Here is a 57,671-nt window from a genome sequence, read left to right as displayed (position 1 = left end):
AAACGACAAGTTTGCCTTTGAAGCCAAAAAGCTCGACGACACCATCGCCAAAGCCGACAAGTGGGAAGAAGCGCTAGTAGCCATGAGCGAAGACGACCTCGACATGCTGCAACTGCAAATGGGCGGCGATACAGCGCGGCTAAAGCCACAGCACTTTATTAGCTACTTGTTTAGTCAACAAAACGCGCCCGACTTTGCCAAACTGTTTGACGATACCCTTATCGACATTGCCATCACCAATAACGAGGTGTTCGCAGTAAAAACCGATGGTGGCGCAAAAGTGGTGCTGTTCGACCGTATCAGCCAGTATATTGCAGACGAGTCAAAGCGTGATGCCTTCTGCCGAGCCATTATCAATAAGCTGGTGGAATTCAGCTTCGAGCGAATCTTCACTCAAAAATTCGACTTTTACGCCACCATCTTTGAATACTTGATCAAAGACTACAACAGCAACGCCGGCGGCAAATACGCCGAATATTTCACCCCCCATGCGGTGGCGCGCATTATGGCGGAAATTTTAGTGCCACAAGCTGAGCGAGGCACAGTACGAAATGTTGCCTGTTACGACCCATCGGCGGGATCAGGTACTTTGCTTATGAACGTGGCCCATGCCATTGGTGAAAACCGCTGTAGCATTTACACCCAAGATATTTCGCAAAAATCATCCAACCTGCTGCGTTTAAACTTGATCTTAAATAACTTGGTGCATTCTATTCCCAATGTGATCCAAGGTAATACGGTATTACATCCCTATCATAAAGACGGAAAAGAACTTAAACGCTTTGACTATATTGTCTCTAACCCACCATTTAAGCTCGATTTTAGCGACTATAGGGATGAACTCGACAGTAAAGTAAACAAGGAACGCTTCTTTGCGGGTATACCCAAAGCTCCACCTAAAGATAAAGACAAAATGGCGATCTACTCGCTGTTTTTACAACACATCATTGCCTCACTTAAACTCAACGGCAAAGCGGCGGTCGTGGTACCTACTGGTTTTATAACCGCCCAAGCAGGTATCGACAAAAAAATCCGTGAGCATTTGGTGAAAAACAAAATGCTCGCGGGTGTGGTATCTATGCCTTCCAATATTTTTGCCACCACTGGCACTAACGTCTCGATCCTGTTTATTGACGCCAACAATAAAGGGAAGGTGGTGCTGATTGACGCTTCCAATCTGGGTGAGAAAATCAAAGACGGCAAAAACCAAAAAACCGTGCTGAGTTCTGATGAAGAACAACGCATTGTCGATGTGTTTAATTTTAAAGATGCTGAAGCTGACTTCTCGGTTGCGGTGGATTATGACGACATCGAAGCCAAAAACTACTCATTAAGTGCTGGTCAGTACTTTGATGTCAAAATCGAATACGTGGATATTACCCCAGAGCAATTTGCTGAAAAGATGCAGGGCTTTACCTGCAATTTAGATAGTTTGTTTGACCAGTCTCGTGAGTTGGAAACCGAGCTTAAAAAGCAGTTGGCGGGGTTGAAGTATGAGTAACCCAACGTGGCCAACAACTCCGCTTTCCAAGCTAACGTCTCGTATTGGAGACGGGATTCATGGTACTCCAGTATATTGTGAAAATGGTGGACATCCATTTGTAAACGGCAACAACCTGAAAAGTGGTGCAATAGAAATCTCAAAAGACACAAAGCGCGTTTCGCAAAAAGAGTATGAGAAATATTTTATTGAATTCGATGAAAAAACCCTTTTCTTGTCAATCAACGGTACCTTAGGGAATCTCGCGAAATACCAAGGCGAAGAGATGGTTCTTGGAAAAAGTGCTGCGTACATTAAATGTACAGATATTAATATTGATTTCTTGTATTACTATTTGCAGTTGAAAGAAGTCAAATCTCTGATGTGGAACGTCGCAACAGGTTCGACGATTAAGAATCTATCCTTGGCTTCTATTCGGAATATGGAAATTCCTACTCCACCGGAAGATGTGGCAAAGAAAATTGCTGATGTACTTTCAGCAATCGATAAAAAAATCGAACTCAACAACCGCATCAACGCCGAGCTGGAAGCCATGGCCAAAACCCTGTACGACTATTGGTTTGTACAGTTCGACTTTCCCGACGACTCGCCACAACGCAAAGGCAATCCCTACAAAACCGCTGGCGGTAAAATGGTCTACAACCCAACCCTAAAGCGCGAAATACCGGAGGGGTGGGAGGTTGCGCCTTTATCTTCAATTACTAGAGTAAGCAACGAGTCTATTAATCCCGCAGACTACCCCGAAAAACTATTTAAGCATTTCAGTATCCCCGTATTTGATGCAACAAATACTTTCGGTGTTGAGCGGGGAGATACTATTGGAAGTAACAAATTCACTGTTGAAGATACCGACTTGCTCGTATCAAAACTAAACCCTTGGTTTAACAGGGTTGTGTATGCAATGGCAGAGCCTGAACAGATTTGCTCAACTGAATTTGTTGTTTGGCGTTGTCCGAATGCCTCTATCAAAAACTTTATGTATATGATAGCAACATCCCCGCAATTTATTGCGCATTGCACTCAATCGGCGACAGGTACATCAAATAGCCATAAGCGTGTAAATCCAAACGTGATGATGCGATTTGATCAACCATTTAACTTGAAAGTCGCTGAAAAACTCGGACAACATTTAGAGCCAATATTAAAGCAACTGATTGTAAATCAGCGAGAAAATACAAAGCTAGCTTCGCTCCGCGACTGGCTACTCCCCATGCTAATGAACGGTCAGGTGACCGTAAAATGATAAACGCCGCGTTTCGAGTTTTACTCACTTTCAATGCCACATCACTACTGGTGATTATCTTTCTGGTACAAAAAGGCATCACGATGGGGCATCTTCTAGGTGGTGTCAATTATTTGGATTGGACGGTCACACTTCCGAACGCAGTGTCTTATTTGTTTTACTTGACTATCCCCGTTTTATCGACCGGCTTGAGCATTTGGCTGAGTAAATACTTAGGCAAAGATGAGTTTAAAGCGGGTGAAGTAGCCAGTATTGAACATGCGAACAACAGCTTTTTACCCAGTTACTTAGGTTACTTTTTTGTTGCTTTGAGTATTGGTAACTGGGAAACCCTGTGGTTTGTATATGGGGTGTTATTTGTGTTTACCTTCTTGTCGCAAGCGCTCTACTTTAACCCGTTGTTTTTATTATTCGGTTATGAGTTTTATAACATCACCACTCGCAATGGTACGGCAATTTTCCTGATTAGCCGAGAGCGCTATAAAAAGCCAGACGACATTAAAATACCCGTGGCGTATCGCATTAACAATTACACCTTCATAGAGCGAGGATAGTGATGGACCATATACTGGCACACATAAAAACAAGAGCAAAAAAACGCATTTTCAAATTGGTTTCGGATCAATCTCTTTTTGATGCCGTAACCGCCGATGTAACTGCCTGTGTGCCATACAACCCAGACCATAACCTCGATGAAGATGCATGGTTTAAAATTGAAGGATTTAGCAACCAAGCGTACTGTATTGACCTTTTGAAAAAAGACTACGATTCAAAAGACTATGATGATTTAACCAAAGAAAACTTCTCAAATATTGGCTATTTATTTGCTGTTCAGGGTGAGGATTTTTATTTTCAAAAAATTACTCCAAGCCTGTTTGTTAAGCGCAAAACATTGGTGTTTGGCGAAGCAGCAACCCTTGAACAAAGCCAAACCCGCTTGGTGATTAACGCCTTGCCGGATGCCGTGTACTTCAAGGCAGCCGATACCTTGATATTCAAAAACCTCGCTACGATATCGAGCATTTTTAAAGGCATCGATGAACTATACAAAGAAGCAACAAAGGAAGAGGTTGAACAGTTTTTGGATAAGTCGTTCATCGAACTGAGTAACGACTACAACGTCGAAACCGTTTCAAAACCTAACCGAAAACGTATTGGCCTTGCCATGGCGACGCTTGAGGCTATGTCTGACGATGATAAAACAAATATGCTCGATTACATCGATGGCTATTGTGGCGAGCAAAAATTAAGGTTTGATAAAGAAAATCAAAAGTTCGAAATATCCAATGACGAGGAGTTAAAACTGCTGCTTTACGGCATTGAACAACGTTTTTATACCACACCGTTTGGTCACGAAAAGCGGTTAGCTAATTCTGTAACGGCCATGGGGTGAAAAATGGTACCTGCACAGCCTAAAATTTATCATATTGTTCATGTCGATCGCTTAGCTTCCATTCTGGCTTCGAATGCGCTGCTTTGTGATGCTCAGATAATTGCCCAACAGGCCGCAGGTACTACGATAGGCATGAACACTATCAAACAGCGCCGTCTCAATGAGCTAACGTTGGATAGTTACCCTGATTTGTATGTTGGGCAATGTGTACCATTTTATTTCTGCCCGCGTTCGATCATGTTATACGTGATTCATAGGGCTGATAATGCTGAGTTAGTTTACCGAGGTGGTCAAGGGCCGATTATCCATCTTCAAGCAGATTTGCACGCTACGGTTCAATGGGCTCAGCAGCAAAGGCGTAGATGGGCGTTTACACTTTCAAATGCTGGCTCATACTATTTTGAAGATAGAAATGATCTCGCTCGGCTAAATGAGCTAGATTGGCAAGCGATTGAAGCAAGACAATGGCAAGGTTGCAAAGAAGGCAAGCAAGCTGAGTTTTTGATGGAACATAGTTTTCCTTGGCATTTAGTGGAGGAAATTGTTGTACAATCACCAATCATTCATCAGCAGGTAGTCAATACGTTGCAAAGAGTTGCACACAGACTACCTGTTCGAATTAACCCCAATTGGTATTACTGAGGAGGCCGTAAATATGATTGAAATTACTCATGGTGATATTTTACGTGCTGATACAGAAGCAATCGTAAATACAGTTAACTGTGTTGGCGTTATGGGCCGTGGTATCGCTTTGCAGTTTAAGAAAGCTTGGCCTGATAACTTTAAAGCTTACGCAGCAGCTTGTAACAGTAAAAATGTGCAACCTGGCAAAATGTTTATCTTTGAAACTGGGCAACTTGCAAATCCTCGCTTTATCGTTAACTTTCCAACAAAGCGTCATTGGCGAGGTGCAAGTCGAATTGAGGATATCGAGTCAGGTTTACTTGCTCTCGTTGAAGATATTCAAAGGCTTGGCATTAAGTCTATTGCCATCCCTCCATTAGGAGCTGGTTTAGGTGGATTAGATTGGCTGGTGGTACGTGAAAAAATCGAAACAGCAATGCTGCCATTAATTGATGTTAAAGTTTTGCTTTATGAACCATCAGGCGCTCCACAAAACGATAGAATAGCAAAGCAAAAAGAAGTGCCGAAGATGACGGCAGGCAGAGCGGTATTAATAGAGTTGATGCAGCGTTACCTGAAAGGTTTACTTGACCCAACGGTATCATTACTTGAAGTACATAAGCTTTTGTATTTTATGCAGGAAGCTGGAGAGCCGTTACGTTTAAACTATCAAAAGGCGCATTATGGGCCTTACGCTCAGAATCTACGTCATGTACTTAATGCTATTGAAGGGCACTTCATATCTGGCTATGCGGACGGTGGTGATAAGCCTGAAAAAGAGCTTCAACTCGTTCCTGGAGCTGTCAAAGAAGCACAAGAGTTCCTGGAGCAACATCCTGATACGCGTGAAAGATTTACAAAAGTATCTGAGCTAGTAGAAGGGTTTGAATCACCACTAGGCTTAGAACTTCTTGCAACCGTTCACTGGCTAAACAAGTATGAGCACGCAAGAAGCACTGAACAAGTCATTGAAAGTTTTCACTCTTGGAATACGAGAAAGCAGCAGTTTACGGCTAGACAAATCACTATCGCTGAAAAAGTGCTTGCTAGACAAGATTGGCTGAGTGCTTGAAAGTACTAAACAACATTAAGCCTCTTCATTGAGGCTTTTTTATGCACCAACGATATATTATGCAAAGTTTTTTGATAAGAGCTGCCTTACTGGGAAGGCCTGATTTAAACAAGGATGGCAAACATGAAATTAGGTGTACCTTTCGGACTGGATAAAACCACTGGCGAGTGGAAGGACGTTGCAGAGGTTGAGCGAGGTCTTGCCTGCGATTGCATTTGTCCTTCCTGTAAGTTGCCACTATCAGCTAAGCACGGTGATGAGCGGGATTGGCATTTTGCCCATCACACAAGGAATATCCTAAAGGAAGAAATTGTCGACTGCGAGTTTTCCTTTGAGGTGTCACTAAGAATGATGACGCATCAATTACTCCGAGAAGGCATATCTTTCAAGTTACCTGAATATGTAAAATCGGTAGTTGTGCCTAAGTCCTTACAAGAAAGAATTAAACCTGAAGTTAAGATATCAAAAGAGCAGTGTTTAAGGGCTATTGATGCCAAGCTTATTGTTGACGCAGATTTTTTCGGTCACAAGGTTGATGCTTTATTTGAATTCGAACAAGCATTTTTAGTCGTCTATTTGGTGTACCGAGGGCGTAAATTCCCACTTGAACGTCCGTTATTACGTGAGGCAAAAGCGGGTGCGATATTACTCGATATAGAAGGTTTAGCGCAGATTTTTTACCACCATCCGATGGCAGAGGCTGGAAAACTTGGCACAGCAAGAGCTCAGTTGTCAGGTTGGCTTCAAACGAGTACAGAAGCCAAACATTGGCTATATCATCCTCGGGAGGATGAGCGTCTTGATAAAAAAGATCAGCTTATAAATGATGCCTTGCATGGATTAGCAACTGGTAGTCATGTTTTGGTTATTCCACCACATCAACAACTTAAGTGCCAATGTATTGGTTGCGGCAAAATCTTTATAGGTATTCGTAATAGGGTTAACCCATGTCCGGACTGCCAAACACATCTTTATGTCGCAAATAGATAAGAAGATACAATTTTATACGTTGGTGACGGTATATTCCTCACTAAAGCCTTTCAAAAATGTATGTGCCGATGTGCCACAGGCAAGGCAAACCTGCTCAAGCTCTAAGATTTTGAGTTGACGTTCCCCGCTCTCGTACTTGGATACGAAACTTTGGGGCTTTCCTAATTTAAGAGCAAGTTCACTTTGATTGAACCCAGCCATTTTACGCATGGCTTTCAGTTCATTACGCAAAGCTTCTTCGCGATCCGACCATATTTTTTTCATGCTCGGATATTAGAGTAAGTTGCAAAATATCCCATTTTGGGATATTTTGTTTTTACATTAAATGAAGGAGTAGGAATGTATTAAAGTGATCAGGATAATTAAACAGTGTAATGCTCGGTACAGTATGGTTTGTGAGGATTGTGGTGCAACATTCTTGTCTGAGAGCCAGAATGCTCGATGCCCTCAGTGTGGTTCTTTGTCTACTCACTAAGGTTATTTGATAGTGGAATATATAAGTAAGGGGCTGCCATATGGCAGCCCCTTACTTATGTTGTAGCTTTAAATAAAGGAAAGAGCTAATTCATTGGGCTACAAGTCGCAAGTTTCTGGCATTATGCGCAAGGCTTACGTTTCCTTTAGCTGCATCCATGATGTACTCACTCCACCATGTCATCATCACTCGGCGGCGCTCAAGGTAAATACTGCGGTTATAGGCACTACGTACTTGGTTTTTATCCGTGTGAGCAAGGGCCGCCTCTATTACGTCAGGATTAAATCCTTGCTCATTGAGTGTAGTACTGGCAAGCGATCTAAAACCATGAGCGGTTGTTCTGTTCTTTAATCCCATCCGTACTAAAGCTGCATTGGCTGTTTGTACATTACAGTGAGTTTTTGGGTCTCTTTCTGCAGGAAAGATAAATTCTCTATGTCCTGAGATTGGTTTAATTGCTTGTAGTAGGGCTAATGTTTGTTCTGTTAGTGGGATCAAGTGATCTCGGCGCATTTTCATTCTTGTCGCAGGGATATGCCAAATACGCTCTTCAAAATTGATTTCATCCCAACGAGCAGCAGCCGCTTCGTTTGGGCGAGTCATGGTGTGTAGTTGCCATTCAATTAAAAAGCGGGTCACTTTTTTAATGCTTGCTTTGGCAATTTCTTGCATTAATTCGGGTAATTCACTTGGCTTCATAGCTGCTAAGTGTTCTTTGCGAGGCTTTTTGAAAATGGCCTTAATTCCTGACAATGGGTTTGCATGAATTAACCCTGTATTGACGGCATAGATCATAACTTCATTAAGCCTCTGCGCGAGTCGTTTTACCGTTTCTAAATTTCCCTTTGCTTCTATTGGTCTTAGGAATGTAATAACCATAGGGGCAGTAATTTGACTGATAGGAATGTCTTTTAGTGAAGGCAGTAGGTGACGTTTAAAGGAACGCCAGGTCGCTGCCGCGTGATCTTCTGTTATAGCGTCTTTTTTTTGATCAAACCATTCAGCGGAAATTCTGCCAAAAGTATGCTCGACTATGGCCGCTTTTGCTGCCATTTGCTCTTCTCTATGGGCTTTAGGGTCTGTGCCATGGGCAATAAGAGTTCGAGCTTCTTGTGCGAGCTTACGAGCTGATAATAGTGAGATATCAGGATAAGAGCCTAGGCTAAGGTTTTGGCGTTTTTTCGTTATTGGGTGTGAGTAGTTAAGTAGCCAGAGTTTCGAGCCATTTGGCTTAATTCTGATTTGTAGACCACTACCATCGGCAAGGTTGTATTCCTTATCTTTTGGTTTAGCAGTTTTGATCTCTGTATCAGATAGAGGTTTAGCAAGTCTTGCCATAACAACACCTTAGCACCAGTATTTTGTTGATACTCAGTGTTACTAAAATTAATACTTATATAAGGTATTGATTTGTAATAGATAACACCATTTTTAGTAACACCACGCTTTAAGGTTAAGTACTGGTGTTACTTCTGATGTTACTAAAAAGCACGGATGTTACCAACCATTATTGGACGTCTATGGACTGAAAATTAAGCTAAGTCATTGATTTTATTTTTCTTCAGGCAAGAAAAAAGACGTCCTGAGACGTCTTCGTTCTTATATTTGGTGGAGGCGGCGGGACTTGAACCCGCGTCCAGAACACCTACATCCAAGGCACTACATGCTTAGTCTCTCTTTTAATTAACCCGAATAAACTCCGAAAGACAGGATTTCATCGGGCGAGTCCGGTACTATTTCGCGGTTCACCCCCGGACGGAGTTCCCTCGCTATCAAATGTAGGATGACCATCTGTATACACTGCCCATTTGAGAGACCTGTGTCAGATGGCTAGCTAGCCTAAGCTGCTAGAGAGTAGTTAGAGTCGTTTGCAACTATAACGGTGCGGCTTTTTACGAGGCCAACCGCCCCTCGGCATGCTCCCAGGGTTTCGTGAATCCTGTCGAATCCAGAATCGCCCCCAAGAATTTGATTGTAACCCGTAGCACAATGATCACCTAGCATCATTTGCTTCAAGTTCAATCGTTTGTTCATTATCCGTGCGTTTTTTCTTTTTTCATCACGCGGGCTTTTTCAACTTCCCATTCACGCGCTTTAGTATCTTCGCGCTTATCGTGATCTTTCTTACCTTTACCTAGGCCAATTTCCACTTTCACCCATGCACCTTTACGCCAGTACATAGAGATTGGAATGATGGAGTAGCCTTGGCGCTCGACTAAGCCGGCCAGTTTATCAAGCTCTTTACGGCTGAGTAGCAGCTTTTTCAAACGTAGGGGATCGCAGACAACGTGTGTCGATGCCGTATTCAAGGGAATAATGGTGCAGCCATGCATAAAGGCTTCGCCATTTTTCAGGAATACGTAACAGTCGGACAAGTTGACCTTACCCATACGGATAGATTTCACTTCCCATCCCATAAGGGATAGGCCGGCTTCCATTTTCTCTTCGAAACGGTATTCGAAGGTTGCGCGCTTATTACGTGCGATAGTCGCAGGCGCGGCTTTGCTTGAATTTTTCTTTACCATAGTGGCGCCATTATACGCACGGTGAATCAATTTGGTATTGATATAAGGTTTTATTTAGTTAATTTCAAGCCTCTATCGTGTTATTGCTGGTTTTTTGAACGTGATTAGGGGTTGAGTATCAGCCTAAGTGTACAAGGGGTGCGTTTTTTACGTATCGTGATAAAATCCGTGCAAATTTTGATTGCTGGCCTAAGTTGTTTATTGCACGTGCGTTATTTTCGTGCGTTTGAGTTTGCTTAGGTCGCTGTGAATACGTTAGTGAAGAGTACTAAGTCCTATGCCGCAAATTTCTCGAAGTGTGTTAGTCCGTTTTAGTGCGATGCAAATGTATGACTTAGTGAATGATGTCGAGTCGTATAAGGAATTTTTACCCGGTTGTGTGGGTGGCAAAGTCTTAGAGTTTGATGGCAAGACTATGCTGGCATCTGTTGATGTGAGTAAAGCGGGGATCCGTAAGACATTTACGACTCGCAACCAAGTGGTTCCTGGTAAGAGTATTGATTTAACATTGGAAAATGGGCCCTTTAAGCATTTATTGGGGCAGTGGCGTTTTACTGAGCTGACTGAAGAGGCTTGCAAGGTAGAATTCGAGCTGAGTTTTGAGTTTTCAAGTTCGTTAGCCGATATGGCCTTTGGTAAAGTGTTTAATGATCTTATGGTATCAATGGTGACGGCATTTACGAGTCGCGCTAAGGTGATTTACAGTGACAAATGAGACAGATAAGTTTGTAGTTGATGTGGTTTATGCCTTGCCTACACAGCAAAAAGTGATTTCGGTGAATGTGAATCCCGGCACGTCAGCGATTGAGGTGGTGCGTTTAAGTAACATTGTAAGCTTTTTTCCTGAGATCGATTTAGACACGGTTAAGCTCGGTGTGTTTAGTAATGTGATTAAGCATGACCAAGTGATTTTACCGGGGCAAAGGGTTGAGATTTATCGTCCTTTGATTGCTGATCCTAAGGATGTGCGTCGTCGCCGAGCGGATAAAGCCAAAGATGAAGGCCGCGCGAATAAAGTCACGGGCGGACGGGCTTAATACGGTTGGTATAACGACTGACGTCAGTTTGACATCATTGCTCAATAAAAAAGCGCCCTTGGGCGCTTTTTATATTTCATCGACGGAGAAGAGCATAAGCAAAGTTTAGGATATTACTTAATTGGTTTTTGAACTTGCGCTTCTGTTTGGTTTTCTTTTACTAAAGGTTTGGCATCTGGACGCTGTGCAGGAATTTGTGGCACTAGCTCAGTTTTATTACCCGTAGGTAAACTGCTCTGCTCGAGCGGCGTATCAAATTCTTTGCTTAGCTCATAATCGCCATTTACTGCGGTGAGTTTATCACCCGTAAAGTGCAAAATGAGTTCTTTATGCGTAATGCTGGCATCGCGTCCACTCTTGTAGTGATAGACGTAGTACCAAGTATCGTCGGCGAAACTATCACGTAATACCGGACGGCCGAGAATGTATTCGGCTTGTTCTTTGGTCATGTCAATGCGCAACTTTTCAACTTGTTGCGGTTCCATATAGTTACCCTGTGGGATGTCGGGCTTATAAATCAACCAATCGAACACACTACAAGCACTGAGCGAAACAGAGAGCGCCACAGCGCTCAGCAGGGTAAGACTTTGCTTTTTATTGATCATTGTATGCGCTACTTCTGAAAATCTGGCGGCCATAATACCCAAGCATTCCCCCTCATGACAAGGGCAATCGGGCTTTGCTGCCGTCATAGATCGAATTGTGTGACTTTTCGACCCGCGATGTTGGCTTTAGTTCTCAATCTGTAAGGATATTTATTACTGTAAATCACTTGGCAGCTGTTGGGGGGGGGTCAGCCTCTGAACCGTACTGCTTTACTGCTGACAGGATTGGAAAAAGGAAATGGGAGTTCGATTTCTTCTTTAAAGCCAAGCAATTAGTCAGGAAGTCGATAAACCGTTTAAGTGGCGATAACCATAGTAATCTTGCTTAAATCAGATTAAAGTTACCGATATGTTTTTATTATGTTCTTGCGCTGTAGCTTTGGTTATGGGTTTGCAGTGTTTGAAATAAAATATTGGGATAGATGCTTTGGGTTCTTTAGTTTGCGTAGGCACGGGTTTACAGCTGGCCGGACAAATCAGTGTGATGAGTCGCAGTTATATTGAGCACGCCGATGTGGTGTTTTCACTCCTGCCCGATGGCTTTTCGCAGCGTTGGATCCAGAAAATTAATCCTAATGTCATCAATTTGCAGCCGTTTTATGCTCAAGATGGCGAAGTAAAAAATCGCCGTGAGACCTATGAGCAGATGGTGAGTGCGATTTTGGACGCCGTGAGGGCTGGTAAAAAAACAGTTTGCGCGCTTTATGGTCACCCCGGTGTGTTTGCTTGCGTGTCCCACTTAGCGATTAAACAGGCGAGGGCAGAGGGGTTTGTTGCAAAGATGGAGCCTGGGATATCGGCCGAGGCGTGTTTGTGGGCAGATTTAGGTATAGATCCTGGTAAGTCAGGACATCAAAGTTTTGAAGCTAGCCAGTTTATGTTTTTTAATCATGTGCCCGATCCGACAACTCATTTGTTGTTATGGCAAATTGCTATTGCTGGCGAACATACCTTAACTCAGTTTCATACTACGAGTGATAGGCTGCAGATTTTGGTTGAACAACTGCATCAATGGTATCCACTGGATCATCAAGTGGTGATCTACGAGGCTGCAAATTTACCCATTCAAGCCCCTAGAATTGAGTATTTGCCGTTGAGTAAGCTGCCAGAGGCAAACTTGTCTCCCATCAGTACGTTACTGATCCCGCCAGCAAAAAAACTCGAATACAACTATGCTATTTTAACCAAATTAGGTATTAGGCCTGAAGATTTAGGCTAATTGCGAGAGTCGTACTTCTGAGTTGAATTCGGAAGTCATCATTAAAATAAGGAAAAAGTATGTCTGCATTATCCGATTTTTTTACTCAGTTAGGCCAAAATGCACAGTTGATGCAAGCGTATCAACAGGACCCTGAGGCTGTAATGCGTGCCCATGGGTTAAGTGATGAAGAAATTGCAGCCGTCATGTCGGGAGACATGGGAAAGCTGAAAAGTTTGAGTGGGGAGGGGGATTATCAGTCCTACTTAGTTATTTCCCATGGTAACGGTGAGTAATTGAAACTCCTGCACGCTTTTTTGTGGTTATGTTTGGGCATATTTTGTATGCCCTTAATGGCTGCAACTATCAATTTTGATGAGGCGTTAGCAGAGCTGGAGCAACTACAACATACCGATCTACCCAGTGCTATTACTAAGCTTCATGAGCTTGAAGCTGATTTCGAGCATATGACGCGCTTTCAACAAGGGCGCTTATTAGTATTTAAAGGGACTTCATTTATTTATTCAGGTCAATATCAAGAAGCCCTAGTGACTTTAATTCAATCTGAAAATTTAGTTCAAAATAGCGATTATTTATTTTCTGCCTATAGCTACGAGGCAACGGCTTACATAGCCTTACGGAATTTTAAAAATGCATTCATGGTAATGAGTAAGAGCCTAGCCTTAATCAATAGGATAGAAAGCATTGATATTAAGCGAGCCTCATATTTGCGTTTAGCCAGTTTATATAGTGCTATGAGTGTTACGGATGAGGTTGGTACTTATGCAAGCAAAGCTTTGTCTCTCGCTTCCGAACATGACGTAAAAGATATTTGTACCGCAAAATTATATTTATCAGTTTATCAGTTAGAGCTTGAAGCATATGACAAAGCGTTTGATGCTTTTCAATCCACTCGTCGTTTTTGTGAGGCCAATGGATACCCATTGATTTCATTCATAGCATTGAAAGGGATGGGGGAGTCTAAGTTAAGATTACAGGAGTACTCAACTTCAGTCCCCTTGCTCTTGAGTGCTTTAAAGGGATACGAGTCTTTTAATTTCCAACTTGAGATTAATAGTACGCATGCTTTATTAGCTGAAACATATTTAGCGCTGAAAAGTTATGCTAAGACCACTGAACATGCGCAATATGTTGCGAACTTACCTGATGATACTAGTTATACCGCTCTTAAACATGCTGTATTTAAAGTACTTGCAGAGCAAAGTGCGGAAAATGCTCAATTTGAAAAAGCCTATGAATATTCGAAAAAAGAGCAGTATTACAATCAGCTGATGTTTGATGAAGCGAAAATGAAAACGTTAGCGTATCAGGCGGCAAAGTTTAATGCTGATGAACAGTCACGTGAAATTAATTTATTGAATAAGGAGCGTGAACTGTATGTCGCTCAGCAAACGGTAAAAGAGCGCGAATACACCAATATGCTGATGTTTGTCACTATTCTAGTAGGCGGACTGTTCTTCCTCGGGATTTTGTTAGCTGTAGGCCAGATGCAGAAACGCAAGTTTATGCGTATGGCGAGAATGGATGCATTAACAGGCATCTTGAATCGCGGTGCAGGGCAAGAATTAGGGGAAAACCTTTTTGTGCAAGCCACGGCCCGCGGTGGGGATTTCTGTGTCATTTTATTTGATTTGGATTTCTTCAAACGTATCAACGATTCTTTTGGCCATGGAACTGGCGATTGGGCGCTTAAAAAGGTGGTCGATTCCCTTAAATCCCATATCCGAAATGGTGATGTTTTTGCTCGTATCGGCGGTGAGGAGTTTGCGATTTTATTACCCTATGCCGATGAAGAGAAAGGCATGGAAGTGGCGGAGCAGTGCCGAGCCCGTATCGAGGCCATTGATACCCAACATTCAGGACATAAGTTCGTCATTACGGCGAGTTTTGGCGTGAGCGGTTTAATGGCTGATGATCTGAGTTTAGACCCATTATTTCACCGAGCCGACATGGCGCTTTATGCCGCTAAGGCCAATGGCCGCAATGCCGTAGTACGCTATTCTGACATCTTAAAATGTGACAAGCAGGCAACTGATTTACGGCGTCATATCGCATCGCCCTCGGTGTAATGTAAGCCGAGTGAACATTTATTCTCATCCTGAGTTGGCAAAGTCCTTAATGGTTTTTATCGTTGCTTCATTTTTTCTCGTTTTGGGTTTTGCCGCCACTAACAAAAAATGCGATAACAGTCTAAGGCGTCTCTGAACGCTCTTTTACTTTGCTTTGTTGCTCCAGTTGATTTCCCCCTCGCTTAAGTGTTTTTCGTACCAAAAATTTCTCATTTTTAATGAATTGCCTTGACCTTGTTAATAAATAAATGGGATATCATAGTTGTTAATTCGCCGAGCTGCGGCGGGGCAAATATATATGGAACACTGCGCATTCCTTTTTCCGTTGGAGCCTTCATGGAACAGTCGAGTTTACTCACGTCGGTGCTGCTATTTTTATTGGCGGCGGTTATTTTTGTTCCTTTAGGTAAACGTTTTGGCGCTGGCCCGATCCTTTCCTATCTAGCTGCTGGCATCATTTTAGGCCCTGGTGGCATGGCCTTAGTTTCTGATCCTGCTGCTGTGTTGCATTTTGCCGAGTTAGGTGTAGTGCTGATGTTGTTTGTGCTGGGACTCGAATTAAATCCAAGTAAATTATGGGAACTTCGCAGTGCTATCTTTGGTTTAGGCAGTGGTCAGTTGTTGTTGTCATGGGCTGCGATTGGTGGTTTAGCTTGGGGCTTTGGCTTGTCTGTTGACGCAGCTTTAGTGGTTGGCGCCGCGCTATCTTTATCATCGACAGCCTTTGCTGTGCAGTTAATGAGTGAACATAGGTTGCTCACAACCCCACTCGGGCGTGATGCCTTTGGTGTCTTGTTAATGCAAGATCTTGCCGTTATCCCTATGTTGCTGCTGACGGCATATTTGGCGCCTAATTCGGCGCAGATTGAGCATCATGCCGTGCCTTGGTACTGGACGTGTCTAGCCCTAGTAGGGTTTGTGTTAGTGGGCAAATACTTACTGCCAAAACTCCTTAAGTTAGTTGCAAGCAGCGGGGTGCGTGAAGTACTCACCGCCTTTGCGTTACTGCTCGTGATGGGCAGCGCCGAGTTAATGGAATGGCTTGGACTCTCTGCGGGTATGGGGGCATTTTTGGCGGGTATTATGCTCGCAAACTCAAGTTATCGACATCAACTTGAAACCGACATCGAACCCTTTAAAGGCTTATTGCTTGGGCTGTTTTTCATGGCGGTCGGTATGAGTATGGATTTGAAATTATTGATATCAGATCCGTTACTTATCTTAGGTATTTTAATGGCGATGTTGCTGATTAAAACCTTTGTGCTGATGGTGCTGGGCCGCATTCGGCACCACAAATGGCGACCGAGTATTGCATTGGGGTTGATCCTTGCAGAAGGCGGTGAATTTGCCTTTGTGCTGTTATCTCAGGCGCAGTTATCTGGCATTGTCGGCGATAAAATCGCGCAAGTGTTAGTGCTGGCGATTGGTTTGTCTATGGCGGTGACGCCGATATTGTTTACCCTGTTTCGCGCGACTAAGGCCAAGGTGGTGGACACTCGCCTGCCAGATACAATTAATGTCACTGAATCGGAAGTGGTGATTGCCGGTTTTGGCCGAGTAGGCCAGATAACCGGGCGTATTTTGGCCTCATCAGGTATCCCTTTTGTCGCATTGGATAAGGATGCGAGCCATGTGGATGTGATTCGCAAATATGGCGGTGAGGTCTATTTTGGTGATGCCAGACGCTTAGACATGTTAATGTCGGCGGGGATCGCGCGCTCGCGTTTGTTATTGCTGGCTGTTGACAGTGTTGAGGATTCCATCGAAATCGCCCAGCAAGTGAAAACCCATTTTCCCCATATCCACATAGTCGCGCGGGCAAGGGATCGTAACCATGCTTATCGTTTAATGAGCCTTGGGGTGACAGATGTCTTTCGTGAGACCTTTGGCTCGGCGCTCTCGGCCAGTGAGAAGATCCTCCAAGGTTTAGGTCTATCTCAGGTACAAGCCAACGAACGGGTAAAAATCTTTGCTGAGCATGATAAGAAACTGGTGATTGCCAGTGCAGCTCATCAAAATGATTTAGCGACGTTAATCAATCTATCGAATAAGGGGAAGGCAGAGTTGGAATCCCTTATGCGCGGTGATAGGGAGAATGTCAGTTAATACGCTGGGTATCATTTGCCATTCTCAATTGAGGATTTAGATGTCAAAAGAGAGCATAAATGCTCTCTTTTTTGTTGGAAACATATCGACTTTCGCGCTGCAGTTTAGCGCTTAAATCTATTTAGCGCTCAAAAACTATAGCTGTATTGCAGTTTGACGTTGCGTTCTTCACCCGGCATACCGCCTAAGAACATCGCTTTACTGTAATAGTCTTTATTGAATAGATTATTGATATTAAGCTGGATTTTCCAAGAATCAGTGCTGTAACTCACCGCCGAGTCAACGACGGTATAGCTAGGCACGTAACCGTCTGGAATACCAAATGAGCTAGAGTGCGTGCTGCGATCATCGACAAATTTAGCACCAAGGCTTAATTCGATTGGGCTTGATAAGCTAAACCAATCGGCGCCATAGGTCACCCAAGCACTGGCTGTGACATAAGGTACGCCTTTTTGTCGGCTATTGTAGGTTAAAGTATTTGGATTTTGTTTATCCCTTGCATCTTGGTACATGCCGTTGAGGTTAACGCGCCATTGATCATTAAGATGGGCATTGAGATCGAGTTCAACTCCCTGAGTATCTTCGCTACCATCGTAAAAATACACGGGTACTTCTGGTCCTGATACGCCTACTTTATATTCTTCATTCGTATAAGGCACATTGGTTCGTGAGCTTTTAAAGAGCACCAATGATGCGAGCATTTGATCATCAAAGGCTTTAAAGCGCATACCCAGATCATTGCTTACCGATTCTGAATCTTCACGGTCAGTATTTTTGCCGGTCACAGAGTCTAATATACTGTAAGCCGTGCGCCCCTTTGAGTGGTTCACAAAGAAAGATAAATCGTCCGTTGGCATATAAGTTAAACCTAGATTATAGGTGATGCCGTTATCCGTAGTGTCCTCTTCCTGCGTCGCAGCAGCTTGACTTGTACTATAGCGTTCATCGACACCTAAATGTTCATAACTTTGTTTTATCTCGTTAAATGCGACACCTACACGTGTGGTGAAGCCATGTCCTAAATATCCCACGTGTTGTACGCCTAAACCCCAAGCGCTGACCTTTTTGTCATAGTTCGCGGTCTTGAGTGGGTCATAGTCTTCAAACTTACCTGTGCCCCAATTAGGATTACGGATGTCGTAAATATAAGGCAGGGAACCTTGATAAGTAATTTCTCCATCCTTATTTTTATAGATTTGATCGGCATCGAAGATAGAATATTGCTGGAAACGAATATTACGGTCTTCATAGTTGGCATTGACCAATAATTCATTGTCTATATTGCCAATTTGGAAGTCATAACGTAGATCGGCAAAGTACTGCCAAGACGTTTCGTCGGCATCGACTTTACGGTATTCCTGACGTCTTGCAGCAAAAGGATAAAGTACGCCATTTTCAACTAATGGTGATCTAGGCTCTTCGTTAATCACGTCGGTAAGAACGTTTTTAATCTTGATGTTACGCTTCCAATAGACGTAGTTATAGGCACCAGTTTGGCGGGCGAAACCTGACGTGTAGTCGCGATACTGCAATTGTTGATTGAGGAACAAATTGTCAGTGAAATAGATATTATGGGTCAGTTTAAATCTTAACTCTTCACCCTCATTGTCCTTCGCCATGGGTGAAATCAGCCCTGCATCACCAAACGAATAGGGGGTTAAGCCGTCAGCGCCCGACAACGAGGCCGCTAACTGCTGACGCTGTGCATCGGTGAGTTGTAGACCATTACCGTTGGGATCATTAACCAGATCTTGCCACGTGACCTCGCCCGCGCTCTTACCGCCGACAGATTCTGCATTGTAAATCCGAATCGGGTGACCAATTGAATCAACGGCAATAGCATCTTTTATGTAAGCACCTGAAAGCATTAAATCTTGGCTATCACTTAATACCCATTTTAAGGCGCCATAGATTTCGTCTCTGTCTGTACCGATATCGCGATACCCATCACTGCGGCCAGATTTGGCGACTAAACGGTAGGCGACATCATCGCTCAGGCCGCCCGTGCTATCCAGAGCAAGGGAGTAGGTGTCCCATTGGCCCATTTCGGCGCTGAACTTATGCTTTGACTCAAACTGCGGTTTCTTTTCAATCAAATTGATCACGCCGCCAGCACTTCCCATGCCATAGAGTCCAGTCGCTGGGCCTTTTAATACCTCAACGGATTCAACGTTGGTTAAAGAGCGCGTAGGGTTGAAGGTATTTCCTAGGCCTGCACCGCCATACATACCGTCATAGGTGTAATTTGCGCCTAAACCACGGATGACTATGTTGTCACCAATGCCATAGTTATTTCCCGCTTGAGTTACGCCACTGATGTTACGGATCAAGTCCTGCAGATTATCTGTACCTTGGGTTTCGATCAGCTCTTGGTCAACAATCACTACAGCTGCTGGGGTTTCCATAAGAGACATGTCGGATTTAGTCGCCAGCCCTGAATTCTTCACTACTGAGTTCTGTCTGCCATAAACCGTGATGCGCTCAACGTTGGTTTCAGCATTTGCTGATGTCGAGTTGACTTCGGCGTGTGCGGTTTGTGATAAAACAGAAAGGCAGGCGAGTGCAGTTAGCGATAAACGAAATGGTTTCATTAATGGTTCCCCCAAATAAATAGGTCGCGAATAGTAATGATTTGCATTTAAGTTGGCAACAAATGTTTCAGTTGTTATTGTCGAAATGTGCAGTGCTGCCAATAAATGCTGCAAAAAGCATCTTTGTGAGCAAACCAGTAATGGGTTCTAGCAAGAGAGAAACGTCATAAAAGAGCGGGTTTACGCTCCATCCCGTTGTAATTTCAAATTTGTTTCATTTTTTTATAAAAAAGTGATTTATTTTTTGAGTTAACCATCACATCCCACCTTGTTGATCGGGAAACGCAACCTAGTGCTTAGCTGGTATTACACTTGGGTGTTATTGCGTTTACGTAAACGTCAAAATAAAACGGTCGTTTAAATTTGTGGTGGTGGTGGCAGTCATTATCATTATGATTTATATGAATTTAGCTTGCTTCCCTCTAGGTTAGTTCAAAACATTGGGTATTTTCTACTTAGGTCTAATAGGGTAAAAATACTGTATTTATATATTTACTATTAGTAATTTAATTACGTAAATAATTACTTTGCATGGGGGTTGGTAAAGTTGTCTGACAAGTTTCATTTAATTCAAACATTCCCAATGTAATTAAAATGTTTAATGCATTTTATATCATAGCGTTATGTTGTTTTTTGTTGCTTGGTCAGACCAATTTTAGCATGCTTTTTACTTAGGTTTGTGCCCATTTCTGTCAATCTTGGACTGTTGCAAATACAAACGTTTGTCGGTAAGTTTTAGTTCGAAACAAACATTTGATGGTTTTTTGGTGAGTTTATAAGCAGCTGTGATTGGGGATGCTACTGCTTTATATGTCAGCGTTAAGCCTGTGATAGTGGAGCCTCTTGGGAGGGCATCAAGATGACGGAACACACTTTGAGTGAACAGCAATTGAATTCGACACTGGGTAAAGCTACAGCAAACGCCACGCTTAATATTGTGGGTCGTGACATTCCAGGCCAAGAAGTCATCTTTACCGAAGGAGCTGTCGCCTTACTCGAATCCCTTTGTCGTGAATTTGCCGACGAAGTACCTGCCTTACTCGCTAAACGTAAAGATAAGCAAGCGCGTATCGATAAAGGATCATTACCCGACTTTCTGCCTGAAACCCGCGCTATTCGTGATGGTGCATGGCAAATTCGCGGTATTCCCGATGACTTGCTTGACCGCCGCGTAGAAATCACAGGTCCCGTTGAACGTAAGATGGTGATTAACGCACTCAACGCCAATGCCAAAGTGTTTATGGCCGATTTCGAAGACTCTTTAGCACCAAGCTGGGAAAAAGTCGTCGAAGGTCAAATCAATCTACGTGATGCCGTGCGTGGTGATATTGAGTACACAGCACCGGACACAGGTAAGCACTACAAATTAGGACCAAATCCGGCAGTGCTTATTTGCCGCGTTCGTGGTCTGCACCTTAAAGAAAAACACGTGCAGTTTAACGGCAAAGCGATTCCAGGCTCACTGTTTGATTTCGCACTGTATTTCTACCACAACTATCGCCAACTTTTGGCCAAGGGCAGTGGTCCATACTTTTATATTCCTAAGTTAGAAAGTCATATTGAAGCGCGCTGGTGGGCAAAAGTATTTGCTTTTGTTGAGGAAAGATTTTGTCTGCAAGCGGGCACGATTAAATGTACTTGCCTGATCGAGACGTTACCGGCCGTGTTCGAAATGGACGAAATCCTCTACGAGCTGCGTTCCAATATCGTCGCACTGAACTGTGGTCGCTGGGATTACATCTTCAGCTATATCAAAACATTAAAGCGTCATAGCGACCGAGTCTTACCGGATCGCCAAGCCGTCACTATGGATACGCCTTTCTTAAGCGCTTATTCAAGACTCTTGATTAAGACCTGCCACAAACGCGGTGCGTTAGCGATGGGCGGCATGGCGGCCTTTATTCCAGCCAAAGATCCGGTTCAGAACGAAGCGGTATTGCAGCGAGTTCGTCGAGATAAAGAGCTCGAGGCGCGTAACGGCCACGATGGCACTTGGGTGGCACACCCTGGTCTTGCCGATACCGCTATGGGTATTTTCAACGAATACATAGGTCAAGATCACTGTAATCAATTACATATCACCCGTGATGTAGACGCGCCAATCCTGGCTAGCGAACTGCTTAAAACTTGCGATGGTGAGCGCACTGAACAGGGGATGCGTCTGAACATTCGTATCGCACTGCAGTATTTAGAGGCGTGGATCAGCGGCAACGGTTGCGTACCTATTTACGGCTTAATGGAAGATGCAGCGACGGCTGAGATCTCTAGAGCCTCAATTTGGCAATGGATCCAACACGGTAAGTCGCTGTCAAACGGCAAACTCGTGACCAAGCAACTCTTTAAAGACATGTTGGTTGAAGAGCTGTCGAACGTGAAAAAAGAAGTGGGTAGCGACAGATTCACCCATGGCAAATTCACCCAAGCGGCGGTATTGCTCGAAGACATTACCACCTCCGACGAGCTGGTCGATTTCTTAACCTTACCCGGTTACGAAATGCTGACAGCCTAGGATGAACCCATTTGCTTGAACCGTTTTATATCAATCAGATTTAGCTGTGGCGGGGCTACCGCCAACCAAACAATTTAGCAGAGTGAAACTGGGGGGCAGTTTCATGATAGCTACAACATCAAAGAGAAAGGAGCGACACTATGACTAAGGCAACGACTCAGACTTCACGTCAAGAGCAGATTGATGCAATCAAGAGAGATTGGGCAGAAAACCCACGTTGGAAAAACGTGCGTCGTCCTTACACCGCGGAAGAAGTGGTTGCACTTCGCGGTTCAATCGTGCCTGAGAATACTATCGCTAAGCGTGGTGCGGCTAAGTTATGGGAACTGGTTAACGGCGGCGCTAAAAAAGGCTACGTGAATTCGCTCGGCGCGTTAACGGGTGGTCAAGCGGTACAACAGGCGAAAGCGGGTATCGAAGCGATTTACCTTTCAGGTTGGCAAGTGGCTGCCGATGCTAACTTAGCCGGCACTATGTACCCAGATCAATCTTTATACCCAGCCAACTCTGTGCCTGCTGTGGTGTCACGCATCAATAACTCTTTCCGCCGCGCAGACCAAATTCAGTGGGGCAATGGCGTTAATCCAGAAGATGAAAAATTTGTTGATTACTTCCTGCCAATCATTGCTGACGCAGAAGCGGGTTTTGGCGGCGTATTAAATGCCTTCGAACTGATGAAGTCGATGATCGACGCGGGCGCTGCCGGTGTTCACTTTGAAGATCAGTTAGCTTCTGTGAAGAAATGTGGTCACATGGGCGGCAAAGTATTAGTGCCAACCCAAGAAGCGGTACAAAAACTGGTTGCTGCACGTTTAGCGGCGGATGTGAGCGGTGTCGATACACTGGTTATCGCCCGTACCGATGCTAACGCGGCCGATTTGTTAACTTCAGATTGCGACCCATACGACCGTGATTTCGTGACCGGCGAGCGTACCAATGAGGGTTTCTACCGTGTGAAAGCCGGTCTTGACCAAGCTATTTCTCGCGGTCTGGCCTATGCCCCGTATGCGGATTTGATTTGGTGTGAAACCGCCAAGCCAGATTTAGAAGAAGCGCGTATTTTTGCTGAAGCGATCCATGCTCAGTACCCAGATCAACTGTTGGCGTATAACTGTTCGCCTTCGTTCAACTGGAAGAAAAATCTGGACGACGCCACTATCGCGCGCTTCCAACAAGCATTGTCAGACATGGGCTACAAGTACCAGTTCATCACTTTAGCCGGCATCCACAACATGTGGTACAACATGTTCGACCTCGCTTATGACTATGCTCGTGGCGAAGGTATGAAGCATTATGTTGAGAAAGTTCAAGAAGTTGAGTTTGCTGCAGCGAAGAAAGGTTACACCTTCGTCGCGCATCAACAGGAAGTGGGCACAGGTTATTTCGACCAAGTGACTACGGTTATTCAAGGTGGCCATTCATCAGTGACCGCACTGACAGGTTCTACCGAAGAAGAGCAGTTTTAAGCAGTAAGCAGCGCTTAGGATGGTCCATTGTGATTGTGGATCACTCCTCAGCACGCCTTATGCCGATGTGTGGTGAGGCGTGGTTAAAAACTCGAAATAGAGGGCAAGGGCGGACTGTGATGAGTTACCGACCTTGCAGCCTAAATCTCGAGTCGAGTATGAAAGAGTGTTACCCGTAAGCCTGTGTTTAGCTGCTCTGCAGCTGTTGTCCCCCGTGCAGTTCGCCTACATGTGCTGTGCGGGTTTTTAAGTCAAATTTTGTGACTTAACTTCCTACCCAGTAAGTTTTTGCTTGCCTTAGCTTGGCGACTCTATGAGTCGCTATTTTTTTGCTTATTGGTTCACTATTGCGCTGATTAATATGGTGCAACTCTGATGCGACTTGGTGCAGTAATCGGATTATTTTACAGCAGCTTATTGCTATCTCATTGTTATTTAATGGCTATCAATTGTGGCCTGAAAAATGCTCTGAATACAGTGGGAAGTTATAGCGCATTAAAGCTGATTGTTGGCATTCACATTGAGGTCACCGCCATGAAATATTACAGTCGCCGTTTAGTTAAGCCTGAACATTTAAATCCAGCAAATACATTGTTTGGCGGTCAGTTGCTCAGTTGGATAGACGAGGAGGCCGCTATTTTTGCTGCCTGCCAGATGAAGAGCACCAGCCATGTGACTAAGCTGATTTCTGAAATCAACTTTATGACGCCAGCGCATCAAGGAGATGTGATCGAGTTTGGTCTGGAGCTGGTGAGCCTCGGCCACAGTTCTATTACTGTCAGCTGCCAAGTGCGTAATAAGATGACGCAGGCGCCGGTGGTGAGCATAGATAAGATGGTGTTTGTGCATGTGAATGCCCAAGGATTGCCTGTGCCCCACGGTATTCGGGCGAATGCGGCTTAGTGGGCGCGGAGCTTGAAATGCGTGATGCTTAAAGTAGGTTATTTAAAATGTATAAGACGCTTAAAACAGACAGTGACGCCTAGGCGTCACTGTGATTAGTCTTTGGTTAAATCTTCTTTTACCGATTTGACGGCATCCCGCGAGGCATGACCTATGGCTTTGGTGGTGTCTCGAGTCGCGTGGCCTATCTCAGTGGTGACATCTTTAGTGGTTGTGCCGATAGCACGGCCTGCGTCCTTTAAATCCGCACAGGCGGATGTAGCGAGTAATAAAGGAATAATAATGAGCGTCGCTTTATTCATTGTGATGCTAATCCTCAATTTAAGTTCGTAACTCAATTTACTGAGCCCTGCCATTTCTACAGTGCCAAATAACATTCGGGACAATATAACAGATCTTGAGCTGAATCACGCTATGACACCATTATCTGCCGAGTCGTTGTCGTAATGTCGTTAGGCAAGTTTGAGCAAGACGTGTGGAACGGATAGGGCGAAATGACGTCGGAGTTTAAATTTTATGAATTCAGTAAATAAAAACGCCAGTGGCGTTTTGCGCACTGGCGTCTAAGGTCGCTAAATAATACTGCAAAGATTATTCGAGTTTGGCTAAGCGTTGTTGATAGTCTTCAATCAGGTGCTGCATGATTTCTTCCGGTGCGGCATCGTCACAGCAATCATCTAAAAAGATTTTAAAGGTGACTAGGGCATGGCCGTCATTTTTGAGTCTGTCACTCTGCATTGAGAAGTAAGCATCTTCATTTTCGGCTTTACGAACCACAAACTTATTTGTTTCGAAGGACTTATCCCCAGAAAGCTCGTGCCACTTAGTGATGCGATTTAACGCGATTTCACAGGACTGGTTCATTTCAATATGATTTAACCAAGTAACGGGATGTTCAGGATCTTTGTAATGTGGACATCTAACTGTGTAGTTATATACATGGGTGATTGCAGTCATAGCGTACCTACCTGTTCGAGGATATTGTTGCCATCATAGGCATCGTTTTTGAATTCGGTCAATCATTAATTAAGTCTATTTAGCCTTGATGTTTTTTGACGGAGAAGGATAGTTACTGCATGAAAATTAACCATTTACTTAATCTGTCATGTCTCTATTTAGCATGAGTTTTATGCCAATAACTTTGTGCTAGATCTCAGTTTTGGGTGAAGTTTCGCTTTTGCTGAATTACTGATTAATAAAGCAACAACTTGGTCGTCAGTAAGTCTTATTGAGTGTAAGTGATAAAAAGAGTGAACCGCGGAGTAAATAGGTTAATCAAGCTTTGATGGGCGTAATACGATTAAGTGGCAGTATAAGTTGTCGCAGAGGAAACGCAGAAGGCAGAATGGACAGAGGCCCATTCGTTAGAACGGGCCTCTCAGCTGGCTTCATCTTTTGCAGGGAAAAAGCGAACTGGGGCCATCTTATCGGATCTGTAACAGTCTGTAACCCACAGAGATCACGTTTTTTATATCATTTTGCTATGAATATTTGAGGTTCAGATCCTTTCTTCTTGAATATGCAGATTTGTGAGTGTTTTGTCAGTGCAAAGGTGCATAGACACTGAGTTTTATGTTGGTTTTTGTTACTCAATTTCTAAGATAGCAACTTGCCTCACCATCTTGTCGATACCGGTATAAAAAAGGCCCCAATAGTGCAGCGATATTCTGTGCACTATTGGAGCCCAAAACGCATTCATTGGAGGATGAAGTCGTGTTTATGCACTAGCAGGACAATGTACTGGTCAACCCAAACTGGACACTTTTACTTGAGAATTTTCAAACTCTACCGGTGACAGATCGTCATTAGCAGAATGCAGCCGCTCCAAGTTGTAATATTTCATGTAAGCAGTCACATCTTGCTTCATAAACTCCCTTGTTGGTTGATTAACTTTAAAAATCCAATCGTGTTTTAAGCTGCCAAAGAATCGCTCAACAACGGCATTATCCCAACACGCCCCCACATCACCCATGCTGGCTCGGATACCATAGCTCGATAGCAGCCTACCGAATTGCTTACTGGTATATTGCGAGCCTCGGTCACTGTGAAATACCAACCCTCTGGCCGGTTGTCGCAGGTTGTAGGCTTTTATTAATGCCTTAGATATCAAATCTGTGGTCATGCGTTTATCTATGTGCCATCCCACAATCCGGCGTGAATACAAATCCATCACCACTGCCAAATACATCCAGCCTTCACCCGTCTTTAAATAGGTCACGTCACCCGCCCAGACCTGATTAGCCGATACTGGATTAAAGTTCATGTTTAACAGGTTATCTGCCACTGCATCTGAGTGTTTCCGCTGCGTAGTCACCTTGTAAGCACGTCGCTGGGTTGCTTTGAGTCGAAGGCGGTACATAATTTTACGAACGAGATAGCGACCAACCTGGTAGCCTTCCTTGCGCAATTTTTTCACCATTTCACGATTCCCTAAGCTGCCTCGACTTTGCTTAAATAGCTGTCGAACAAGGCGATAAAGCTTCAGTGTTTCAAGGCTTATCACGTTTGCAGGGCGCTTATGCCAATCGTAATAACCTGATTTACTTACACTCATTACTCGACATAACAGTGCTACGGGAAACAGGTTGGATTGCCGTTTGATGAAACGAAATCTTACTTCATTTCTCTCGCAAAGAAGGCGCTGGCCTTTTTTAGAATTTCTTTCTCCATTCGTAATTCTTTGTTTTCTATACGTAATCGCCTTAGCTCATCACGCTCAGACTCTTCTAAGGTGATACCTTGTTGCAGGGCTTGGTGTTTTTCCTTCCAGTTGTAAAGCAGGCTCGTGCTAACTCCAAGAGACTTTGCCGCATCGGCAACGCTATAACCTTGTTCTAGCACCATCAAGACAGCTTCATCTTTAAATGCCTGGGGATAACTCTTATGTGATTTCTTCAGACTCATATCGACCTCTTAATTTATTGACCATACTGTCTCAAAATTAAGTGTCCGATGGGATTAGACCAGAACATGCCACTCGCACAGGCTTGCCATGTCATTCATCGACACTGTGAATAGAAACCTAGGGTTTCTGAGCTTATGAACGAGAGCCATGGACGGCGAACTGGCAGTTAAACAAGGATGTTGTTCAAGTCCTTCCTTTGGATGCTCGACCGCCCCGTCCATAGGGTGGACGATTATGCGTTACTTCCCCCTGACAGCACAGAAATTCTTTCTAAATCTCGACTCGGAAAGTCAGGATCTACATACACATACATACGACTTATTCTTTTTCCTTCAAACTCAAACACACTACAAAAACGACCAGTAGATACATTGTTGTCCGGCCAAGAGGTACCATCACTCATTACGCCGCCCTCCTGTCCTTCAACAATTACCTTGTTTCCAGCGGTTGTTATTTGAAAGCCGTCTATGTTGTGCCAGATACTTGTCAACGAGCTCCCAATCCTATTGCCAAACTCCACTAGGGCATCCTTTCCTTTCGCCTGTCCAAATTTAGGAAAGAAAAAATCAACATCCTCGGAAAATAGATCCAGATAACTAGGATCACCTGCATCTACTTTCTCGAAATACTTAACTACTAGCTCAACTAAATCATCTTTTTTCATAATTATTCCTACATCTATATTAGCTTTTACGCATAATGCCGCCAGCAGGGGCCGAAAAAACAGAGCGAAGCGGCAGTTTTTTCGGCCCTCTGGCTGGCCTTATTAAAAATTTTACCCTCCATCTGCTAGCTTCTTTAATTCTTCATATAAAGGCTGCCCACTTTTAGATGCGGAGTTTAATTGTATTTCCCGTTCTTGGTAATTGTGGTGGCCAAGTTCTTTGCAATGCTTATAAATCTCCATCAGCATAGTGGGGGAGTTTTTCTTGCAGATATGTATCCGATTATTGTCGTACTCGGGAAACTGCGAAATTGTTATATCTATAAATGTATCATCGACTTCAAGCCACACATGACTTTTTACTGAGCTGTACTGCTCGAGTTCATTTCCGCACCATATGATTTTAGATTCTATACCTTTTTCTTTTAGGTACATGGCAAGGAAATTACTAGCGATGTCACATGACCCAAAAGGAAAAGAATTAAGCTCATTCCATCGGCCTAGCTTATATAAACGGTAGGATTCAAGCTCTGCGGCCTTTACTAGGGCATTCCTAAATCTATGTACATACTCTTTAAGCAATTTTGATCTCCGAGGACTTTTAACACCTTATATGGATTTTTATTATTAAAGTTTTGTTTGAGCTTGATTAACCATATCTTGAAGCGCATCGATAATGTTCGTTTCTTTCTTTTGTAGTTTTGCTAAATTAAGTGCTTGGACAAAACCTTCATAGGATTGATTATATTTTTTCACCTTAGCATAACCTTGAGCGAGTTTCATATGCGCATATGAATGTTCTGGGTAATCATGTACAAATTGCTCTAATGTCTTGAGCGCTTCTTCTTCTCGCAGGTTCATTTGCTGTTGCTCTGCAAATTCTACATAAATATCAACAGGGGCTGAAACAGTGAAGCCAAACTGCTTAGATAAATCTGAATAGTAACTTTTAACGACTGATATGTTCGCATATTTAGCCAACTCAGGGGTGATTTTAAAATTAACATCAGCATACAAATACTCTAGCCCACTCATTATCGCAGGTAATATGCCACTCATATGAGTACGCTCTGGATAGTGTTCAAATTTCCAGTCTAGATTAACGGGTTTGTTCCTTTCCATGTTGGTTAATAGCTCTAATGTACCCGTATAGAATTGACTACCTTCACCGGCAACCGAAAGAAAAAGTTTTTGTTTAGGACGGTTGCTTTCTATTAGTTTTTTTGAATTTTGAATTATTTCATCATAACTCCACCATCCATTGGCGCTTATAGCTAAGTAATTATTGAACAGTTCTGGGCGCTCAAACAAAGCTGAAAGTGCTAATGTCCCACCATTTGAATGACCAATAATTGTTCTGTGAGGATAGGTAGTATAATTTTTATCAATATATGGAAAGAGCTCATCATTTAGAAATGTTAAAAAATTATCTTGCCCTGAATCAGGCCATTTAGATTTTACAAATGTTTGAAATTTGGTTTGTGGCTCACCGTTTATCTTAGGGAGATAGTCACGAGGACGATTTGTTGTTTGAATACCTACAACCATTGTTTTGGGTATTTGTTCATAGTCGACTAGAGACTGCACTATGCCCGTGACGGTATGAAAGTGGTGTTCACTATCAAGTAAATAGATAACATATAGAGAATCACCTGTATTTACTCCCTTTGGTATATACACTGAAATCGGTCTATCTTCGCCAATAATTTCAGAATGTATAATGAAATTTTCTCCAATAGTCACTTTATCTAACGCAGAAGACTCAGATGCAGAAGCCTCAAATATAGCAACGGTAAAAACAAAGAGTAATGAAATTAAAAAACGCATAAACAAAGTCCTTTTTGTGATTTTGATTGTGATTTAAAAACCTAATACTTGCATTGTTCGCATACGTATTTACCTCATTAGAGCAGTAAAAACGCGCACTCTTAATTATATATTAACTAAAAGCTAACAGCTTTCTATCGCTTTTCATATACAAGAATCCATTATAAAAACGCGCATGCTTGTTCTCAAAACCTATTATCTAAAAACAGCAACCTTTAAGGATTTAACTTTAAAAACAATACAATCAAACATTTATAGTAACGCTCACCGATATCAACTTAAAATCACTCAATACCAAGCGATTGAAAATATACGGTATAACGATCCAGTTTCAGCCATTAGTGGTACGCAGTTGAACGCTGGATATAGGAGATAACTTTTAGGGCAATGAGGTTACAAGCTTGCGATTCATCAGCCGAATGCTAGCTAGTTTTGAGCCTAGATTTTTATGACGGACTTTAATATTGAGAAATGACTTAAGTTTGGCTTTGTTGCACATCGAAACTAGCCGGTTCGACTGCCATGAAAGCTCACAATCTCAGCCCCAGTATCGACATTATCGCCAAAATAACAGTAAATAATCGTACCTAAATTTACACAAATACAGTCATATTCATATCGAAAATTTACTTTAACTTTCAAGTGTAAGCATCAAAGTATACTGCCCCTAAAAATAGGTTATGATAAGCTTGCGTCCTTTAAAAATTAATGACTGCTAAATCAAGTTAAGGACAACAAATGAGCCTTCGCGTTATCACCACCATACTGAGCAGTTTTTTGTTATTACTAAGTGGTCATAGCAATGGCAACAGCTTAGCGTTACATGGCGATAAGGCGTCAGAAAAAGCAGACATTAAAGTAGTATCAAAACCACAAGACATCAAAACCTTAATCAAAGCGGCTATCGATGATTCATTGCAGCCATTCAGTGGTAGCGTCATTTTGCTCGAAAATGGTGTACCACTACTCGAGTTACAAAAAGGCGAAGGAATTAATGAAGCTTCTAGCTTCGTCATGGCATCACTCTCTAAACAGATCACCGCGACTTTGATATTGCAAGCTGTCGATGCTGGAAAGCTCGACTTACATCGTTCATTTAATAGTTATCTTTTTGATGATGTCACACGGGATAAAAATAAGCGCCAAGATGGCATCGAGACGAATTCAGATAAAAGTGCATCTTCGTTTATTCTAAATCAATACGATGAAAGAATTACCATTCACCATCTGCTTAGTCACACATCGGGAGTTGACGAACTTGGCAAATCTAATCGATTTGAGCCAGGGAGCCAATTTGAATACTCCAATTTTGGATATACGCTGTTAGGTCAACTGCTCGAAAAGGTAAATCAACAATCATTTGCTCAACAGATTGCTCAATTTTCACAGCTTAACCAGATCAACGGACTTTATGCGCAAGTCGGCAGTATTAACAGCATTCGACAGAGAATGACTTCGCTCGCTGTAGGCCTAAACGAATCGGATATCCTCGCGCCTTCAAACCTCGTTATTGACGAATCATTACTCCCTGCCGGAGGATTGATTGCATCGGCAGCGGCTTTTGCCAAATTTCAGCATCAATTGCACTCTGGAAAGTTTATCAGCCATGAAAGCTATGAACTTATGACTCGCTCTTATACCAAGATTAAATTTTTATGGCCGGATATGAGCTATGGCTATGGGCTAAGAATCAATAGAGAAGATGGCATCATAGAATATAGCCATACGGGATACTTAGCTGGATATATGTCTATGTCACTCCACTATCCTGAATTTAATCTCGATCTGGTTATGTTAGAAAACCTATCCCTGAATCTAAATGATCTCAACCGGGTCTTCGAACTTCAAACCCAGATACGTCAAGCTATTCGGAGCAATTTATTTCTCACCAAACAGTCACTCTCACTGCACCCTGAGTAAATATGGCGATTTAACATCTTCTACTCCGTATCTATATGTCGCCGTTATATACCGTCCTTAGGTCACTTTTGTTCCATTCCAGCGAGCTCGCTAAGCGAGAATCTTTTTGGGGCAAAGGCGGATTCGATATTGAGCACTGACTTAAGTTTGGCATTTTACACATCAAAACCAGCTGAATTGACTACCAAGAAAGCTCATAATCTAACTCCAAAAATCGCCATTATCTCAAAAAGAAAAGCCCGCGGCTGCGGGCTTGGCGTCACTTAAAATCAGCGGAATAAAAGGACTGACTTAACGATACGTCAGCGTCGTAGTATCCGTTAACTTGTCGTTATCTTTAACGGTCAGTTCAACTGTGTGTTGTCCACGGCGGGCAAGGCGCAATACCACTTGACCGTTAGCGCGGGTGCCGTTGTCGAACGTCCACTTATGTTGCTTGATTACGCCATCGGTATCGTAGCTAGTCGAGATAAACATATCGACGAACAATAAATTGATACGTTGAATTTGCGCAACAGGCGGTTGTTTTACCTCTCCAACAACCACAGTCACAGTTTGCGACGTGCTATGGGTTAAGCCATCGTTGTCAGTCACAGTTAGCGTGACCAGATACTCGCCGCTTTGGCTGTAACTGTGAGTCACTACCTCACCCACTGCCACTGTGCTATCACCAAAGCTCCACTCGGCAGACACGATTTGTCCATCGCTGTCGGTTGAAGTGGATGTCAGTTGCACCGCAGCGCCATTCACCACTTGGGTGAAACTGGCCACTGGCGCGACTTTTTCCGCTTCGAGCAAGAGTGAAATCACCACAGGATCGTGATCCGATGAGCGATACGCATCAGTAGCGAATAAGTCTTGGATTTGAGCAGGCGTCTTAAACTCTTCGTTATAATCCAATACGCGCGGTTCGTCGGTATTGATATGCCACTCAGTTACATCCACCACTTTATCCAGCAGGGCAGCGTTTGCTAAAGCATGATCCAACTGACCCGATTCTGCCGAGAATACATAGGAATAAGGGTTCGGCTTTTCAAGTTTGGCAAACAGCTCACTAAAGCCCGCGTTACCTAACGCCGTTAATGGATCTTCCTGCGCATAAGCGTTCAAATCACCAATCAGCAGTACACCTTGATCTGGATATTGCTCGCTGATCCATTGACCTGCGGCAGTCGCCGCACGGGTACGAGTGATATTACAGTTGCCTTGACCATCATTGAGATCAGGATCGCCCGCACATTCACTGCCCTTAGATTTAAGGTGATTAACCGCAACAACCACGCCCTCTTCAGTGCCGTTCATGCTAAAGGCTTGGGTCAGCATTGGACGGTTTTTACTGTCGTCAAACAAGGGCTTTTGATCGCTATCTAATGGCGAATTGGCACTGGATAGAATGCGTGCAGCGCCCTGCGGCGTGACTTTATCACTACGATAAATCAAGCCAACTGTGATGGCATCGGTGCCAATCGCATTCATGCCTGTTGGCGCGATATAAGCGTAACGCGCTTCACCCACAGCGGCATTCAAACCTGCGACTAAATCAGCAATGGCCGAATTTGCGCCAAAGCCATCGTTCTCGATTTCCATCAAACCAAATACGTCGGCACTAATGCCCACCATGGCGCTGACAATCTTCGCCTTTTGACGCTCAAATTCGCTCAACGTATTGGCACCACGGGCAGTTGGGAATCCTGCACCTTGACCATCACCGTTGAAGTAGTTAAGCACGTTAAAGCTAGCGACTTTTAGATTACCGCCCTCAACCAATGTGGGTGCGATTGGGCGTGGGTTTTCCGCCACAAAGTTCACAGTTTCGATTGGCATAATACGATACAGATTGAAGCCATAGTGCATTACACCCGTAAGCGATGTGGCTTTATCGCCTACACGCACTGTGTTTGATGCGCTCAAACCAGGAGCGGGGAATTGCACAGGATCTGGATTCTGCGCTGTTAAACCGTCATCCAATAAAATACTGTCGCGTTGGTTAGCCGCGCTCACTGCCAGCGCATCCGCGCCCGGTGCAGCGACTTGCGTACCGATAAAGTGGCGCTGACTGCCTAATGAAATCTCGCCGTAACGACCTAGATTGTAGACTTCGTTCACCACTAAATCTTGGCTAAAACGAACACGCATGCCCTCAAATGGCTCAAAATCATCACTGCTGTTAACCGGTAAGGTCACCACAGCCGCCGTTGGCAATGCTTGCGCAGTGGCACACAACTTATGATCTGATACAGTCGTTAGTTCAGTTAAGCCTTGATATTCAGTGACTTTGGCTTTTAAACGAATACGATCGCCCGCCACATACGCGGTAGGCGCAGTGCCGGTATACACAAACACCCCTTCCGAGGTTTGAGGATCGCTATCGGCTTCGTTATCAGCCATTTGCACGAAAATGCCCTTAAGACCGGCTTCTTGATTACTGACGACAACCGCTTCAACCACTAAGGTTTGACCATTGAGAGGACTGGCAGCACCCGCGCCTTGAAGCGCATGAATTGCTGTGGCTTCTTCGCCGCACACTAAAGAACTCGGTGGCGGGTCAACGGGATCGGTTGGCGTGCCAGCGCTGAATTTACCGAGATCAGAAATATCATCCTTCGCAAAACCTAACCAAGTGCTAAAGCTGACCGCATCATCACTGATGGGATCGGCAATCAGCTGATCAGGATTACGACGCAGGGTATTATCTTGAGTGGATAAATCACCACTGCCCCACTCGGCACCGGGATCGACACCAACTTGACCTAAACTATCAATCACTTGATTTTGATAAGTCAGTTCAATCGCATCGTCGCCGTTAAAGAAGCTGGCGCTACTCTGTTGATTGGTAACCGCAAGAATATCGGCAGACGCGTCGTTATCGGCAACCACATAAGTCGCACCCGCGGCTAATGAGCCAGTGAGCGCAATGGTCGTACCGACGTTGGTGCTGCCATTGAAATAGAAACGCAATTGGTATTGGCTTAAATCAATAACGCCCGCAGTTGGGTTATACAGTTCGATGGCTTTATTGTTGCTGCTGCCTTCGACGTATTCTGAAATGATCAAATTATCCGCGCCATGGGCAAGCCCACAAACGCTGCTGATGGCTAACGCCAGCACAGTTTTAGTGTTAAACATTGAGACCCCTAAATATATTGTTTTAATATTTTGTATTGAATTGCGATTTAATTGATGTGCTTAGATGCTTCAAGATGATGTCACCTCGAAGACTGACGATACTATAGGCGACCAAGGTTACAAATTGGTTGCGCCAAAGTTGCAACTTAAGGTTGATATTATTGGTGCGATTTAGCGATCAGAGCTAGGAAGAAAGCAGTACGGGGAATGCTGGCCGCCCATTACAAATGCGGCCAGAAATAATCAATGTGATTGGGATAAATCGCTCTTAACAGATATAAGTAGAGCCAATGGATGAAAGCCCCGACGCAGGGTTATAAGGGCTCAAGTTTTTCATCGAGTAAACTGACCAGCAGTAACTCACCTTGGGCGTTCACCCTAAACTCGCCGTATTTAGCCGCACTGAAATGATCGGCTTGCCCTTCTTCAAAGAAAAAGCTGTTCGATGCGAGCTTGATTTGATTACCACGAACACGAAATTGCACCCGCAGCTGATCTTTACCCAGCGCTTGGTCAGTATAAAAATCCACAAAACGTGCCACTTTTTGCCCATCTAGTGCCAGCAACAACTGACCCTGCATTTGTTGCGGCGCTAAGGCGCTACGCACATCGCGGGCAATGGCATATTCCAGCGCCATGTAATCCCCCTGCATTAACGAGCGCGGATCGACTGGCGCTAATGCAAAGCGCACGACTTGGCCGTGATTAAACAGTTGTTCAAATTTGAAAATGCGCCAATTCACGCCAGCAAGAATCGCAACGGTCGTAAAAAGTACTATGCCCAGCGCCCATTTATGTGAAGCCGCCAGTTTTCCCATCACATTGCCCATCACATAGTCTCCTTGGCATTTTCATTGGCAGGAAATAACCGCCACACCAGCATCCTTGCCACCAGCAACAGCGCGCCTAAACCCATCAAATAAGCAGATTTCAGCAGTAGTGTTGTTTCTAAGGAATAATAATATCCGCTGACAAACAACAGCGCCGACACAATTCCTATGCCTTTTAGCCAAGGCTCATTGCAATAATGGCCAAGCAGAATCAATAGGATAGCCGTCGATAACCCCTGCATGGGTAAAGATAAACCGCTAATAACGATTAAACCGAGAAAACAGCCTATCGCCGCCAGTGAACTGAGTGATTGTTGGCGTTCGCGAAATACAGTGACCAACAATAATCCGCAAATGACAAAAATAATCGACAGATGGATCAGCGTGAGCCACAAGCTTTGCTGCCAAGGACTGAATAAGGCTTCAAAAATACTGTCCATGCTAAAGGCATGCATCAGTTGCAATGTAATTAATGCCAGTGCAAAGCCGTAGATAAGCATGCGCGCGCGGCGGTAATGACGTCCGAACCGATTGATATTGAACAACACTAGGCTAATGATTAAGGCAAACAGACTTGGGCAGACATTGAGCCATTCGAACTTAGCCATGAGGCCAATCACGCACCAACTTAAGCCAAACGCGAACACAAACTGGGCTAATCCATGGGCAATTAAACCCCACAACAGCAAGAGAATACCCGCCATACACAGATACCAGTTGAGGCTAAAATCATTGTCGATTAAATCATAGAATCCCCAAGCCACACTGATTAAACCACTCAAACAGGCGGCAAAAGCAAATTGCTCAATGAAGATCTGTTGCCGCGGCAAAAAATACAACCCAATGCCCACGGCTAAATAGGTTAAGCCGATAAATAAGGCGACGCCCTCACCTACCCGCTCAAAAATAGCGCCAAATGCTGCCATCATAAAACCCAATAGAAACAAAGCGGCTATCCAAGCGGCAAAGGCCTGCATAGCGGCAATATACCAAGGAATATCCTGGTTTTCTGGCATTTGGGGCGTACTGACTTTGCCCTCGGCATACAAAGATTGCCACAGTGTTATCAGACTGGATTCACCCGATGCATCAATTAAAGCGGCATTCTCTTTTGAAGGAGACTTTAAAGGAGTCGCTACTGAACTCGTTAAAGAATTGGTCACCATGTCGCCATCCGGTAAGCCATTATTGTTGCTCATGAATGTCTCCCACTTTCCCTTGGGTCGCTCTCGCTGCGGGCTCAAGCTCTAATTCAGACATAGGTTCAGGTTCTAATTCTGACATAGATTCTGACAGTGGTTTAAGCTTGCGACTGAGTTCCTTTAACCAAATACTCAAACCTGTGCTCGCCAAAATGATGTAAAGCCCAATAAACAAAAAACCACCTATGGGATCATTGTCCTCAAACATCAGCCGAATCAGTAACGCAGCGCCCACGGCAATCAAGCTAAAACCGCCCAAGGCCAAGGGATAAATGCGCGGTAAGCGATAGCGAAAAATAACGAATCCCAACACTAGATGGGCAAAATAACCACAAACTATCCAAGTACTAAAGCCATCACCTTTAAGGAGATCATCGAAAATCAGCCAAGTGATGAACCAAGTAAAACAGCCCATCGCAAACAGTGAACACACATATTCGAGGATTGGCGCATGCCAGCGCCCCGCGACGTTGCGGCCTAACAAGACAAAAGCGTAATAGATAGATAAATTCAAACAGATAAAGATCAGCAGTTGACCTTGCTCATCCAAGAAGGCTCCCCATAAATGGGAAAAGGAATCCAGAAATATCCCTATACTTAGGTTAATAAGTCCCACCAGCAGCAGCCATAAACCATCGAATCCCGCCACCCAAGCAAAAGGCAAAATAACTAACGCCCACAGGGCGAATAGCTGCCAAGGATCGGCGCCCGTTTGATAGGTTTGTCCAACCAGTGCTAATAAACCGCCCACCAATACGCTCGCGGCCAATAACACACCATTGGCTGTCGTCGCACCAAATCTACTGTCGTTGCTTTGGTTACTATGACTGTGACGAAGGGAATGGGAAGCAGCAGAAAGGGAATTAGCACGATAATAGAGCCAAGCAAATGCGTCGATGGCGAGCACTATCGCCACTTCAATAAGGCCAAATTTGGCAAAACGCCCGAGGGATTGCCAATTGTAGGCAAAGAAAAAAATCACCCCAGAGGCAAAGCTCAAGGCGCCAAACCAAAGTAATAAGTTAGCGATTAAGCCACGCCAGCTCGACGCATCTGGCAACTCTGTGACCTGCCGATAAAGCGTATTCGCTTGCTCTTGCGTGATATGTCCCTGTTCAACCCAGCCACACACTTGAGATTTTATCCGGCTCAATGTGAGTTCTCCCTCATCCTGTTTGCGCTAGCTTACTATGACCTATTCAAAATTCGCACAATATCGACAGCGTTGAGTAAATTAAATTGTGTATACTTGTAAAAAATCATTAACCTTTGGCATGATTAGGGGTGACCATGGTAATAAGACAGTTGTATCGTCTACTCTTTAGTTTCATCTTAGGGATCAGCGTATTTTCGGCCGCAATCGCCCAAGATAACAATCAGTCGCCCACAGCAACTAATACAATAGTACCCAATACAATACCGACCATTCATGTCGGTGGTTATCAATTTTCTCCCTATGTGAATCTACAACAGGACGGCCGCTACACAGGCCTCACCCTCGATATCATTAATGCATTGAATCAAATACAACAAGAAGTGTTTTTTGAATTTACCGTCACCAGTGTTGAGCACAGATATAAAGCCTATGCCTTAGGTCGCTTCGACATGATGATATTTGAGAATCCCGCTTGGGGATGGCAGAAAATAGCGGATCAGTTTATTCCGCTACACATGATAGATGGGGAAGTGTTTATTGCGCTTAAGGCCAAAGCCCATAATCAAAATTATTTCAAAAACTTAACCAATAAGTCAGTCGCATTCGTTAAGGGCTATCACTATCAGTTTGCCCACTTTGAAACCGATGCTGACAAGTTGGCAAAGCAATTTCGCCCCTTGTTCGTCAGTAACAACAGGGCCTCTATCGAAAGTATTCTGCGCGAACGGGCAGACATAGCGCCCGTCACTCATTCCTATTTGCAGTATTATTTAAAGGTGAATCCACAAGACAGGCATTTACTTTTAATCTCAGACAAATGGGACCAAGAGTACGATAACGGCATCTTACTTAGCCTCAGATCATCACTCGATGCTAAAAAGCTTTCACACTGGGTTCAGCTGCTTATCGACAATGGTAAACTGGCCGAACTCGCCGCCCAATACGGGATTAAGTCGAGCCAATAATTCGCTTTTAGTTTCTTCAAGCCGTTAACGCTTTAAGCGCGATAACTATCCAAGAGCGAGGATTTATCTAAGCGCGACGATTATCCAAGCGCTATGACTATCCAAGTGCGATCAGCGATTTAGGCGACGGACAAGAGTGGTCCCAACATAGCCAAAGTGCCGATCAACAAGAAAATTAAGGCTTGCACTATGATCATCTGGCCACTATTTGGCGGGCTCAAAGTGGCAATATAAAACTGCCAAATCGCGAAGATCCCGTAATTCATCCCAAGAAATAACAATAAGCTAAAGGCATACATGCCTGGGATCACCTTAAGTGCGCAGGCTAAAAGTACCGCAGTTGAGGCCACAAAAAACACTGACTGGCAGTGAAATAAACAGCGCAACATTTGCTTGCTCTGCTGGGACACATTTGCCTTTAACAACGGCGCCAATAGAACACGTTTACCATAGATTAAATGGTATCCACTGACTCCAGCACTCAAGACAGTCGCTGCCATTAATGTTAAAACCATACTGCTCCTAGTTAGTGCTCATATTTGATGGTGTTTGAAAATCAATGCGTAAACAAAACGAGAATCGCAACCCTCGGCAATAAGACCCTAAAAACCCCGTTTGAGTTTCAGCTTAACAAAAATAACCTAGCTGGCTAAGAATCATTGAGTCAACCGGACCGCAACCAATTAACATTGGCCTGATAAAAATTAACTCGCGCAACCCAGTGCTAAGTTCTTAGCGCAAAAAGGAGCCCTTAGGCTCCCTTTCTTCACATGTTTAAAATCACATGCTTAAAAACCTGTGCTGACTAAAACCTGCGACTACATAGTTGCCATAGTCCAATAATCTAAACGCTTTTGCGGATCGGCTAATAGGTTTTTACATTCTTCTTTATATTTACCCATTAACGCACCTAAGTTACTTGAGCCACCTAAGCTTTCGATTTGACGCGCTTTAGCAGCGGCAACCGCTTGAGTCACCTCAGCTTCAGAGCTGTATTTCTTGGCTAGATTCTCAGCCTCAATTTTAGAGCTTTTTAAACGCTCACCCACGGCCTGCATTTGTGGTGCATTCATCGCCCCAATGGCTTCTGAGCTAATTTGATAGTAAGCGGCACATTCAATGGCTTCTTTACTAAACGCTTTTTCTGCTTCATCAGCCCAAACTGCAGTACTGGCACTCAATACTAAACCACCTAATACTAACGTTTTTACCTGAGTTAACATGTTACTTTTCCTTTTAATCGCCATAAATAAACCTACTCAAGCCCTCGGTGGATCTCAAGCTCGTAGATATAAAAATCTTGGTTACGCACAAAGCCTAAGCCTTCATACAAGCCCTGCGCGCGCTGGTTTTTTTGCTGTGTTTCTAACATCAAATAACTCATATTATGCGCTTTGGCATAACTGGCGGCCTGCTGCACTAGCGCTCGCCCAATACCGACACATCGAGCATGTTGAGTCACATACACATCATTGAGGATCAACATTGGAGCCATACGTAACGATGAAAAGCTGGGATACATTTGCACAAAGCCTAATCCAAGCCCTTGATTATCTTTGGCAATAAATATCACCGATGACTCATCTAACAATCTTGCATGAATAAACTGCTCCGCGGCCGCTACATCATCCCTGCGCCCATAAAACTGTCGGTACTCATTGAATAACACTGCAACCTCATGGACATGAGTCACATCTGCTCGAGTTATAATGCTTGCCATGGGCCTTTCCTTTTTATCGTTAGAGTGTTGGCGGTCGTTGTCGCAATCGAAATTGCAGACTGTTTTTCACCGCTGGCCACTCAGCATCAATAATGGAATACACCACAGTATCGCGAATTGTGCCGTCTTTAAGAATTTTGTGATTACGCAACACACCATCTTGCTTAGCACCCAGTCTCGCAATCGCTTGTCTGGAGGCTTGGTTATGCCAGTGAGTTCGAAACTCAACAGCAATGGCATCTAAGGTTTCAAAGGCAAAGGTCAATAGTAATAACTTAGCTTCGGTATTGATCCCCGTACGCTGGGCACGTTTTGCATACCAAGTGTAGCCAATCTCAAGGCGACGATTTTCAGACTCCCAGTTGCAAATGCGCGTGCAGCCGACAATTTCACCGCTCACTCTATCCCGCACTGCAAAGGGAAAACTCTGACCCCGCGCTTTTTCTTCGAGGGCTTTAGTCACATAGGACTTCACCTCGGCGGGTTCTGGCACACTAGTAAACCACAAACGCCAAAGTTGACCATCTGTCACAGCTAAACTCAATGCCGCCACATGGGACAGAGATAAGGGCTCAAGCACAATATGCTCACCCGTTAAACAACCTAAGTTATCTTCACTGCCCACAGTCTCGCCTCCGTTAGATGATAGAAAAGTGTGTTATTGCGCACATTTTTAACTAGCCTAACATTAAACGAGAATAAAAAAATACTCTATTTTCAGCATGATTGGACAAATTTATCCCATTGTCGGCGGCTTAGATTACCTAAAGCTTAAGAGTGTCAAAAAATTTGAAAAAATGAGTAGAAGGCAGTTAAAACAGGTTGGAAAAAATACTGCTGCGAAAGAATAAGTCACGAAATGGCCAATCAATATCCGAGAAATAGCCAATAACATTGCGCAGCGTGATTAGTGATGACGATGACCAAAAGCGGCAATCAAGAGCAAAAACACCTAAACCTGTGGGGCATTTAGGTGTTTGATATCAGTAGAAGTTAAAAACTAAAGTTAGAACCAAAGTTAGAACCAAAGTTAAAAACCATAGTTAAACGCTAAAGTTAAAAGCCATGCACGCTGTTACTGACCCTAAACCAACCCGCAATGCTATTACGCTGGGCCAAGGTTTTAGTCACTTCATGGGGAAAGCGCTCACTGAGGAAAATCACAAAATGGCCCATTTTAGGTGCGATACGTTCAATCTCAATGTCAATGTCAGCTTCATCATAGATAATCAACTCGCCACAATCTGCCGCTTTCCAGTCGGGATTTAAGAAAAACACTGTGGTTAAGATGCGGTTTTGACTGCCTTTTAGCGCATCGACATGTTTTTTATAGAATGCCCCTGGCTGATATACCGCATAGTGGCTTTCATAGTCGAATAACCCCATAAATAAGCGACGATTCAAGCCATTTTTGAGTTGCGTCATCAGCTCAAGATATTGGGCATCAGGCTCGTTGTGCTCTTCTAGCCACTGTATTCTGTCGCGGCGAATATCGGGATTTAATTGCTGCTCGGCGCCACGACCAATAGAAGCGGCTTTTAGCTCATGTGCTTGCGTCGATTGAATTTTTTCCAATAGCACTTGGCTAATATTGTGAGGAACTAAGTCAGATAAAAAGATATAGCCTTTGTCTACCAAGGCATCAGCGATCACGTCCAGCATTGCTTCACTTAATTGCGAAACCATTATGCTACATCCAATAAAAGGGCTACGCTTTTGCTGTACTCAAGGGCTCAAGGAGGGATTAAGTGAGCCTGATTTTCGAGGGGCGTCAATAAGAGATATGATTGCCATATCTCGACAGTAAATTTTGCGGAATTTTAGAGTAAAGAACGCCGAATTACAATAAAATAAAAACCCATACAAACAATAGGTTATGACTCGCCAAACAGTTCAACAGGCTCATCATCTGGGCTGAGCTGTAAACACTGCTCAAACTGTAATCCAAGTTTGTTCAGCAATGCCTTTGAAGCACCATTATGAGCACTCACAATCGCGACAATACGCTCAATACCTAAACTTTTACCTAAGTCAAAAGCGGCTTTCGCGGCTTCGAATGCATAACCCTTACCCCAATATTGCGGCAAAAATGCATAACCTATGTCGACATTATCAAGCGTCGGCCGCTTGATTAAACCGCAGATGCCAATAGTGAATCCATTCTCTGCGAGCACGACGGCGTAAAAGCCAAAACCACACTCGGCATAACTTTTCATCGGTCCATTGAGGATATAATCCTTGGCCTGCACAAGCGTGCGTACTCCTCGGTCGCCAATATTCTCAATAAAGCCTTGGCTATTGAGCAAGACTAACATAAATGAAGCATCGGCTGGGGTTAACTGCCGCAGAATTAATCTAGGAGTACGCGCCACTTGCATAGGATTTCTCCACTAGAAATAGACAATTTTTTTTAAAATGTTTTTAAACTATTTTTCATAAATAACGGACGTATTGGCTGCCGTCCTTTTGCGGTTTTTGGGGTGCCACAACCGCTGGCGTACCGACATACAAAAAGCCGACGATTTGATCGTGTGACTCAAGGCCTAAGGCGGCATTCACATTGGCATCGAAGGCAAAATCCCCTGTGCGCCATACTGCGCCAATACCTAAGGCAAAAGCCGCTTGTTGCATCGCCATCGTTGCGCAGCCCGCTGCAATTTGTTGTTCAAGTACGGGGACTTTAGGATGTTGCTGCGTTTTCGCCACCACGGTAATCACCATAGGCGCACGCATTGGCATGCCCTTAGCTTTATTAACGAAATCCTCATCGGCGCCACTCGCTTTAGCCGCCTCAACAAAGATTTCGGCTAAGGTGTTTAACCCTTGGTCAGTGGCAATAATAAATTCCCATGGGGCTAAGGCACCATGATCTGGCACACGAATGGCGGCATCTAAGATGATTTTTAATTGAGTCGCATCGGGAGCGGGAGCGATTAATCGCGGGGTCGATTGACGGGTGAGCAAAAGTTCAATAGCGTCCAAGTTCTTATCCTAGTTCGATATAAATTGCGTTCAAGCATAGCAAATTGCTGGCAAAGAGGCATAAAAAAATCCCACCGCATGGGTGGGATTTAACGCTTTGATTGCTATTTAAAATCAAGAGCACTTTATAAAAGGCTTACTTAACCCCGCAGCGCTTAGCGATAAAATAATCTAGGCTAGTGTAACGACCGCCGCCTAAGGTAAAGAGTGCCAACAACATAATGAAATAAGTTGCCGCAAACTCTATCCCATTATTAAGCACAGCTAAGTTACCTGAGCTGGTCAGCCAGTCGTAATTACCGTGCTCCTGCAGTAACTCTTTGGCTTTCGCCAGTTTATCCCCTGCTTCAAGCACTCTGTCGTTAGCTAGCCAAGAACTGCCATCGGCAATCGCTAACCAGCCATTTGGCCAATGCACGGTAAATGCGGCGACCAACATAGTGACCATCAAAGGGATAGATATCAGCCGAGTCGCAAGCCCAAGCAGCAATAAGATAGCGCCAAAGAACTCGGTTCCCGCTGCCAATCCTGCCATTACCGCCGGCATTGGCAGGCCTAAACCCCAATTGGGATTGGCAAACCAAGCCACGGTATCGTCAAAGTGGGCGAGCTTGTTATAGCCCGCTTGCATCAACACTGGCGCAAGGTAAATCCTGAGGGCTAATGGCGCTAAGCCATCGAAATAGCGACTCATATTGAGCAATTTTTGGTAAAGGGATGCAAGTGGCATAGTGTCTCTCTTTGACTAATTTATTGGCTTGCAGGAATAGACCCTAGCAAGCCAATAAATCTTTCATGGCCTAGGCTTTTTTTGCACTCGCCTCTTTTTCAATGGCTTCTTGATTAAGCTCGGTGAGATCTTGAATGAGCCCACCCAACTTTTTATAAAAATGTTTCGACTGCTTCTCCGACAAACTCGTGTGCATTGCCAGCAGTAAGGTCCCAAATGCCTCAGTATTTTTACGCAAAAACACTTTATGTTGCTCAGACTTAAGCTCATCAGGCTGCGTCATCAACAGGGTCAAACGCTCGGTTAATAGCGCTTTATCGGCGCGCTGCCCAAGGGCTACCTCAAACTGACGTAACCATTCGTGCCGATATTCAAGCCACATATCTAAGGTGGATAAACGCTGTTGATTATACTGATGAATAAGCACTTTTTGTTCTTCACTCACACTGCCAAGCCAGTCATCAAATTGCTCTTGAAGGTTTTCGTCGGCCTCTTTTTGTAACTGCGTTGGAGTTTTGCCGGCAAACTCTTTGACGAGCTCCTGCTCATCTTCCCGTAATTTGGCGAGGATTTGCTTCACCTGTTCATCTGACAAGGACATGATGATGGGCAGTAATTCTGGCAAGGCAAACTCAAACAAACGAAACCAATGCCGCTTAGCAATCTCCACATGCTCGGCCCATAATACTGGTGTTAAGGTATTGGTTTTGATGAGGCTTTCGACTTCGGTTAATTGCACCACATAGTGGGACAATTCTTTGGATTGGTGCCACAGGACAAATTTTTCAATGAGGGCGTCAAATGCCTTTTGCTGCGGTTTATCTAAGGTAACGTAGTCCTCTTGCTCCCAACCGATAGCCCAATCGAGGAAATGGTAACTGAATTTAGTGGAACAGGCACTTAAGCCTAAGAGACACACAAGTAGCATCACGCCTTTTTTCATTCTGAATCATCCATCCTAGAACTGTTGCTAATATGACGCTTGAGCCTATATAAAGTTGCCTCTTATATCAAACAAGTTTGTCTAATAAAGGTTTTTAATATGTTAATACTTTGCCTGCTTTAAATCGCCAATCGTGCAGCTAATCGTTATGATTCTTGGGTGATGAGCGGCCAAAAACAATCAAACCATGCGAGATAGTCGGCGCTACGACTGGGCTCCGTTTGCGCAGCCATCAATAATGCCCAGTAGCAAGCAAATACCCAGTACATGTCAATAGCGGCAGGCACGGCCGCTACGGCGTGGGCCGTGACATAGGGATGTTCACTCAGATATTGTGTCACTAACTCATTTTGCTGTGCAGGCGTTAATGCATGGGTCGCTAACACTACGGCTAACTCACACAGGGGATGCGACGCCGTCGCATACTCAAAATCGATACAATACAAACGGTTGTTTTTGAGTAGCAAATTGTGGGGATTAAGATCGCGATGGCAAAACTGCGGCTTAATTAAACAAGCCGCTAAGTCATCACACCAATATTTGATGTCGATTTGGATATTAAGCAGCTTAGCGACTCGCTCACTCCAATCGTGCGTGAGCGCAAGAGATGCCTGATAGGCAAACATCTGCTGGTGATATTCCTGCCATTGCTCTGTGATACTAATGGCATAAGGACCTGTGGGCAGTTCCCGCAATTGCAGCAATAATTCCAGCAGTAAACGCGCAGCTGAGTTGGGATGCTTATCTTGCTCTATTGGCATCAGCCAAGGCTCAGGATTTAAACAAGCTTGTTGTGAATCGCCGTGATGTAAAATGCCCAAAGACGACTGCCCCAGCATAAAATCAGCGGCACTGGTTTGGCGCTCTAATGCAGGCCAATGGATGAAGCGTTTACGTTGAAAGCGTTCGCTATCAATCACATTGTGTTCAATTACTGCACACTCTGCTCCGCTCGCTACAGCACTTTCGATAAGGCCACTCTCGATAAGGTCACTCTCAATAAAATCACTGAGGTAATAGCGCTCATCTTCACTCACCCACAGCAGTGCTGGGGCAAGTTTAGCTTGGGCGAGTTGTTGCCAGTAAAAACGCTCCTGCTGGCGGGTGCAAAAACTGTCCGCCGCATCGGCATTGACCCGCAGCACATAACTGCCTGCAGGCGTAGTGATCTTATAATTATGATTACTCAAGCCGCCCGAAAGCTCGCAAATACTTAACACTTGCTCCAGCCCAGCTCGTTTGAGTATGGGCAAGAGTGCGTTGAATGATTCGCCTGCAGTGTATTGCATGGCTGCGATTACATCGGGCATTAACTGAGTAACTTCAACGCATTGGCCTCACGGGCGTCGGCTAATGCAGTGCGCCACAGGAAATACCCTACTACAGCAAGCCCCACATAGAGTACGAATAATAACGAGGTCAGCATCAAGCCTTTGCTGAGATAGAGGTATATAGACACTATGTCGATGACGACCCAGTAGAGCCAGTTCTCAAGTACTTTCTTAGCCACTAAATAGGTCGTCATCACAGCAAAACAGGTCGTGGCCGCATCTAAATACGGGAACGCGGCTTGGGTATACGTTGCCATGCCGTGACCGACTAATAGCGAAATAACGCCCGTCACCGCGATCAGTTTCAAGTGGGTTTTCAACGGCCAAGTGGTCACTTTTACCCCTTGATGTTTATCGCCGCCTTGGGTCCAGAGCCAATATCCATAGAGCGCCATCGCCATATAATAGATATTCAGCACTGACTCCATCAGTAACGACACCTTCCAAAACAACACAGTGTAAATGGCGGTACTGGCAAAGGCCGCCGCCCAGCACCAGACGCTCGCCTTCATCGCCAGCAGTAGATATGCCATGGCCAGCAGTACCGCCAAGGCTTCCCATGCGGTCATCACATGGACTTCACCAAAGGCCGCATTCATACTCTCGACCAAGGTTAACCATAAATCTGTCATTGTGTTGTTCTCACTGCCTATTTATCGCGTATGTGACGGTACAGCGTTATTCGCTGTGGGCTAAATTAAGCTCACCACCGATAAACTTACACACAAATACTGCCTTGCCCCACTTCTCATGGGCAGCTTGCATCTCGGTCGCCAGCATCGTCATCACATCTAAATAATCGCCGCACACTTGTGTTGCCATCGCATTCGTCACGCGCTCGATATGAGGATAGCTATCCACCCGGCCAATGAACCACTTAATCGGATCGAGGTAGTTTTCATTGAAGGGATACATGCTAATTTCTGCGGTCAGTTTCATTTTAATTCCTTAAATTTGAGAGAAGCTGCAGCCCTTACAGTGGACTGCAGCTTAGTCATGAGTTAACCCAATAGGCTCATAGTGACATGTGCCATTACATCAGTTTTTACATAAACTTAACGTTAAAGGTTACGCCAATCTGACGCGGATCGCCGTAACGAATATATTGCTTTTCAGCCCAGCCATTATCTGGCTCGTTACCGAAGTAGAAGCCGCGCACACCGTATTCTTCATTGAACAAATTACGGCCCCATAAATAGGCTGACCATGCACTCGCCTCATAACCCACGCGGGCATTGACGATAGTGTAGGGCTCAGAGCGGGATTCATTGCTGTCGGAATAGTAAAACTCACTCTTACCGCTCAGGTTTAGGTTAGCAAACCAACCCGAATTGGCACGATAAGTCCCACCAAGGCTGTAGGTAAAGTGTGGTGAATGGGCCAGATCGCGGCCAGTTAAATCCACCTCAGTGCCATATTTGTCCTGATACTGATAATCGCCGTAGGCGGTTTCTAACCAACCTAAGCTTGAGTAAATTTGTAGATTATCCGTGGCATACCAGGTCGCATCTAACTCAGCACCATAGTTATTCGAACTGCCTGCGTTTTCGGTGAACAAAATAAAACGCTGTGGTTTATCAGGGTCTTGCTGGGATGCCGCCACCTGTTGATCTTGTCTGTCCATATAGAACAGCGCCAGATTAGTATCGATTAGCCCCGCTAGCCAATGAGATTTAAGGCCGATTTCATAGTTATAAAGCGTCTCAGTACTGAACTCTTTTTTATCGTTCAGTTCGACAGGCAAAGTCATGTTAAAACCGCCCGCCTTGTAACCGCGCGCGACACGGACATATGCGTTGTGTGAGTCATTCAGCACTTTACTCACTGCAATATGACCACCCCACATGGTTTCGCTCGGGTCGAAATTATCGTTATTCGTATCTGAGTAATGGCTATTGCGGCGCTCTAAACGTAAACCCACAGATAAGGCATAATCTGAGCCCAGATCCGTATCGAGCTGACCAAACAAGGCATAGTTCGTCGCTTCATACTCAGAGTCTAAGACTTCATCCGGCCAAGTATTGTATTCAGAATACAATTGGTTATCTTCTTTCAGATTCATGGCGTACACACCAAGCAACCAATCTGTGCTGTCCGCAAAGATTCGGCCCTGCTCGGTAGAACTTAAGCGAAACTCTTGCGACGCGGTTTTACGCTGACCCGTTTTATCCCAAAAATAATCATATTGGCACGGCGCCAGATTGCCATCGTCATCACTGCATTGCTTAGAAGCCCAATACTCTGGGTTCGACCAATCGCCATCGTAACTGTAATGGTGATCGGTATTCGCAAAAGAGGTTAACGAGGTTAACTCAAAGGTTTCGGCGCCAGAATAGGTCGCTTTAAAGCCTGCGCCTGTGGTGCGCTGGCTATCGACACCCGGTTGATCCGATGTCGTCTGGGTCGGTGAATTAGTTAAACTCCACACATCATAGCCATTATCAAAATCGGCGTGCAGCACAGTTAAATCAAACTGCAAATCGTCAGTCGCATACCAGCGCAGCTTAGCGCGGCCGCTGAACTCATCGCGGCCATTGGTATCGTCACGGCCTAAATAGAGGTTGTCGTGGTAGCCATTTTGTTGATGTTGCTGCAGTGACACGCGATAAAGCAGCTTGCCAGAATCCGTTAATGGGCCAGAACTGAAACCGCTAAACGTGCGTAAATCATCATCGCCTAACGAGACTTCGCCGCCATGTTCAAACACATCGGTGGGATCGTTACTTTTCAGATAAATCAGTCCCGCTAAAGCATTGGCGCCATAACGTGTGCCCTGTGGTCCACGCAGCACTTCGACTTGCTGTAGATCGTACATGCTCGACACCATACCAATACCGGATAAATCGATATCATCAATGATGTAACCCACAGAAGAATTAGGCGCACCTTGGTATTGCTCTTGCTCACCTACGCCGCGAATTTGAAAATATTTTGGCCGCGAACTTCCACCTGACCAGTTAAAGTTAGCAATAGAATTAAGCACATCCTCGAAATGCTGCGCGCTTTCATCTTGAATTTTTTGACTGTCGATAACGGTAATGCTGGAAGGCATTTTTTCTAAACTTGAGCTGCGAAAATCCGCCGTCACCACCATGACTTCCATCTCAGTGCTGGGATCGGGTTTATCAATAGCATCGGTTTGTGCAAATGCAGAAGTGCTCAGCGCGGCAACAATGGCTAACGCCAGCGGCGCTCGGGTTAAAAACAAGCTGGGTGTGATGGTTGAAAACGGGGAATGGCGTTTTGACGTGTTACTGTTTAGCGTTTTACTGTTTAACATAGGACCTCAAATACATAGTTTGAGATCCGGCAACGAATAAGCGATTCAGAAGTGTGCTGTTGATTGGCCCATTCCTACGCCGGTATTAGCCGGATCAGGTTCTAAGGGTTCGTCAACTGACATCTCAGTTTGCAGTAATTAACGTAAATTCATTCGCTGCAAACACCCCTTGGCGACGCCTAGTATACATGAGTAATAGGATGGGATGACACATTTACCTCATAAAATGAAAAATGCCAGCATAGCTGGCATTCTCTGGGCGAGCTCACCGCTTAATTCGAAAAGGTTTCGCGCACGTACACATCAAATTTAACCGCTTGGGCATTGGGCGCCACGGCGGCGACTTGCAATTGTTGCTTGCCATGCAACTTGACTGATTTCCAGCTCGTCGCTTCATCTTCTATGGTGTAGCCGCTGGCGTCGTACCAAGTGAATTTATACTGCACACGCATGTCAGTTGATGATTTGCTAACAATCAGCGCAGAGCCCTGCACTAAATCGCCAACTCGGCGTGCATCCACACTTTCAACTCCAATATCTCGGGCAAAGCTGGAATTATCGACGCGGGTTTCACCGAGCGAACTCACTGAAATACCTGCGGTATGTGAGGCACAAGCGCCTAAGGTCAGCGCCGCGGTCAATAATAGTCCTGTATAAATTTGTTTCATCTCTTTCTCCCAGTCACGCGACAAAATGCGCGGCCAGCGCGCATCATTTCCCATTAAACGACAAGCTAATCGAACTGTGCTGAACTTATGCTTAACAAGACAGACTTAATCATCCCTCGAACATCTGCTCAATAAAACGAGTTAATCAATCAGAAAGTGCGCCCGTGCCGTAGCGATGAGCTGCTTACGATTGGTTTGCCAACAATCGATATTCACGTTGGCTACTCTTCGCCCCTGACGGGTAATACGACATTCAGCAAAGCTATCTTTATGCAGTCCTGCACGTAAATAGTCGATGGAAAAATCAACCACTTTAGGCACTTTGGCTGTTTGCATAAAGACCATCAACTGCACTATCGCTGACATCTCCATAAAACCTGCAATGACGCCGCCATGGATAGCTGGCAACACAGGATTACCGATATTGTCGTCCTTAGCAGGCAGTTTAAAAATCAGTTCATCACCAAAACGTTCCACCTTCATACCAATAAATTTGGCATAGGGGACGTGCTCAAGTAAATGGCCGAAATCGTTAAGCTCAGTCGCGCGTTTAACAATGCCTTGCACATCGATAGGCGCTTTTACTTGGGCGTGTTGAGTGGCACTGGCGGTGCCAAGTTCCGAATTATTTGCGCTCATCAGTGTCTCCTATTTCAGGCACGGCTTCACCCATCAGCGCTTGTCTAAAGGCATCACCCACCATTTCTGGACTGATCCGCATAAAGGAACCAACAGCATGGGCAATAGGATCATCTATGCTGTCTTGATAAGCAATCGCGCGGGTAAAGGCAATGTTGGAAGACAACTTGTAGCATTCCGCAAAACCAAACACAGGCTTATGGGGCTGAGCGGGCTTCATATAATCCACCCGCAAATCGAGCGTCGGTGAGATTTCTAACAATTTGAATTTATGGAATATCGCGCTAACCACAGCACTGCCACAGGCGGTATCCATTAAAGTGGTAATGACTCCGCCGTGGATAACGCCCGTATCGGGATAACCAATTAATTCAGTGCTGTAGGGCAACTCAATCAACACATGGTGCTCGCTCGCCTCCAGTACGGTTAAACCGAGACGACGACACTGAGCGAGTTGATCAACAAACCGCTGCGCCATTTGGGTCAGCGGGAAAAAATCCGAATTGACCTTCATTTGCCTTGGCTCAACATGGGCCCCAGAGGCTCCCCGCCCACAAGGTGGAAATGAATGTGATAGACTTCTTGTCCACCGTGTTGATTGCAGTTCATGATCAGTCGGTAGCCATCTTTAGCGATACCCGCTTCCGCCGCCAATTTAGCGGCAACTGTCATCATGCGGCCAAGTACCGGCTCATCAGAGGCTTTCATGTCGTTCGCCGTTGGGATCAAATGATTCGGCACAATCAAAATATGGGTTGGCGCCTTAGGGGAAATGTCTCTAAAGGCAGTCACAAGTTCATCTTGATACAGAATATCCGCGGGAATTTCGCGACGAATAATTTTGCTGAAAATCGTTTCTTCGGCCATGGGGCGTCCTCCTTGGGTTAGTTGGCATAGTATATACCCAAACAACTTGAAGATGCATGATTCAGCGGGAGTTTAACGCACTTTAGGCAAGGCGGTTATTTGCGGACCTAGTGGGCTAAGTTAAAAATAACCAACAAAGCATAAAGTGCGTTAAAACCCGCCGGAACGGAGCGTCTAGGGCACTCCACTCCCGTGTTGCATCAATTCAAAAGGTGGCCGACATTCTGTCATTGATGCGCCTTGAATTGAAGCACCCTAGGCGCTCTGAACTCGTATCTTCAGGTTGCTTGGGTATATTGACAATTCAATACTTTGTGTCTGTAGATATTTTGCTTTTCATTTGCCAGTTGCAGGCATTTTTGGCAGCATGGCCACCATTAAAACACTCAGGTTTTGCAGGATAAATATGATCCATTACCAGATAATCCCCGTCGATCCGAAAGCCCATTTATTCGCAGTCACGATGACATTATCCCAGCCCAAGCCTGTGCAGGTCTTTAGCCTACCCGCTTGGCTACCTGGCAGTTATATGGTGCGCGACTTTGCTAAAAATATCATTGAACTCAAGGTACAAGATGCTAATGGCCAAACGCTTAAGCTCACCCAACTAGATAAGCAAACTTGGTCGGTTGACAATAATAGCAGCGAAATTATTCTAACTTATCAAGTGTATGCTTGGGATCTGTCGGTGCGTACTGCGCATTTGGACACAACCCACGGCTTCTTTAACGGCAGTAGCGTATTTTTATCCGCCCACGGTTTTGAACAACAAACCCACACTGTCACTATGTTACCGCCCTCTGAGCCCACATTAAGTGATTGGCGCGTCGCTACCAGCATGACCCGCATCAGTGGTGACGACTTTGCTTTTGGCCAATTTAGTGCAACAAGCTACGACGAGCTTATCGATCATCCAGTGGAAATGGGCTTATTTACCTTAGCCAGTTTTGATGCCTGCGGCGTCCAACACGATATCGTACTCAATGGCCGCCACCGCGCTTGCATGCCAAGACTCTGCCAAGACTTAAAAGCCATTTGCGAATATCAAATCAACCTATTTGGTACGCCTGCGCCGTTTAAACGTTATTTGTTTATGACCACAGTATTAGACAATGGCTTTGGCGGGTTAGAGCACAGAGCTTCTACCGCATTAATGTGTTCACGCAAGGATTTGCCGTTGTCGCTCGATGCGCCAATTAATAACGACTATCGCACTTATTTATCCCTGTGCAGCCACGAGTATTTCCACAGCTGGAACGTGAAGCGGATTAAGCCGGAGTGCTTTTTACCCTATAAACTTGAGGCTGAAACCTATACGCCACAACTGTGGGCCTATGAAGGCATCACCTCCTATTACGATGACTTCCTCACCTATCGCGCCGGACTGGTAGACGAACACAGCTATTTAGATATGCTGAGTGAGACCTTCACCCGCGTCTATCGCAGCCAAGGCCGCTTCAAACAAAGTGTTAAGGACTCCAGCTTTAATGCTTGGACTAAGTTCTATAAGCAGGATGAAAACGCGCAAAACGCCATCATCAGTTATTACACCAAAGGCGCGCTGTTTGCGCTGTACTTAGATTTAACCCTGCGCAGTGAAACCCAAGGCAAATACAATCTCGACCATGTTATGCAGATTTTATGGCAGGAATATGCTCTGCAAGACAAAGGCACGACTGACGGCTGTCACCAAGCGATTGTCGAGCGACTCCTAGGCCGTGATTGCCACGATTTGTTTGCCTACTTAGATAACACCGACGATATTCCACTGGCTCCGCTACTTGCCGAATTTGGCGTCGAGTTTAACCTTCGAGCCAGCCAAGGTCCGCAGGATGTGGGCGGCGGGCAAGCGAAAGGTTATGACATTGCCTTTGGCGCGAAAACTCAAGCGGCGCCGATGGGATTGAAAGTGGTGACTGTTACCCAAGGCAGCCCTGCCCACCTTGCGGGATTAAGTGCGGGGGATATCTTAATCGCCGCCGATAACTTGCAAGTCAGCGCGCAATTTGAGTCGCAGCTGCAGCAATATCCGCTGGGTGAATCCTTGAATCTACATTGGTTTAGACGGGATGAACTGATGACAGGTGAATTGATGATAACTGCCGCGCCTAAGGACACTGTCGCCCTAGCAATTAGTGACAAGACTAAACTCGCGGCTTGGTTAGGACGCTAATTTAACGTTTTGATTAGACAGGTTTTAAGAAAAACAAAAGGGGCAAAAGCCCCTTTTATCATTTCTGAGATAACACTTAACTTAGGTACTAATCTCTAAACGCACACATCTATGTCTAGATCAGTATTCCCTTGCTAAATCAGTGTCTTCTATCAGTGCTAATACAGACTTAAACCACCACATCGTGCAAATAGGTCTGCGCCCACGCGATCGCTTGACCACGGCTCGACACACCTATCTTACGGAAGACTCGGTACAAATGGGTTTTTATCGTGCTTTCACTGACAAACAACTGATTGGCAATATCTAAGTTAGTACTACCCGTTAAGAGAGCTTGTAATACTTCTCGCTCACGAATCGTCAGCGGTTCAGTATCTTCGAACAAACCAAAGTCATCGTTCACCCCATTGACGAGTTGAATTGGGATCACCCTATGGCCTCGTAAAATATTCGAGAATCCTAGGCTAATCTCAGTTAAACCCGCATCGAGATAAAACACCCCTGCGGTCGTGGCAGCTTGCATTAAAAAGCGCGCATCCACTTGTTTAGGGAATTGTAAATAGACGACTCGTACACTTGGTTGTTCACGGGCAAGTAAACGCTGAAATTGATGGGCTTTTTGAAGATCAACAGTCGCTAAATCAATCACTACCATGGAGGCATGATTATCCTTGATTTGTTCACACATCTCATCTGGGCTGACTTGCGTCAACTTAACGAGAAACTCCTGTGGCCAACGTCCTGCTAGCAGTTCCATTAATACTTGCGATCGTGACACTACAATCCAATGTAATATTTTGAACATCCTGCTCACTCCCTGTCTGATTAACGATTATTCACTTTGAGAACCTAAGATCATCTCAATACAACTTCAACATCCGTTCAATAGACTTCCAAGTCTATCGTGGTGACGATATTAGCATTAGATAAAACAGATTAAAAAGACTTACGTGAAAAATATTTACCGTACGCAAATCAAAAACTTCTAACACTTTCGTTGAATCCACTATCAATCAGAAGTCTTAATTGAAACTGAAAAAAATTACTGAAATTTTTAGATAAAAGCGTAAGATCATATCAACACAAAAAATAAGGAAATTCCATGTCCAGCAGTAAACCCACCGCGCTTGAAGTCAAATCCTACCCAGTGTGGGACAAACCGACTCGGTTATTCCATTGGATTAATGTCATTCTCGTGCTCGCACTCATCTTAGTGGGTGGCATCATGATGTATCGCACTGAGTTAGGCATCACTGAGCTAACTGGCAAAATTGGCTTAAAAACTTTACACGTGTGGATAGGATATGCGTTTGCAATCAACCTCATCATTCGCCTTGCGTGGGGTTTTGTCGGTAACAAATATGCGCGTTTCAGCCATATGTTTCCCAATGCCAATAGCAAAAATGAGTTAATGGCCTACAAGTCAGAACTGGCCGCGGGTAAAAATCCGCAGTATTTAGGTCATAATCCTAAAGGTAAATTTGCTGTCCTCGGCATTATGCTGCTGTTAGTCACTATCATGGTAACTGGGCTTTTACGCGCAGGAACAGATATTTACTACCCGCCGTTAGGTAGTGCAGTACAAAGCTATCTGGCCGATACCAATGTCGACCCTGCAAGCTTAAAACCCTATGATGCCACTGGGGTAAATACCGAAAAAGCAGATGCGCTTAAACCGCTGAAGGGACTTGCCGGTGAAGTTCACGTTTATGCGGTATATCTACTTTTGCTACTGATTTTACTGCATGTATTCGCAGTGGTTTATACCGAAGTTAAACGTCAACCTGGGATTATTTCTGCCATGTTCTCGGGCAAGAAGATCATCCAAGGTCAGCCAAAAGACGAGTAATGTTTAAAAAACTGACGCTTGTTTTCCAACAAGCGTCAAAACAAATGCTCCCAAATATTAATGATTTTGTTGACTTAACCATTGCAATTTTGCTTTATACATTTGTAGGTTATCAGGTAATTTTGCTAACTCTAACGCTTGATGCAAAGACTCTTGTGCTGAGCGTATATCTCCCAAAGCAAACTGGGCTCTAGCAAGATCATAGTAAGCTCTATGGAAGTAAGGCGTATTATTTAAAAATTTTTTTAAATAGATTTGTGCTTTTTTATAGTCCGCAGATTTTAATGCATCGAGCCCTAAACCGTACCATTCATAAGGTGTTGAGTCATTAAGAGCAAGTAGTTGTGCCTCGACTGAACTTAGCTCTTTTTTATCATCAACCTGTCTTAAAAGTTGTCGATAATTACTAAGTAACACAACTTGGCTATCAGCGATTTCAAGTCCATATTTATAAAAATCCCGAGAAGTGTCATAATCGCCTGCACGACGGTGTAATATTGCCATCATATTTATAACAGGTGAGTACTTAGGCGCTAATAAAACCCCTCTTTCAAGCATTGCGAAACTTCGACTTAAGTCACCTTCCAGCAAAGCATCTACTGCAAGATTACGATAAAACATCGCAAGAAACTCCTTCTCACTAACAATAGCGCCAGCTCGATCATTCACGTCTGGAAAATAATCAATAACTGTATGATTTCCACCACTTAGATAGTGACCCTTATATGCGCTTTCAGATAGAAAAACGCGAACATGATCCGAACTAACAACCAAATCATCTTTAATATCAGTAAGTAATGGAGAAGAGTGAATTACTTGAAAAGTGGTTTCTACATTCAATATATTAGCAACTGCATAAGTCAACAAAGCTAGACTCATACAATTTCCACTCTGGGTTCTCAATGCTTCTGATGCGATATAATTTCTACCCTCGTAGTTAAAGTGTTGCATTTTACTACTGATGAATTCAACAACTTGTTTTCTGGGTGAAAGTTTTTCAATCTCTTTTCTTCTTATGAAATCATTTAATTCAGTGCGCTGTTCACTTGTAAGACTTGATAAGCTATCAACTGACGGAACAGGAATAGTCTGAGTATTGAATAATGCGCTATGTGATACAGGTAGAACTAAAGACTTACTTGCGAGCAACTCATCTACTGAGGAATGTGAAACACACCCAGAGACAAGATTTAATAAAATAAAAAACGATAATATCCTATAAAGTGTTAAAGAAAATGCTACATGAACTCTTCTTTTTTTAGAGTTAGATGAAAATAAATAAAAAACATTACTTCCATGTTTAGTCATTTCACTTCCCTATAAAGTCAATTTACATGCTGAACACAAAATGTATACCACGAATGCAAATACCCAGTCAAAACCATCACTGTTGTAACCGATTTTTATTTACACAATGTGCCAGTAAAGCTATGAAAAATATTTATTATTTGAATTACATTTATTTTGGCACTTAGAGTTACCTAGAATAACTATTCAACTTCTACTCTCTATGCAAAAAAACACCAGCAATTTGCTTAATGCCGATCGTTTTAAGTAGTTGAACGA

Annotated in this window: 54 protein-coding genes, 1 other RNA gene and 1 riboswitch (1 of these 56 running past the window's edge); of the genes, 20 read left to right on the top strand and 35 right to left on the bottom strand. The window is 44.3% G+C overall.

The window, feature by feature from the left end:
• The 7 genes from FW758_RS09110 to FW758_RS09080 form a co-directional block, all read left to right on the top strand.
• A protein-coding gene (locus tag FW758_RS09110; protein ID WP_446445217.1) for an HsdM family class I SAM-dependent methyltransferase crosses the window boundary here: on the top strand, positions 1-1,501 show its 3' portion. Its footprint begins 134 nt before the window's first position; only the last 1,501 of its 1,635 coding nucleotides appear in the window; its start codon lies off the left edge, out of view; the stop codon is at positions 1,499-1,501.
• Complete coding sequence (locus FW758_RS09105; protein ID WP_446445216.1) at positions 1,494-2,744, top strand: restriction endonuclease subunit S; 1,251 nt, start codon at positions 1,494-1,496, stop codon at positions 2,742-2,744. The genes FW758_RS09110 and FW758_RS09105 overlap by 8 nt, the downstream gene beginning before the upstream one ends.
• Positions 2,741-3,298, top strand: a complete 558-nt coding sequence (locus FW758_RS09100; protein ID WP_446445215.1) for a hypothetical protein — start codon at positions 2,741-2,743, stop codon at positions 3,296-3,298. The genes FW758_RS09105 and FW758_RS09100 overlap by 4 nt, the downstream gene beginning before the upstream one ends.
• A 2-nt stretch (positions 3,299-3,300) precedes the next feature.
• Complete coding sequence (locus tag FW758_RS09095) at positions 3,301-4,137, top strand: ATP F0F1 synthase synthase (protein ID WP_446445214.1); 837 nt, start codon at positions 3,301-3,303, stop codon at positions 4,135-4,137.
• A gap of 3 nt (positions 4,138-4,140) precedes the next feature.
• Positions 4,141-4,779, top strand: coding sequence for a type II toxin-antitoxin system toxin DNA ADP-ribosyl transferase DarT (darT, locus tag FW758_RS09090; protein WP_446445213.1), 639 nt, complete (start codon positions 4,141-4,143; stop codon positions 4,777-4,779).
• A gap of 13 nt (positions 4,780-4,792) precedes the next feature.
• Positions 4,793-5,833 carry a type II toxin-antitoxin system antitoxin DNA ADP-ribosyl glycohydrolase DarG gene (gene darG, locus FW758_RS09085; protein ID WP_446445212.1) on the top strand — a complete coding sequence of 347 codons (1,041 nt, stop codon included), beginning with the start codon at positions 4,793-4,795 and terminating at the stop codon, positions 5,831-5,833.
• 123 nt (positions 5,834-5,956) lie between these two features.
• A complete protein-coding gene (locus FW758_RS09080; protein WP_446445211.1) occupies positions 5,957-6,823 on the top strand; it encodes a competence protein CoiA family protein in 867 nt (288 codons plus the stop codon).
• A 12-nt stretch (positions 6,824-6,835) separates the two neighbouring features.
• On the opposite strand, the gene FW758_RS09075 is transcribed toward FW758_RS09080, so the two are convergent.
• The 4 genes from FW758_RS09075 to smpB all read right to left on the bottom strand — a co-directional run bounded on the left by FW758_RS09075 (position 6,836) and on the right by smpB (position 9,823).
• Positions 6,836-7,087 carry a helix-turn-helix domain-containing protein gene (locus tag FW758_RS09075; RefSeq protein WP_263193383.1) on the bottom strand — a complete coding sequence of 84 codons (252 nt, stop codon included), beginning with the start codon at positions 7,085-7,087 and terminating at the stop codon, positions 6,836-6,838.
• A gap of 301 nt (positions 7,088-7,388) precedes the next feature.
• The gene (locus FW758_RS09070; RefSeq protein WP_446445210.1) at positions 7,389-8,636 is read right to left on the bottom strand and encodes an integrase domain-containing protein; all 1,248 of its coding nucleotides are present in this window, start codon (positions 8,634-8,636) and stop codon (positions 7,389-7,391) included.
• A gap of 268 nt (positions 8,637-8,904) precedes the next feature.
• Positions 8,905-9,260, bottom strand: a transfer-messenger RNA (tmRNA) gene (ssrA, locus tag FW758_RS09065).
• 71 nt (positions 9,261-9,331) lie between these two features.
• A complete protein-coding gene (gene smpB, locus FW758_RS09060; protein WP_006080832.1) occupies positions 9,332-9,823 on the bottom strand; it encodes an SsrA-binding protein SmpB in 492 nt (163 codons plus the stop codon).
• 277 nt (positions 9,824-10,100) lie between these two features.
• Here smpB and FW758_RS09055 point away from each other — a divergent pair, with 277 nt between their 5' ends.
• Positions 10,101-10,538 carry a type II toxin-antitoxin system RatA family toxin gene (locus FW758_RS09055; protein WP_028760728.1) on the top strand — a complete coding sequence of 146 codons (438 nt, stop codon included), beginning with the start codon at positions 10,101-10,103 and terminating at the stop codon, positions 10,536-10,538.
• Positions 10,528-10,860: an RnfH family protein gene (locus tag FW758_RS09050; protein WP_263145130.1), complete on the top strand. Its 333-nt coding sequence runs from the start codon at positions 10,528-10,530 to the stop codon at positions 10,858-10,860. The genes FW758_RS09055 and FW758_RS09050 overlap by 11 nt, the downstream gene beginning before the upstream one ends.
• Positions 10,861-10,973: 113 nt before the next feature.
• Here FW758_RS09050 and FW758_RS09045 read toward each other — a convergent pair whose 3' ends face one another.
• Positions 10,974-11,465, bottom strand: coding sequence for an outer membrane protein assembly factor BamE (locus FW758_RS09045; protein ID WP_006080835.1), 492 nt, complete (start codon positions 11,463-11,465; stop codon positions 10,974-10,976).
• 427 nt (positions 11,466-11,892) lie between these two features.
• Here FW758_RS09045 and FW758_RS09040 point away from each other — a divergent pair, with 427 nt between their 5' ends.
• From FW758_RS09040 to FW758_RS09025, 4 genes are all read left to right on the top strand, one after another.
• On the top strand, positions 11,893-12,684 hold the full coding sequence (locus tag FW758_RS09040; protein ID WP_446445209.1) for an SAM-dependent methyltransferase: 792 nt from the start codon (positions 11,893-11,895) through the stop codon (positions 12,682-12,684).
• A 59-nt stretch (positions 12,685-12,743) separates the two neighbouring features.
• Positions 12,744-12,959 carry a hypothetical protein gene (locus tag FW758_RS09035; protein ID WP_446445208.1) on the top strand — a complete coding sequence of 72 codons (216 nt, stop codon included), beginning with the start codon at positions 12,744-12,746 and terminating at the stop codon, positions 12,957-12,959.
• 48 nt (positions 12,960-13,007) lie between these two features.
• On the top strand, positions 13,008-14,753 hold the full coding sequence (locus FW758_RS09030; RefSeq protein WP_446445207.1) for a GGDEF domain-containing protein: 1,746 nt from the start codon (positions 13,008-13,010) through the stop codon (positions 14,751-14,753).
• A gap of 336 nt (positions 14,754-15,089) precedes the next feature.
• A complete protein-coding gene (locus tag FW758_RS09025) occupies positions 15,090-16,859 on the top strand; it encodes a monovalent cation:proton antiporter-2 (CPA2) family protein (protein ID WP_300477944.1) in 1,770 nt (589 codons plus the stop codon).
• A gap of 128 nt (positions 16,860-16,987) precedes the next feature.
• Here FW758_RS09025 and FW758_RS09020 read toward each other — a convergent pair whose 3' ends face one another.
• Positions 16,988-19,450 (bottom strand): TonB-dependent receptor, encoded by a 2,463-nt coding sequence (locus tag FW758_RS09020; RefSeq protein ID WP_446445206.1) that lies wholly within the window; start codon positions 19,448-19,450, stop codon positions 16,988-16,990.
• 859 nt (positions 19,451-20,309) lie between these two features.
• Between FW758_RS09020 and aceB the strand changes: the two genes are divergently transcribed.
• From aceB to FW758_RS09005, 3 genes are all read left to right on the top strand, one after another.
• Positions 20,310-21,959 (top strand): malate synthase A, encoded by a 1,650-nt coding sequence (aceB, locus tag FW758_RS09015; RefSeq protein WP_106651162.1) that lies wholly within the window; start codon positions 20,310-20,312, stop codon positions 21,957-21,959.
• A 140-nt stretch (positions 21,960-22,099) separates the two neighbouring features.
• Positions 22,100-23,425, top strand: coding sequence for an isocitrate lyase (aceA, locus tag FW758_RS09010; protein ID WP_012588215.1), 1,326 nt, complete (start codon positions 22,100-22,102; stop codon positions 23,423-23,425).
• Between the two features lie 534 nt (positions 23,426-23,959).
• The gene (locus FW758_RS09005; RefSeq protein ID WP_006080843.1) at positions 23,960-24,328 is read left to right on the top strand and encodes an acyl-CoA thioesterase; all 369 of its coding nucleotides are present in this window, start codon (positions 23,960-23,962) and stop codon (positions 24,326-24,328) included.
• A gap of 95 nt (positions 24,329-24,423) precedes the next feature.
• Here the strand turns inward: FW758_RS09005 and FW758_RS09000 are convergent, their stop codons facing one another.
• The 6 genes from FW758_RS09000 to FW758_RS08975 all read right to left on the bottom strand — a co-directional run bounded on the left by FW758_RS09000 (position 24,424) and on the right by FW758_RS08975 (position 29,724).
• Positions 24,424-24,630: a hypothetical protein gene (locus tag FW758_RS09000; protein WP_006080844.1), complete on the bottom strand. Its 207-nt coding sequence runs from the start codon at positions 24,628-24,630 to the stop codon at positions 24,424-24,426.
• A 289-nt stretch (positions 24,631-24,919) separates the two neighbouring features.
• Positions 24,920-25,285, bottom strand: a complete 366-nt coding sequence (locus FW758_RS08995) for a hypothetical protein (protein WP_006080845.1) — start codon at positions 25,283-25,285, stop codon at positions 24,920-24,922.
• Between the two features lie 787 nt (positions 25,286-26,072).
• Positions 26,073-27,232 (bottom strand): IS3 family transposase gene (locus FW758_RS08990; protein WP_446445205.1). Its coding sequence is split into 2 segments (ribosomal slippage): positions 26,073-26,983 and positions 26,983-27,232, totalling 1,161 coding nucleotides; the frame shifts between segments, so codons are not numbered across the junction.
• 233 nt (positions 27,233-27,465) lie between these two features.
• Complete coding sequence (locus FW758_RS08985; protein WP_413489603.1) at positions 27,466-27,897, bottom strand: nuclear transport factor 2 family protein; 432 nt, start codon at positions 27,895-27,897, stop codon at positions 27,466-27,468.
• Between the two features lie 111 nt (positions 27,898-28,008).
• On the bottom strand, positions 28,009-28,479 hold the full coding sequence (locus FW758_RS08980) for a hypothetical protein (protein ID WP_446445204.1): 471 nt from the start codon (positions 28,477-28,479) through the stop codon (positions 28,009-28,011).
• Positions 28,480-28,524: 45 nt separating this feature from the next.
• Positions 28,525-29,724: an alpha/beta hydrolase gene (locus FW758_RS08975; RefSeq protein ID WP_446445203.1), complete on the bottom strand. Its 1,200-nt coding sequence runs from the start codon at positions 29,722-29,724 to the stop codon at positions 28,525-28,527.
• Between the two features lie 738 nt (positions 29,725-30,462).
• Between FW758_RS08975 and FW758_RS08970 the strand changes: the two genes are divergently transcribed.
• Entirely contained in the window at positions 30,463-31,644 is a 1,182-nt protein-coding gene (locus tag FW758_RS08970; RefSeq protein ID WP_446445202.1) for a serine hydrolase domain-containing protein, read from the top strand.
• A 291-nt stretch (positions 31,645-31,935) separates the two neighbouring features.
• On the opposite strand, the gene FW758_RS08965 is transcribed toward FW758_RS08970, so the two are convergent.
• From FW758_RS08965 to FW758_RS08950, 4 genes are all read right to left on the bottom strand, one after another.
• Positions 31,936-34,770 carry an ExeM/NucH family extracellular endonuclease gene (locus tag FW758_RS08965; protein WP_446445201.1) on the bottom strand — a complete coding sequence of 945 codons (2,835 nt, stop codon included), beginning with the start codon at positions 34,768-34,770 and terminating at the stop codon, positions 31,936-31,938.
• A gap of 314 nt (positions 34,771-35,084) precedes the next feature.
• Positions 35,085-35,600, bottom strand: a complete 516-nt coding sequence (locus FW758_RS08960) for a GDYXXLXY domain-containing protein (protein ID WP_446445200.1) — start codon at positions 35,598-35,600, stop codon at positions 35,085-35,087.
• Positions 35,600-36,799 (bottom strand): DUF4401 domain-containing protein, encoded by a 1,200-nt coding sequence (locus tag FW758_RS08955; RefSeq protein ID WP_446445199.1) that lies wholly within the window; start codon positions 36,797-36,799, stop codon positions 35,600-35,602. The genes FW758_RS08960 and FW758_RS08955 overlap by 1 nt, the downstream gene beginning before the upstream one ends.
• Positions 36,786-37,955 (bottom strand): DUF2157 domain-containing protein, encoded by a 1,170-nt coding sequence (locus tag FW758_RS08950; protein ID WP_446445198.1) that lies wholly within the window; start codon positions 37,953-37,955, stop codon positions 36,786-36,788. Before FW758_RS08950 ends, FW758_RS08955 begins: the two co-directional genes overlap by 14 nt.
• A gap of 137 nt (positions 37,956-38,092) precedes the next feature.
• On the opposite strand from FW758_RS08950, the gene FW758_RS08945 reads away from it, so the two are divergent.
• Positions 38,093-38,923, top strand: a complete 831-nt coding sequence (locus tag FW758_RS08945; RefSeq protein WP_446445197.1) for a substrate-binding periplasmic protein — start codon at positions 38,093-38,095, stop codon at positions 38,921-38,923.
• 119 nt (positions 38,924-39,042) lie between these two features.
• Here the strand turns inward: FW758_RS08945 and FW758_RS08940 are convergent, their stop codons facing one another.
• The 17 genes from FW758_RS08940 to hinT all read right to left on the bottom strand — a co-directional run bounded on the left by FW758_RS08940 (position 39,043) and on the right by hinT (position 52,083).
• The gene (locus FW758_RS08940; RefSeq protein WP_446445196.1) at positions 39,043-39,438 is read right to left on the bottom strand and encodes a hypothetical protein; all 396 of its coding nucleotides are present in this window, start codon (positions 39,436-39,438) and stop codon (positions 39,043-39,045) included.
• A 303-nt stretch (positions 39,439-39,741) separates the two neighbouring features.
• Positions 39,742-40,146, bottom strand: coding sequence for a hypothetical protein (locus tag FW758_RS08935; protein WP_012587851.1), 405 nt, complete (start codon positions 40,144-40,146; stop codon positions 39,742-39,744).
• A gap of 32 nt (positions 40,147-40,178) precedes the next feature.
• On the bottom strand, positions 40,179-40,643 hold the full coding sequence (locus tag FW758_RS08930) for a GNAT family N-acetyltransferase (protein WP_006081317.1): 465 nt from the start codon (positions 40,641-40,643) through the stop codon (positions 40,179-40,181).
• A gap of 19 nt (positions 40,644-40,662) precedes the next feature.
• On the bottom strand, positions 40,663-41,268 hold the full coding sequence (locus FW758_RS08925; RefSeq protein ID WP_259578243.1) for a GNAT family N-acetyltransferase: 606 nt from the start codon (positions 41,266-41,268) through the stop codon (positions 40,663-40,665).
• A 431-nt stretch (positions 41,269-41,699) separates the two neighbouring features.
• The gene (locus tag FW758_RS08920) at positions 41,700-42,329 is read right to left on the bottom strand and encodes a 2OG-Fe(II) oxygenase (protein ID WP_446445195.1); all 630 of its coding nucleotides are present in this window, start codon (positions 42,327-42,329) and stop codon (positions 41,700-41,702) included.
• 188 nt (positions 42,330-42,517) lie between these two features.
• Positions 42,518-43,021 carry a GNAT family N-acetyltransferase gene (locus FW758_RS08915; RefSeq protein WP_446445194.1) on the bottom strand — a complete coding sequence of 168 codons (504 nt, stop codon included), beginning with the start codon at positions 43,019-43,021 and terminating at the stop codon, positions 42,518-42,520.
• A 55-nt stretch (positions 43,022-43,076) separates the two neighbouring features.
• Positions 43,077-43,625: an NAD(P)H nitroreductase gene (locus FW758_RS08910; protein ID WP_107947147.1), complete on the bottom strand. Its 549-nt coding sequence runs from the start codon at positions 43,623-43,625 to the stop codon at positions 43,077-43,079.
• A gap of 136 nt (positions 43,626-43,761) precedes the next feature.
• Entirely contained in the window at positions 43,762-44,355 is a 594-nt protein-coding gene (locus FW758_RS08905; protein WP_107947146.1) for an HvfX family Cu-binding RiPP maturation protein, read from the bottom strand.
• A gap of 70 nt (positions 44,356-44,425) precedes the next feature.
• Positions 44,426-45,298, bottom strand: a complete 873-nt coding sequence (locus FW758_RS08900; RefSeq protein WP_126492145.1) for a DUF6279 family lipoprotein — start codon at positions 45,296-45,298, stop codon at positions 44,426-44,428.
• Between the two features lie 146 nt (positions 45,299-45,444).
• Positions 45,445-46,608, bottom strand: coding sequence for a phosphotransferase (locus tag FW758_RS08895; protein ID WP_446445193.1), 1,164 nt, complete (start codon positions 46,606-46,608; stop codon positions 45,445-45,447).
• Positions 46,608-47,261, bottom strand: a complete 654-nt coding sequence (gene pnuC, locus FW758_RS08890; protein WP_012196928.1) for a nicotinamide riboside transporter PnuC — start codon at positions 47,259-47,261, stop codon at positions 46,608-46,610. Before pnuC ends, FW758_RS08895 begins: the two co-directional genes overlap by 1 nt.
• A 46-nt stretch (positions 47,262-47,307) precedes the next feature.
• On the bottom strand, positions 47,308-47,568 hold the full coding sequence (locus FW758_RS08885; RefSeq protein WP_006081308.1) for a hypothetical protein: 261 nt from the start codon (positions 47,566-47,568) through the stop codon (positions 47,308-47,310).
• A gap of 106 nt (positions 47,569-47,674) precedes the next feature.
• The gene (locus FW758_RS08880) at positions 47,675-49,909 is read right to left on the bottom strand and encodes a TonB-dependent receptor (protein ID WP_446445192.1); all 2,235 of its coding nucleotides are present in this window, start codon (positions 49,907-49,909) and stop codon (positions 47,675-47,677) included.
• Between the two features lie 54 nt (positions 49,910-49,963).
• Positions 49,964-50,089, bottom strand: a riboswitch (TPP riboswitch).
• 92 nt (positions 50,090-50,181) lie between these two features.
• Positions 50,182-50,577: a YcfL family protein gene (locus tag FW758_RS08875; RefSeq protein ID WP_259215710.1), complete on the bottom strand. Its 396-nt coding sequence runs from the start codon at positions 50,575-50,577 to the stop codon at positions 50,182-50,184.
• Positions 50,578-50,718: 141 nt separating this feature from the next.
• Entirely contained in the window at positions 50,719-51,216 is a 498-nt protein-coding gene (locus FW758_RS08870; RefSeq protein ID WP_006086342.1) for a PaaI family thioesterase, read from the bottom strand.
• A complete protein-coding gene (locus FW758_RS08865; protein WP_006081304.1) occupies positions 51,203-51,730 on the bottom strand; it encodes a PaaI family thioesterase in 528 nt (175 codons plus the stop codon). Before FW758_RS08865 ends, FW758_RS08870 begins: the two co-directional genes overlap by 14 nt.
• Positions 51,727-52,083, bottom strand: a complete 357-nt coding sequence (gene hinT / locus FW758_RS08860) for a purine nucleoside phosphoramidase (protein WP_006081303.1) — start codon at positions 52,081-52,083, stop codon at positions 51,727-51,729. The genes FW758_RS08865 and hinT overlap by 4 nt, the downstream gene beginning before the upstream one ends.
• A 406-nt stretch (positions 52,084-52,489) precedes the next feature.
• Here hinT and FW758_RS08855 point away from each other — a divergent pair, with 406 nt between their 5' ends.
• On the top strand, positions 52,490-54,256 hold the full coding sequence (locus FW758_RS08855) for a M61 family metallopeptidase (protein WP_446445191.1): 1,767 nt from the start codon (positions 52,490-52,492) through the stop codon (positions 54,254-54,256).
• Between the two features lie 169 nt (positions 54,257-54,425).
• Here the strand turns inward: FW758_RS08855 and FW758_RS08850 are convergent, their stop codons facing one another.
• Positions 54,426-55,061, bottom strand: coding sequence for a LuxR C-terminal-related transcriptional regulator (locus FW758_RS08850; RefSeq protein WP_006081301.1), 636 nt, complete (start codon positions 55,059-55,061; stop codon positions 54,426-54,428).
• A 297-nt stretch (positions 55,062-55,358) separates the two neighbouring features.
• Between FW758_RS08850 and FW758_RS08845 the strand changes: the two genes are divergently transcribed.
• A complete protein-coding gene (locus FW758_RS08845) occupies positions 55,359-56,105 on the top strand; it encodes a cytochrome b/b6 domain-containing protein (protein WP_259524077.1) in 747 nt (248 codons plus the stop codon).
• 57 nt (positions 56,106-56,162) lie between these two features.
• Here FW758_RS08845 and FW758_RS08840 read toward each other — a convergent pair whose 3' ends face one another.
• On the bottom strand, positions 56,163-57,413 hold the full coding sequence (locus FW758_RS08840) for a tetratricopeptide repeat protein (protein WP_446445190.1): 1,251 nt from the start codon (positions 57,411-57,413) through the stop codon (positions 56,163-56,165).
• Between the last annotated feature and the right edge of the window lie 258 nt (positions 57,414-57,671).

It is taken from the genome of Shewanella sp. 1180_01, from assembly GCF_052850535.1.
Note: the sequence above shows the minus strand (reverse complement) of the source record. Positions and strands in the feature narration are given on the sequence as shown.

Bases quoted from the DNA above. Each gene is read 5' to 3' on its own strand.
- FW758_RS09105 (WP_446445216.1), top strand. From the start codon at position 1,494: ATGAGTAACCCAACGTGGCCAACAACTCCGCTTTCCAAGCTAACGTCT.
- FW758_RS09100 (WP_446445215.1), top strand. From the start codon at position 2,741: ATGATAAACGCCGCGTTTCGAGTTTTACTCACTTTCAATGCCACATCA.
- FW758_RS09095 (WP_446445214.1), top strand. From the start codon at position 3,301: ATGGACCATATACTGGCACACATAAAAACAAGAGCAAAAAAACGCATT.
- darT (WP_446445213.1), top strand. From the start codon at position 4,141: ATGGTACCTGCACAGCCTAAAATTTATCATATTGTTCATGTCGATCGC.
- darG (WP_446445212.1), top strand. From the start codon at position 4,793: ATGATTGAAATTACTCATGGTGATATTTTACGTGCTGATACAGAAGCA.
- FW758_RS09080 (WP_446445211.1), top strand. From the start codon at position 5,957: ATGAAATTAGGTGTACCTTTCGGACTGGATAAAACCACTGGCGAGTGG.
- FW758_RS09075 (WP_263193383.1), bottom strand. From the start codon at position 7,087: ATGAAAAAAATATGGTCGGATCGCGAAGAAGCTTTGCGTAATGAACTG.
- FW758_RS09070 (WP_446445210.1), bottom strand. From the start codon at position 8,636: ATGGCAAGACTTGCTAAACCTCTATCTGATACAGAGATCAAAACTGCT.
- smpB (WP_006080832.1), bottom strand. From the start codon at position 9,823: ATGGTAAAGAAAAATTCAAGCAAAGCCGCGCCTGCGACTATCGCACGT.
- FW758_RS09055 (WP_028760728.1), top strand. From the start codon at position 10,101: ATGCCGCAAATTTCTCGAAGTGTGTTAGTCCGTTTTAGTGCGATGCAA.
- FW758_RS09045 (WP_006080835.1), bottom strand. From the start codon at position 11,465: ATGATCAATAAAAAGCAAAGTCTTACCCTGCTGAGCGCTGTGGCGCTC.
- FW758_RS09035 (WP_446445208.1), top strand. From the start codon at position 12,744: ATGTCTGCATTATCCGATTTTTTTACTCAGTTAGGCCAAAATGCACAG.
- FW758_RS09030 (WP_446445207.1), top strand. From the start codon at position 13,008: ATGCCCTTAATGGCTGCAACTATCAATTTTGATGAGGCGTTAGCAGAG.
- FW758_RS09025 (WP_300477944.1), top strand. From the start codon at position 15,090: ATGGAACAGTCGAGTTTACTCACGTCGGTGCTGCTATTTTTATTGGCG.
- FW758_RS09020 (WP_446445206.1), bottom strand. From the start codon at position 19,450: ATGAAACCATTTCGTTTATCGCTAACTGCACTCGCCTGCCTTTCTGTT.
- aceB (WP_106651162.1), top strand. From the start codon at position 20,310: ATGACGGAACACACTTTGAGTGAACAGCAATTGAATTCGACACTGGGT.
- aceA (WP_012588215.1), top strand. From the start codon at position 22,100: ATGACTAAGGCAACGACTCAGACTTCACGTCAAGAGCAGATTGATGCA.
- FW758_RS09005 (WP_006080843.1), top strand. From the start codon at position 23,960: ATGAAATATTACAGTCGCCGTTTAGTTAAGCCTGAACATTTAAATCCA.
- FW758_RS09000 (WP_006080844.1), bottom strand. From the start codon at position 24,630: ATGAATAAAGCGACGCTCATTATTATTCCTTTATTACTCGCTACATCC.
- FW758_RS08995 (WP_006080845.1), bottom strand. From the start codon at position 25,285: ATGACTGCAATCACCCATGTATATAACTACACAGTTAGATGTCCACAT.
- FW758_RS08985 (WP_413489603.1), bottom strand. From the start codon at position 27,897: ATGAAAAAAGATGATTTAGTTGAGCTAGTAGTTAAGTATTTCGAGAAA.
- FW758_RS08975 (WP_446445203.1), bottom strand. From the start codon at position 29,724: ATGCGTTTTTTAATTTCATTACTCTTTGTTTTTACCGTTGCTATATTT.
- FW758_RS08970 (WP_446445202.1), top strand. From the start codon at position 30,463: ATGAGCCTTCGCGTTATCACCACCATACTGAGCAGTTTTTTGTTATTA.
- FW758_RS08965 (WP_446445201.1), bottom strand. From the start codon at position 34,770: ATGTTTAACACTAAAACTGTGCTGGCGTTAGCCATCAGCAGCGTTTGT.
- FW758_RS08960 (WP_446445200.1), bottom strand. From the start codon at position 35,600: ATGGGCAATGTGATGGGAAAACTGGCGGCTTCACATAAATGGGCGCTG.
- FW758_RS08955 (WP_446445199.1), bottom strand. From the start codon at position 36,799: ATGAGCAACAATAATGGCTTACCGGATGGCGACATGGTGACCAATTCT.
- FW758_RS08945 (WP_446445197.1), top strand. From the start codon at position 38,093: ATGGTAATAAGACAGTTGTATCGTCTACTCTTTAGTTTCATCTTAGGG.
- FW758_RS08940 (WP_446445196.1), bottom strand. From the start codon at position 39,438: ATGGTTTTAACATTAATGGCAGCGACTGTCTTGAGTGCTGGAGTCAGT.
- FW758_RS08935 (WP_012587851.1), bottom strand. From the start codon at position 40,146: ATGTTAACTCAGGTAAAAACGTTAGTATTAGGTGGTTTAGTATTGAGT.
- FW758_RS08930 (WP_006081317.1), bottom strand. From the start codon at position 40,643: ATGGCAAGCATTATAACTCGAGCAGATGTGACTCATGTCCATGAGGTT.
- FW758_RS08920 (WP_446445195.1), bottom strand. From the start codon at position 42,329: ATGGTTTCGCAATTAAGTGAAGCAATGCTGGACGTGATCGCTGATGCC.
- FW758_RS08915 (WP_446445194.1), bottom strand. From the start codon at position 43,021: ATGCAAGTGGCGCGTACTCCTAGATTAATTCTGCGGCAGTTAACCCCA.
- FW758_RS08905 (WP_107947146.1), bottom strand. From the start codon at position 44,355: ATGCCACTTGCATCCCTTTACCAAAAATTGCTCAATATGAGTCGCTAT.
- FW758_RS08900 (WP_126492145.1), bottom strand. From the start codon at position 45,298: ATGAAAAAAGGCGTGATGCTACTTGTGTGTCTCTTAGGCTTAAGTGCC.
- FW758_RS08895 (WP_446445193.1), bottom strand. From the start codon at position 46,608: ATGCCCGATGTAATCGCAGCCATGCAATACACTGCAGGCGAATCATTC.
- pnuC (WP_012196928.1), bottom strand. From the start codon at position 47,261: ATGACAGATTTATGGTTAACCTTGGTCGAGAGTATGAATGCGGCCTTT.
- FW758_RS08885 (WP_006081308.1), bottom strand. From the start codon at position 47,568: ATGAAACTGACCGCAGAAATTAGCATGTATCCCTTCAATGAAAACTAC.
- FW758_RS08880 (WP_446445192.1), bottom strand. From the start codon at position 49,909: ATGTTAAACAGTAAAACGCTAAACAGTAACACGTCAAAACGCCATTCC.
- FW758_RS08875 (WP_259215710.1), bottom strand. From the start codon at position 50,577: ATGAAACAAATTTATACAGGACTATTATTGACCGCGGCGCTGACCTTA.
- FW758_RS08870 (WP_006086342.1), bottom strand. From the start codon at position 51,216: ATGAGCGCAAATAATTCGGAACTTGGCACCGCCAGTGCCACTCAACAC.
- FW758_RS08865 (WP_006081304.1), bottom strand. From the start codon at position 51,730: ATGAAGGTCAATTCGGATTTTTTCCCGCTGACCCAAATGGCGCAGCGG.
- hinT (WP_006081303.1), bottom strand. From the start codon at position 52,083: ATGGCCGAAGAAACGATTTTCAGCAAAATTATTCGTCGCGAAATTCCC.
- FW758_RS08855 (WP_446445191.1), top strand. From the start codon at position 52,490: ATGATCCATTACCAGATAATCCCCGTCGATCCGAAAGCCCATTTATTC.
- FW758_RS08850 (WP_006081301.1), bottom strand. From the start codon at position 55,061: ATGTTCAAAATATTACATTGGATTGTAGTGTCACGATCGCAAGTATTA.
- FW758_RS08845 (WP_259524077.1), top strand. From the start codon at position 55,359: ATGTCCAGCAGTAAACCCACCGCGCTTGAAGTCAAATCCTACCCAGTG.
- FW758_RS08840 (WP_446445190.1), bottom strand. From the start codon at position 57,413: ATGACTAAACATGGAAGTAATGTTTTTTATTTATTTTCATCTAACTCT.